Below are 52,620 nucleotides of genomic sequence, written 5' to 3'. Positions count from 1 at the left end.
GCACGAACTGCTGCCCTGGGAATGGAAGCTCCTGCGCCAAGCCGATAAGCCAACCGATCAGCAAGCCGCCTGACCTTCACCCAACGCCATCATAGACCCCGTCGTGCCCGCGCGCATCCGTCAATCAGGCGGTCTTCGTCGTATGCGTACCATAAAGACGCCTTGCCAGTCTTCCCAAACCAGTTCTCGCAAAGTACCAGAGCCATCGCTTGAGCCAGTTGCAGAAGGCGTCGTTCGGGGGTGCGCCGGGAAGGGCGAAGCGACGCACCTCGACGGGCTAAAGCTGCTACCCGTAGGCCAACCAACAAGGTTCGCAACTGCATCATCCGTGTTTATACGGGCAGATGGAGTTGCGGATCGTCAGCTTTTACGTTCGTGTTGCCCAAGAACAACTCGCCATCATCTTGATGGCCACTACGATATTATTTTCACAGCACTATTTGTGCCATCCGTTTGGTGCCGAGCGGCAGGCTTCATTTAATTCGGTCTAATTCTTCTTGTCTGAAAGGCCACTAATCGCCTCACGTTTGACGAGAAAGCCGCGCGCGGAACCAATTCTCAACAAAGTTTGAGACGACTCAGATAGAAAAAGGATCGGGACAGGAAGCCATCAGATGACAATTAAGAACATCGTGATACCTTTGGAAATTGAGTATCTCCAACAAGCCGCTAAACATCGTGGGATATCACGCACAAAGCTAGTTCGACTGCTGATGGAGCGTGTCGTCAAGGACGAACTGGTCCCGCTCATTCTCGGAAATGAGCGCCTGCAAGAGCAGGAAGAACGTCAGCAGCGCTATCGCCGTTTCCGAAACTCCTAGCGCCGTGCGCTTTTGCTTGTAAGCAGCGGAACGAACTGGCTCCGGCGCTTTTGAGAACGCGATAGCGGAGCAGCAAGCCCTCACCCAGCAACAATCGGCGGCCTGGTTCTTTTGTGCTCGAGTGTTGCAGGTCTACGACAAGGATATCGCCTGGCGCGATCAGGGCGAGCCGACAGCCAGTGGTTGCGACCGACATCATTCCCGGCCCCGTCCTCGACACCGGCCGCTGGAAGATCAGCGCCGTGGTTTCGCATGGCGACGGGCTCGACATGTCACCGGCGTTTCGCGCGCTGGATGTGCCTCGGCTATCGCTTCGAAGCGGAAGGCAACGTCATTGCCATTTCAGGCGATACCGTCCCCTGCCCCGGCCTCGAGCGACTGGCCGAGGGCGCCGACTTGCTCGTACAGGTCTGCTTTCTGGCCACGCCTGAGATCAACAACGAGCATTTCCGCAAGTTGGCGAAATACACGATCGCCTGCGGTGACACGGTTGGCGAGGTCGCAGCCAAGGCCGGCGTCAAGAAGCTGGCGCTGACCATCACCGTCCCCACACCGATGATGCCATGCTGGACGCGCTGCTCGCGGATGCCCGGCAAGACTATTCGGGTCCCGTCGTGATCGGCGAAGACCTCACGCGCATCGAGGTAAGACAGCTCAGGACGTGCCGACCTCGATCCGGAACGACGCTTGCTCCTCTGCACCGGGCGCAATGTTCATCAGGCCCGGCTTGTCGGTGAACTCGCCGTCGAAGCCGACGGGGCTCGCATAACCGCGCCAGGGCTCGATGCAAACGAACGGCGCCCCCGGCGGCTTCGACCAGATTCCGAGCTCGCGAAAGCCGCGCCATGAAATTTTGAGCCAGGGGCCGATGCCCTGCCCGGCCGCATAGCGGACCGCAGCGCTATTGACGGGATTGAGGATGACGGCGTCGTTGGTGAACAGGGCTTCCGACAGAGGGAGCACAGTGCCCTGGACCGGGCTGGGATCCGCAGCCGGGAGCAGGAGCCCGCCTTCGACGCGGCAAATCGGAGACGGCTCCTTCTGCGTGAATGTCAGCGCATAGCTTTCCTTCGGCACGCCAGGCTGAAGCGGCCAGTTGAAAGCGGGATGGCCACCGAGCGACACCGGCAGAGTCTCGTTGCCGGTGTTCTCGACCGCGAGCGTGAGATCGAGACCGGCATCATCGAGCGCATAGGCCGCGGTCAGCCGGAACGCGAACGGATAGCGCTCCCGTGTCGTCTCGCTGTCTTCAAGCACCAGCGTGCACCTGTTCTCTTCACGTGCCCCCCATGCAAATCGGCTGTCGCGCGCAAAGCCGTGCTGAGTCATCCGGTATGTCTTGCCCCGGTGCCGCAATTCGTCATTGGCGAGACGCCCGACGATCGGAAACAGCAACGGCGCGTGGCGCGGCCAGACCGGCTCGGCCTGCCACACAAATTCGACACCGTCCTCGTGCCTGAGCGAGCACATCTCGGCGCCCTGTGCTTTGATGGTCGCAGCGAGGGAGCCGCTTCTGATCGTGTACGTGTCGCTCATGCCCAAGCCTCCAGCGGATTTGATCTCACGACGAAGATCCCACGGACCTTTTTGTTTTCCCAAGGCACTGACCAGGTCCGAAAATGACTCACGACCCTATTCGTGAACCGATCTGGTAACAGGTCGAGCCAACGTGGTCCAGCAAGCATCGACATGGCAACGCAAAAGCGCGGCGCGCCGATTCAATTGGCAAGATCAATTCGCGAGACAAGGATAGATGATGTTGAAGCAGCATTGAAGTGACGCGCATGTTCGAGTCGCCACTGCCTGATCAGTAGCTTGCGCGCGGCAAGCCTCATCATTCAGCCCGGTGTAAGACTTGCGGCGAGATCAGCACTTCGCAGCTACAAACGTCAATCTCTCGACGCCGTTCCGACGCCAATCGATCAAACTCCGTTGCTACGCCATTCATCGGAAGTCGCAGGTAAAAAGGAAGGGCCATCTCCAGCCCGCGGAAGCGTGATATCGATGTCAATCAATTGCCGAACATCTGGCCTGCTGGTCTGCCTGATACTGTCGCTTATTGTTAGCCCGGCAAACGCGCAGTCTCCTGTCAACAAGGACGTCCTCGTTTACGGCGGCACAGCTGCCGGCGTCATGACCGCCTATTCGGCCGCACGCCAGGGGGCGCAAGTCGTGCTTCTCGAGCCCGGCCATCATCTCGGAGGCATGGTCACGGGAGGGCTTTCCGCCACCGACCTCGGCAATCCCGAGGTGATCGGCGGATACGCGAAGCTGTTTTATCAGCGCGTCGCCGAGCATTACGGCCGCTCTAGCCTCGACCGCATAACGGATTGGCTCTCGGAGCCGCATGTCTCCGAGGACACCTTCGGCGCGATGCTCGGTGAAGCGGGAGTTGAAGTCGTCTTCGGCGCTCGGCTGCGCGAACATCACGGCGTGACCGTCGAAAATCGCAAGATCGTTTCCGTGACGAGCGAGGACGGCCACGAATGGCGCGCCAAGGTCTTTGTGGACTGCAGCTACGAAGGAGATCTCCTGGCGCAATCAGGCGTAACATACACTTGGGGCCGGGAAAGCGCGCAGACTTACGGCGAGACGCTCGCCGGCGTACGCACGATCACGCCGCAGCATCAGTTTCGCTGGCCGATACTTGCCTATCGCAACGACCATCAGCCCTATCCGGAAATCTCAGCCGGCCCGCTGCCGACGGCCGGAAGCGGCGACAAGAACGTCCAGGCCTATAATTATCGACTTATCCTGACCGATGATCCGGCAAATCGTTTGCCGTTTCCCAAACCCGACGGCTACGATCCAGCACAATTCGCGTTGCTCGCGCGATACCTGCAAGATTTTCAATCGCACATGGGCCGCGAACCCTCGCTCAGGGATTTCTTGTACCCGGTACGGCTCCCGAACCACAAGGCCGACTTCAACAACAACGGGGCGTTCTCGAGCGACTATGTCGGCCATAGCGCCGCCTATCCTGACGCCTCCTACCAGGACAAGCAACGGATCCGCGCCGAACACCTTCGCTACACACAAGGGCTGCTTTACTTTCTCACCCACGATCCCATCGTGCCAGCGACGCTCAAAGGCCAGCTCAATGCATGGGGCCTGCCGAAGGACGAATTCTCGGATAGCGGCCATTGGCCAAGGGAATTGTACATCCGCGAGGGACGACGCATGGTTGGCGCCTATGTCGTGACACAGGCGGACTTGCAGACAAACCGCGCCAAGCCGGATTCGATCGGCATGGGCTCGTACAACAGCGATTCCCACAACGTACAGCGCGTCGCGATGCCGGACGGATCGGTACGCAACGAGGGAGACATGCAGGTCCCCGTCCAGCCGTACCAAATCCCCTATCGGGTCATGACGCCTCGCAAGGACGAATTGCAGAACCTGCTGGTGCCGGTCTGCCTGTCCGCTTCCCACGTCGCCTATTCCTCGCTGCGCATGGAGCCGCAATACATGATCCTCGGGCAATCAGCAGGCGTTGCCGGAGCGCTCGCGGCGCAGAGCGGTGTAGCTGTGCAGGACATTCCGGTTGCGCGGTTGCAGCGCGAGCTCCTGAAGGCCGGCGCTGTTCTCGACCTGCCGGAGGACGGCATCTTTGGGCCGTGACCACGTCGGGCACCGACCGGGCTGGTTAAAAGGCGCACAATCACGAGCAGTTCCGTCGACAGGCACTCAACGCATCCGCCGTTCACGAGAGGCCCCCCTCAGGTACCAAAGCGGACGAGAACGTATGGAACATCGCTCCGTCATATTTTCGTGCCTAACAATTGCTCTCTAGCGGCACATCGGCTGGCCCGATCCGTGCACAGCTAGGACATTATGACGATACACACTTCAAGAAGCTCACTGGCGAACAGCACCAATCTGAAGATCTCCATCAACGGCCGCTTTCTTTCGCAAGCGCTGACGGGTGTTCAGCGCTATGCCGCTGAAATCGTCAAAGCCATCGACCGCGCATTGGTGTCCGGCCGGTTTCCGGCACGGCTGCAAGATTGCGAATGGCAGCTGCTTATTCCACCCGATGTACGGGAAGTCCTTCATCTCGAGAAAATCAAGGTCCGAAAGATCGGGCGCTTGAGCGGACACGCCTGGGATCAGGTTGATCTGGCGCGCGCGGCCGCGGGCGGACGCCTGATAAGCTTGGCGAATTCAGGCCCCGTGCTGCATCGTGACCAAATCGTGGTCATTCACGATGCCCAGGTCTTTCGTCGCCCGGACTTCTTCGGCTGGCGCTATCGCACGGTTCATCGCGCAATGGATCGCTTGCTGGCGCGTAGCGCAACCATCGCGACAGTTTCGAACTTCTCGCGTCAAGAGCTTGCTGACGTGCTGAAGCTGTCAGCGTCCGAGATTCCCGTGCTCCCCAATAGCGCGGAGCACTTTGCAAGCACGGTTCCCGATTATGACATCCTCGACCGGCTCGGGGTCCGGTCCCACAGCTATTTTCTCTTCATCGGCTCGATGACGAAAAACAAGAACCTCACCGTGGCAACGCGCGCCATCCAGTCGCTGGACCGACCGGATGTTCCACTTGTCATCGTCGGCGGCCAGAACAGCAGCGTTTTTCAGGATAATTTGGGCAACGCAACTCCGAATCTCATCCTGGCGGGCCGCCTGACCGACAACGAAATCGCTGCACTCTATGAGCGCGCGTCTGCGTTCGTATTTCCTTCTCTCTATGAAGGATTCGGCGTGCCTCCGCTTGAGGCAATGTTGTTTGGATGTCCGGTCATTGCCTCGACAGCCGACGCCGTCAAGGAGACCTGCGGCGACGCGGCTGCCTATTTCGACGCCAACGATGCCGATGCTCTGCGTGACTGCATGCAAGCACGACTAGCTGCCGGCGCAATCTCGGAGAGCGAACGAAACAGGCAACAGACTAGACTCGCACAGTTTTCATGGCAGCGATCTGCCGACGCACTTCTGCAATTCCTGGCGCGGCAGCAGATCAACTGAGACGCGCAAACCGATCGAATACTCGTAAATCCTTCTGGTTCCGTCCGCAGAAAAAGATACTTCGTGACGACGACGGCTGCACGCTTGGCGCAACAACACCACACGCTCGTCAAATTGTTGCTTCGTATTGGGAGGATCGTCCGCGCCACTGCCGATGCTCACGAAGGGACCAGCGATGTCAGGCTCGCTCCAACGACCGATCAAGCTATTGCACATCGCTGAGACGATCCGAGGCGGAATCGCGACCTACCTGAATGACCTGCACCCGCAGCAGGAGGCAAGTTTCGGCGCCGAGAATATCCATTATGTCGTGCCTTCGGATCACCGCGGCGATCTCGCCATTGATGACGCCCAGATGACGACGTTCGAGCGGTCGGGCCGCAGCGTGTCAGGTCTCTTCAACATGCTGCGCGCCAGCTTGCAGGCGATCGACAGCTTCAGGCCCGATGTCGTTCACCTGCACTCGTCATTTGCGGGTCTCGTTCTCCGGCCTGCGCTCGCGGCAAGGCCTCAGGCCCCCAGCGTGATCTATTGTCCGCATGGCTGGGCCTTCTCGCGCGAGACCGGACGGTTGAGCCATCAGGTCTCGAAGGCCGCCGAAAGGCTTCTTACTCGCACCACGGATCGAATCATCTGCATCTCTGCGGACGAGTTCAACGAAGCCGTTCGCGCCGGGATTTCGGCCGATCGCCTGACATTGGTGCCCAACGGCATCTCGATGAGGCGTCCGGAGCCCTCGCCCGTGGCAGCGATCTGGCCTTCGAAGAAAGCCAAGGTCCTGTTCATCGGCCGGCTCGATCGGCAGAAGGGCTTTGATTTGCTGATCGAGGCGGCAAGGCTTCTCGAAGATGTGGTGGACGTTCGCATCGTTGGCGCCTCCGTCGTCAACAAGTTCGAGGGACCGGCGGTGCCTCCCAATGTCACCCTGCTCGGCTGGCTCGATCGCCGCGAAATCGAGACCCATCTGGAGGCCGCCGACCTTGTCGTGATCCCCTCCCGCTGGGAGGCCTTCGGCCTCGTCGCGCTGGAAGCGATGCGTGCGGCCAAGCCGATCTTGGCTTTTCGGATCGGAGCATTGCCGGAGATCGTGGTGGATGGCGTGACCGGCGTGCTGTGCGAGCCGGTCACCGCCGCAGAGCTGGTCGAGGGCTTCCGACGCGCGCTCGACCTCGACCTGAAAGTGTTGGGGCACCGCGGCTACGAGCGCTTCAAGCAATATTACGACGTGCAGAAGACCCATCGACAGCTCCGGCAGGTCTACATGGAGGTGCTGCAGAGCGACGGGCGGCGCCCCGAAGAGCAGGTGCAACTCCAGCAGGACGTGTCGAGCAACGCCTGAGCAGAATCGAAACCCTCCCCTGGCGCGACCGGCGTGCCCAAGGGATGAGACAAGTAGACCGCCATCGGGAGTATCCCTGGCAGCATGAGCGAGGACCGTGGTGAGCGCGATCTGAATGATGCAAAGCACCTTAAGAAGCACCACGCGGCACATCTTCATCTGGCTCGTCACCATAGGTCTATCGACGTCAGGCGGTCTCTCTCAGACCGCGCAGCCGCTGGACAGCAAGTTCTTGCTTGGTGTCGGCACGCATCAGGGACTGGGTGGCCCGGTCAGCTCACGCGGCTACACGCCTCCGATCAATATCGGCCAAATCAAGGACCTGGGCGTCACCGCGTTCCGCGACGATTTTCCGTGGTCGGACTTCGAGCAGCCTGGAGGCCGGATCGGGTTTACTCCGCAACTCGGCCGGCTGGACGCCCAAATCAGGTCAGCCGTTGCCCGCCCCTTCCTCATTCTGGCTTTCGGCCACCATCTCGTGCCGAACTCCATGCCGCCCACGACGGACGAGGCACGGCGTCGCTTCGCCGCCTACGCGTCGGCTGCAGCACACGCAGTCGCACCGCAACGGCCGGTGTTCGAACTCTGGAATGAATGGAATCTTGCGGCGAAGAAGGACGCGGCCTTCTCAGCCGACAACTATCTGGCGCTGGCCAAGATCGTACAGCCCGCGGTCAAGCAAGCCGCGCCCGGCGCCCCCTTCGTGATCGGCGCGATTGGCGATGATCCCGGCTGGAGTTGGACCGAGCAGATGCTGCAGTCGGGCGTTCTTCAATATGCCGATGGCGTCTCGATCCATCTTTACAATTTTTGCATGGGACCAGCCAAGCGCACCTCGGCGGAGGTTGTCGACCGGCTGAGCGCCTTTCATCGCCTGGTGACCGATGCCAGCGGCAATCCGACGTTTCCAATCTATGTGACCGAAGCAGGCTGGCCCACGGCGAACAACAAATGCGGCGTCAGTGAGCAAGCACAGGCCGACAATATGGCCCAGCTCATCCTCTGGGCTTCAACCGCCTCATCCTGGCTCAAAGGTGTCTGGCTGTACGAGCTCAAGGACAGTGGAACGAATCCATCGGACCTCGAACACAATTTCGGCCTGTACCATTTCGACAATTCTCCGAAGCCAGCCGCCTGCGCGGTTCGTGACGCATGGGCCTTTGTCCGGTCGAGCACGAGCGCGGAAGACAAGAAGCTGCCAGGCGGCATCACCGCGATCATCGCGTCGACGCCGGCCGGCCGACGAATAGCGATCTGGTCCGCCGATCCAAACCGACGCTTTGCAGTGCGGCTGCGATCCAACGCGGCGGACGCGACTTACAGCCTGCCTTGCGACGCTTCGGCGCAGCCCGCTTCAGGCGCGTGGATGCCGGTGTCGAGCACGCCGCTGCTGGTCAGCACGAATACGGCTGCGACTCCCGATTTCGATATCCGGCCGGAAAGGTGAGCGATGCCTGCGCGCACGCCAGCCAAGCGGTCCCGGATCAGTGGTTTTCTGCGTTCTCAACGATGAGATTGGCCCCATGAAAGTTCTTTTGACATCTTCGCTCTATCCGACCCCAAATGCACCGAAGGTCGTAGGCGGCGCCGAGATTTTCGCCCGCCGCTTCGCCGAAGGCCTGGCCGAGTCCGGCGACAAGGTGGAAGTCGTCCGTGCCGCAACGTCGCCCGATCGACGGTTCGAAACACACAATGGCATCGATATCCATACGGCGCCCGTGCAGAACCTTTATCTGCCGTTCAACGAGCCGAAAAACGCCGCGCTACGCAGCGTGTGGCATGCGGTCGAGGACTGGCAGATCCTGGCGCCGATGATCGCGGAGCGGATCCGCGCCTTCAAACCCGACGTCGTGCACTCCAACAATTTGTCGGGGCTGACAACCGCGATCTGGAGGGTCGCGGCCCAACTTGGCGTGCCTGTGCTGCACACGATCCACGACTATTATCTCACCTGTCCCCGATGCTCGCGATTCGATCGGGGACGGGCCTGCGAGCATACCTGCGCCAGCTGCTCGCTGCTGACCTATCACCGCCGTCGCGCGACGCATTGGCTCAGCGCCGTGGTCGGCGTCAGCGAGCGGGTCCTGTCGATCCACACCGACCTCGGCCTGTTTGCGGACACGCCGATCCGCACCGTCATCCACAACGCCTCGACGGCCCCGCCGAGCGCTCCATATCTTCGTCCTCTCTGCACCACCGAGGTCACCTTCGGGTTCATCGGACGCTTGACCGAAGAAAAGGGCATCGAGAACCTGATGCGGGCATTGGCCAGGCTCCCACGCGAACGTTTCAAGACGCTGATTGCCGGGCGGGTCAGTGACAGCGAGCAGCAAAGGCTGAAGGCGATCGCTCCCGACGCCCGCGTCGAGTTCATGGGATTTGTTTCTCCCGACGAATTCTACAAGGCCGTCGACGTCGTGATCGCGCCCTCGATCTGGCATGATCCCGGCCCGCTCGTCGTCGCCGATGCCAAGGCGGCGGGCCGGCCGCTGCTCGGGACGCGTTTTGGCGGGATGCCGGAAGCGATCGAGGACGGCGTCACGGGCTGGCTCACCGATTCCGACCCGGCGTCTCTTGCCAACAGCATGCTCGCCATCGCGGCGGACCCGCACAAGATCGTCGAGATCAGCGAACGCCTGGCCAGCGACAACAATAGATGGATGTTCTCCGACGTCATCGTTGCCTATCGCAAATTGTACAGGCAATTGCGCGAAACGCGGCCGCGACGAAACTACGCCAGAGCGGCCGCAGCATCATGACGAACCCGCAGGCTCCCGAGCGCACCTCCCGCGCAGACCCAAGCTGAGATCAATCGTCCCAAATGGCTCGCTTGTCTGCCGTTGCCGGCTACATCTATCAGAGCGCAACGGCGATCGTTCTGATCTTCGCGATCAGCCATCTGCTGGGCGCGGCTGACTACACCAGCTTTTCGCTGGCACTGGCGTCGAGCCAATTGCTCTGCGTCCTGATGTTCGAGTGGCTGCAGCTCGCTGGCCTCCGTTTCCTCCCCGCGGCCGGCGACCGCGAGGCGGCGCGGCTGCGATGGTCGCTGTTCTGCGCGGGCCTCTTGAGCGCGCTCGCACTGATCTTGATCGGCGCTTGCGCGTCGTTGATGAGCCGGTTCTCGCCTGTTGTCGTCGCCCTCGGCTTGAGCGTCGCCGTGCTTCAGGGCTTTGCCGACCTCAACCTCCTGACGATCCGCCTGTGCGACCGCCTGGGCCTTGCGTCCTGCCTGCTTGCCTTGCGGGCGACCACAGTTCTCGGCGGCGCCCTGGCAGGGGCGGCATTATGGGGAACCGCCGAAGCGACGCTGATCGGTGTTGCATCCGGCCAGGCGGCGGGCCTCGCCGCAGGTCTGATCACGCACCGGGCCAAGCTGGAGCGGCCGCCGCTGTCGGTCATGCTCCGCGACTGGTCCGAATTCTGCCGCTACGGCCTGCTGGCAGCCGGCGCCTCCGTCATCCATCTGTCGGTGCCCGTATTGCTGCGCTTCATTATCATCAGCCGTCTCGGGGCGACGGGCGCCAGCGCCGGATTCTCGATCGCGCTCGACCTGCTTCAACGCCCCTTTGGCGTTCTCAACGCCGCGATCCACACGATCAGCTATCCCGAGGTCGTTCAGGACTTCGAACGCGGAGGCATCTCAAGGCCAGCCGATTCGGCCCGACGCATGTTCGAATTCATGGTCTGCACCACCGTCGTGCTGCTGGGGGGGCTGATCGGCTTCATCCCGGATGCCGCCCATATTCTTCTGGCGCAGGACAGCCTGGACGGCTTTCTGGCGACGGCGCCGGTAGTGGCGTTGTTTTATTTCCTGCACCTCCACTTGCAGTCCACAGTCGCGCTTGTCCCTCATCTGGAGAAGCTCTCAGTCCGGCTGCTCGTCGTTGCGACCGCCCAGCTGATCCTTGTGGCAGCCGTATCCGCGTTCGCGGCCGCGGCGGGACTATCGCCGCGCGGTGCGGTCGCCTGTGCCTCGGCCGCGACCATGATCGTCATCCTGCTCGCCCTGGGTCCGACGATCCAATACCGCGCGGTTCCCCGCGCCATCCTGATCGTCCAAGCTCTTGTCGCGGCGATCCTGATCGGATCGCTTGCATCGATGCCGATCCAGCCGCTCTGGCTCGCCGCCAAGGTCCTGATTGCAGGACTTGCGGCCGCGGTGGTGGCTTGGCGAGGAGACTTCCTCATGCTGGCGCGACACAGCAGACCGTGAGTTCCATGCTCGTAACCGACGTCCGACGCCGCCTTACAACCATCGCGCGAAGTTGGTGATTCAACCTTTACGGATATTTCTATAGCTGTGCATCTCCGTATATTTTCGGATACGCGCAGCAACATGCGCGCGGGTGTGCGACTCGCAGATTGATTCGAGAGCATCTTCGCACTGATGTTGCTGGTCTCGTAACCAGTCGCGCGCGAGAGTGCGCAGATATTCAGCAGGTCAAACCGTCGAATTCTTGAAAGCGCCGCGGTCGCGCCATCCTACGTCGACATCGCCACGATATGCCTTCGTCGATACGACATCTGTTCCTGCACAAGGAACTTGCGTCCCACGATATTTGTCGCGTCGATCTTTATCTGAAATTCACACTCGAAATTGAGAGTTGCGATCAATCCTGCGGGCAATTCCGTTCGCTCTCTCCAGGCTCGAGTGTGCAATGTCAGATCAGACCATTCTCTCTGCAAGCGGCTTCATCAACTCCATCGGCGTGAACGCCCACGCCGGCTTCGGATGGACCGACTACAACAATCTCGCAATGATGGTCGACGACCTGAAATATCTAGGCGTCACCCACGTTCGCGACGCGATGGCGACCAATCCGGCCGCCCAACCCGTCGTCGACGGTCTGGCGGCGGCAGGCTACAAATTCGACTTCATCGTTTCGTCCGCCCTGCCCGGGCAGGGGTCGACCGGACTTCAGAATTACGTAACCTCGCTCGAGAAATTCCTGGCAAGTCATCCAGGCAGCATCAGCGCGATCGAGGGCCTGAACGAGGCGAATGCCCAACCCTTCAGCTATCATGGCAGCTCGAGCCTCCACGCGGCTGCTCAATTTCAAAGCGCGCTCTACCAGGCCGTGAAGGCGGATGGCGCCCTTTCGAGCATTCCGGTCTACAACCTGTCGCTCGCATACAATGACCCACAAGGATACAACCAGCTCGGCAACATGTCGGGTTCGGTCGACTACGCCAACGCCCACGCCTATGTCAGCACCGGCTCGACCCCTGCCAGTTCTCTTGCTGCGACGCTGAGCGCGGTGGAGACGGCCGCCCCCGGCAAGCCGGTGGTCATCACCGAGACCGGCTACACGACCCAGGCCAACACCCAGTATCTCGGCGTAGACGAAACGGTGCAGGCGAAATCGATCCTGAACACGCTGGTCGATGCCTACAAGGACGGCGTGAGCTCGACCTATCTCTACGAACTGTTCGATCGGAATTCGGCCGCCAGCGACACCAACCCCGAAAACAACTACGGCCTGTTCCATTCGGACGGCACCCCGAAGCTGGCCGCCACCGCGATCCACAATCTCACGACCATCCTGGCCGATGACGGCTCGGGCGGTCATCAGCCGACTGAGCCATTGAACTACACGCTGAGCAACATGCCGAGCTCCGGCAGCAGCATGGTGCTGGGCAAGAGCAATGGCGCCTACGAGCTCGTCGTCTGGGCCGAGCCCAAGCTCTGGAATGATGCGACCGATACCGAGATATCGAACCCGACACAAACCGTCACCGTGAACCTCGGCGGCGTACACCATTCCGTCAAGGTGTACGACACGCTGACCGGCACCACGGCGATAGCCACCTATACCGATGTCTCGACGATCACGATCCCGGTGAGCGATCACCCCCTTATCGTCGAGATCGACGCGCCGGCGGGCACCTCGGGCCCGCCGAGCGTTCCGCCTGATGTGACCGGCACCGCGGCCGAGATCGTTCCTCAACTCTCCGACTTCAGTGCATCGACCACACTGAAAACGATCACTCTGACCGATACGCACGTCCTGCCGGTCGCTTCGAAAGCGACGCTGGACTACATCATCGCGCATTACGGCAATGCGCTGTCCAAGATCCAGGGTGGATATTCGTTCTCCGTCACGAATTCGGCCCCGACCTGGACCAGCACCCTCACCTACAGCGCGAACGGCAGCCTGGTTTCGACGTCGAACACCGGCCTGAACAGCAGCGGCCAGCCGATTTCGACGACCATCAACTATGCCGACGGTTCGAAGGACGCGATCGGCTACACCGGCGGCGTCAAGACCACCTTCATCCACCTGGCAACCGACGGCACCAGAACCACCGACACCTCCAACACGGCCGGGACCCTTCTCAGCGAGATTGTCCAGAAATCGACCGGATACTACTCGACCACCGTCTACACCGCTGGTGTCAAGACCGCGGCCTATGTCCTCAACGCCGACCATAGCCAGGACAACTACACTTACAACATCAAGGGACAGAGCTTCACCAGCCAGGTCCAGCACGTCGATACGACGGGCAGGATCACCTCGGTGACTCGCACGCATGCGGATGGCTCACTGGATTCGACCCAGATCTATAACAGCGATGGCAGCAGTGCCATCACCACCTACAGCTCAACTGGCGTCAAACAGGTCGAAACCGACTATCACGCCGATCACAGCAAGGATGTGTGGACCTACAATATCACCGGGCAGGCCTACACCACCGAACACGATATCTATGACACCACTGGTTTCCTCACGACCTTGGTGCGCCGTCACACCGACGGCAGCTACGCATTGAAGCTGGTCCAAAGCAGCGACGGCACCAAGACCACCGACGCCTACGATGCGACCGGAAATCTGACGAGCGAGGTGGTCCAGAAGGCCAACGGCTTCACCTCGACGACGCTCTACAGCAACGGCGTGAAGACCCAAGCCTACGTGAAGAACGCGGACGGCAGCCAGGACAATTACAGCTATGGGATCACCGGGCAGAGCTACGTGACGCTGATCCAGCACGTCGACCCCTCCGGCAAGGTCACGGCCATTACCCGCAAGCACGCGGATGGAACGCTGGATTATACCAAGGTCATCAATTCCGATGGCAGCAGCGTCACCACGACCTATGACGCCGCCGGCAACAAGGCCAAGGAGATCGACGCGCACGCTGACCACAGCCAGGACATCTGGCTCTATAATATCACCGGGCAGGCCTACACGACCGAGCACGATATCTACGACGCGACCGGCTTCCTCACCACGCTGGTGCGGCGTCACGCCGACGGCAGCTACGCATTCAAGCTGGTTCAGAGCAGCGACGGCACCAAGACCACCGATTGGTACGACGCCACAGGCGTTCTCACCAGCGAAGTGATCCAGAAGGCCGACGGCTTTGATTCGACGACCGTCTATAGCAATGGCGTGAAGACCGCCGCCTATGTCACCAACGCCGACCAGAGCCACGACAACTACAGCTACAATGTCACCGGCCAGAGCTATACCACCCAGCACCAGCATCTCGACGCGTCCGGCAAGCTCACCGAGATGGACCGAACCCACGCCGATGGCACGCTGGACTACAGCCAGATCGTCAAAGCCGACGGCAGCAGCGTCGTCAGCAACTACAATGCGACCGGCGTGAAGATGACCGAGACCGACTATCACGCGAACGGGTCAAAGGACGTCTTCCTCTACAACGTCGTCGGCCAGAACTACACCACCGAGCACGACAGCTACGATACCACCGGGTTCCTCACCAACATCACGCGCACCCACGCCGACAACAGCATGGCCTTCACCTTGGCGCAGACCAGCGACGGCACCAAGACCTGGGACTGGTACGACGCGAAGGGCATCATCACGAGCGAGGTGGTGCAGAAGTCTGACGGCTACAGCTCCACAACCGTCTATGCGGGCGGCGTGAAGACGGCGGCTTACATCACCAACGCCGATCACACCTCCGACAATTGGAGCTACAACGTCACCGGGCAGAGCTACACCACCCAGCACCAACATCTCGATGCTTCCGGCAACATCGACTCGATCACCCGAACCCACGCCGACGGCACCCTGGACTACACGCAGGTGGTCAACAACGACGGCAGCAAGCTGACCGACCTCTATGACAGCGCCGGCAACAAGACCCAGGAGGTCGCGAACAACGCCGACAGCACGAAGGATGTCTTCCTGTTCAACTTCAATGGCCAGCAGGGGACGACCCAGCACGAACATTACAACGCGGCCAACGCGCTGCAATATTTCGATGACACCAAGGCTGACGGCACCCACAACGTCACCGCCGTGGTCGCGGGCGTGGCGGTTCAGGGTGGTAACGGCAACGACCAGTTCTCCACGGCTCCTGGCTCCACGACCGTGGTCTACGACCACGGCCAGGACCAGATCGTCAACTTCCACGCCGGCGATGCCGCCAACCACGACATCGTCGAGATCTCAAAACAGCTGGCTGCCGACTATAGCCATCTCCAGATCGCGCAATCGGGCCACGATACAATGGTGACGCTGTCAGCTAACGATTCGGTGCTGCTGAAGAACATCAATGTCGCGAGCTTGACCAGCCACGACTTCATGTTCGTCTGAGACATCGTCCGGACCTGCGATGCCGCAGGTCCGGACTCGAACGACCAAGGCACAGGCATCTGCCTTCCGAAACGGCACGACCGGAAAGCCACATCTCCTGATGTCGTGCCATGCACCCGCGGCATTTCCGCCATGATCATTGACGCCGTGTTGCCGCGAAGGACATGCGCGACTTGCGAACTTGCGTCACAATTCGACTCTAGAAGGACATCACAACTCGCAGGGAATTCGACATCGAGATGGAAGTCCGCGAACAAACTCGCTTTGTCGTTCTCGATTTCTATCGGTTCGTCGCAGCGCTCGGCGTCTTTATTTTTCATCTGAAGAACATCGACAAGGGCATCTCGCCGGCGTGGAACGGTTCATATGGGCTGTTCGTCGACATGTTCTTCATCCTTTCGGGATTCGTGATCTCGTATTCCTATCCGGCCGGTTCCATCGGAATCCGCGGCTACGCCCGCTTTCTGGTGCGGCGGATTGCACGGATCTATCCCCTGCACTTGCTGACTTTGCTTGCCTTCGTCATGCTCGCCTGGATCGGAATCCAGGGCCCGACATCGCATGCGAGCACGCTGGACTTCATCCACAATGCTCTTCTCGTCCAGGCTTGGGGCGTTACCGATCATCTCAGCTTCAACTCGCCGTCCTGGTCGATCAGCGCGGAGCTATTCTGCTACCTGCTGTTCCCGCTCCTGATGCTGCTGGCCGGGCGCGTCTCGGCTCTGACGCTCGCCGTCATCGTGGCGATCCTGTACGCCGTGCTGGCCCATGGTCACCTGCCGATCTGGCAGGATCGGTCGCAAATGTATGGCGCCAATTTCGATTATGGCATGCTGCGGGCGCTTCCGAGCTTCCTGAACGGCATTCTGCTCGCGCTTCTGTTCAAGCAATTCCGCAATCGAGGCAGCAAGCCGGTCGCCATCGCAGGAATTGGCGTATTCCTCGCCTCGATTCTGATCCTGAACGTTTTTGCCAAGCCGGATCTCGCAATCGTTCTGTTCTCGCTGGCTATCCTGCTGACCGCCGTCGGCGAAAGCGCATTTGTCCGGTTCCCCGGCGCGACCTGGCTCGGCCGCCTCGGCAACACGTCCTACGCCATCTACATGCTGCACGAACTCTTGCTGATCCTGGTGTTCAAGCCGGTCTGGCATCAGCTCGGACTGCAACCAGGCGTCTTTCCGATATTCGCGCTGGCCTGCTGCCTCATTCTCACGATCGCGGCTGATTTGACCTACGTCCTCATCGAGAATCCGGCGCGAAAATTGATCAATCGTCTTGCACCGGCCGCCGAAACCAGGCGTCCCGTCGCTCCCGAGCCCGCGCTGGCCGAAACACTGGAGCTGCGGCCAACAGGGCCAGGTTGACCGCCGTCTCCCATCCACAAGAGCGCATCTAGGACCGTCGAAGCCGGATCGAGACTTCGTGCCAGACCCGAAGTGCCGCCGGTCGCGCGGTCAGCAGCACCGCGGCGAGATAGACGGCAGCGCCGAGCGATGTCAGCAATGCAAGGCGGAGCCAGGGCGATAGCGCTGGCAAGTTATGGGATGCCCCGACGACCACCGCCGCCATGAGCGCCGAACTGCCGAACGCCGGCACCAGCGCGCGCGCGTAGCGCCGCACGGCGATCGACAAGATGCGCAATGACGCTCCGGCCGACAGAGGATACAGCAGCACGGCGCGCACCACATAGCCGACCGCAATGGCGACCAAACCGAAGGGTGCGGCTGCAATGAAGATCGCGATGTTGGACGCTGCGTAAATCAGGGTGAGCCAGGTCTGCCAATGCGGCTTGCCGAACGCCAGGATGACCGAATGATTGTAGAGCCCGATAGTCGTCAAGAACCCTGTCACCGAGATGATCGATAGGAGCGGTGCGGACTCGAGCCACTTCGCGCCGAAGAATGCAAGGATGAGATCGGGCGACAACGCCGCGATCCCGGCGAAGATCGGCGCCGTCAGGAGCGAGGTGTACATGACAAAATCGAGAAGCGCCTCGCTTGAGGCCTTGCGGTCGTGCTGAAGGCCCGCGATCGTCGCGAAGAACACGCGGTTCAACGCATTTCCGATCACCGTGCTGACCGCATTCACGAGCCGCTTGGCGAGGCTGTAGAAGCCGGCGCCAGCCGCCCCCGTGTACCAGGTCACGAAAAGGAGATCCGAATTGGCGTTGGCGAAGTTCGTGATGCCCGTGAGCGCTACATAGCGGCCGTAACTGATGAGCTCGATCGCCTCGCGGCGGCTGAAGCGGAAGCCGGGACGCCACGGCGTCAACGTCCAAAGGCTGACCAAGGACACGAGCGAGGTCGTGACCAGCTGGCCGACGAGGGCAAGCACGCCGTAGCCGCTGATGGCCAGGGCAATGCCGATGGCACCTCCGAGCGTGATGGAGAACAGCGTGCGAAGGGCGAGCGAACGGAAGACCTGATTGCGCGTCAGCCAGGCCTCGTGGGTGCGGGATAGCCCCTGCACGGCAACCACGACGGAAAAGCCTTTCAGCACGACGGCGAGATCTTCCAGGCCGGACAGACGCTCGATGCCACTACTGGTGGCGAAGAGCAGTGCCGCGGCAACCAGCGAAAAGGCCGCAATCAACCAGAACGATGCGTTGTAGTCCTCGTCTTTCGGCTGGGCGCGCGCCTGGACCGCGATCGCGATGCTCTCGATCAGAACAGCCCGGCAGAAATCCAGTGCCAGCGCACCTGTCGCCACGAGGCCGATGATCTGCGGCGACAGCAGCCGCGCCATGATCACGTAGATGGCGAGCGTCAGCGCTTGCCCCACCGCGGAATCGAGGGTGGACCAGATGACGCCGGAAGCGATCGAGCGTGACGTTACCGAAGGCTCGCTGCTCAATTGGAGGCTTGTCATAAGTTCAGACTAGGTATGTGCGGGCTAACGATGCACCGGCACCGCTCGAACGGTCCAAGAGTCGCCTCTTTCGCAAGACATTGTCTGCAAGATAGCATCTGCCATCCGAGGACGCATGAATATTCGAGCCAATCTGCGTAGATTGATCAACGAGGTCGGCTGTGACTTTGTTCAACAACTGCCTTATCCGCATGTAGAGCTATTTTTTTGGCGACCTGATGATGGAACGATCAATTTTGGCGACTATTTGTCCCTCGTCGTGGTGGAACAACAGCTTCGACGCAGCGGGTATACGCTTGCAGACGAAACGTTGCGACAAGCACGGATGTTTGCGATCGGCTCGGTTCTGCACTACGCACGCAACGATGACGTGATCTGGGGCAGCGGCATCAACGGGCGCCCGGGCCAGAACGATCTCAATCGTCGCGTTCAAACGCTGGATGTTCGCGCGGTGCGCGGTCCTCGCACCCAGGAAATTCTCCGGCGGCGCGGTCTCTCCGTGCCTGATGTATTCGGCGATCCAGCGTTGCTTCTGCCACGCCTGTTCCCTGATCGCTTTCAACGCCGCCACGTTCGTCCGTGGATTTTTGTGCCGAACCTGCACGACCTCAACATGATCGATCACGGCTCGCCCCATGTGGTCAGCCCGCTGGGATCATGGAATCGACGCATTGAGGCCATTCTCGAGGCAGACCTTGTGCTGGCGAGTTCCCTGCACGGTCTGATCGTCGCGGAAGCCTACGGAATTCCCGCTCGATATGTGCGCCTCAGCGATGGCGAAGCCGAATTCAAGTATCGTGACTATTATGAAGGCACCGGCCGCTTCGACGTTGAATTCGCCTCCAGCCTCGAGGAAGGCCGGGAGATGGGCGGCGCAGCGCCGCTCAGCTTCAACCACGAATCCTTGATGGACGCCTTCCCGATCGATCTCTGGCGCGAGACATTCTGATATGACCAGGCGCTTCAGGGTGGCGATCTATGCCCCGCATTTCGCCGAATATTCCTATCGACTGGCCGCTGCATTGGCCAAGCATTGCGACGTCCGGCTGGTGCTCAATCGGAAGGACGCCAATCAACAATGGAATCTGGACTGGATTCCAGCGCCCGCATCGTTCGACACGCGAATTCGGGATCTGAGCCTGCGTCGATCCGGCGCCATCGGACTTCCACGGTCGTTTCTCGATATCCTCGCGTTCCGGCCCGACGTGGTTCATTGTCACGAATGCCCGGAATATTTCACCGCTGGGCTGATGGAGCTGCTCCGGCTCACCAGCCTTCCGCGCGTCCTCACCGTGCATGACGCCATTCCGCACTCCGAGGGCGGCTCGGGAACGAATACAAGTGAAGAGCGGCTGCGGGACCGCATGCGTGCCGGTGCCACACATGTGACGGTGCATGGACCGAGCTGCGTGGCGGACTTTGCCCGCGCATCGCCCGGTTATCGCGGCGAAGTGACGTCCTCCATGCATGGCGTGTTGATGGTCCCCTCCGCCAACAGCGCGCCAATTCAGCCGGTCGAGGGCCGCATCCTCTTCTTCGGACGCATGTGGGCCTACAAGGGCCTCGACGTCTTCCTTGACGCAATCGATGTGCTTGCAAAGCGCGGCGTACGTCATCAGGCCATTATTGCCGGTCGCGGCCCCGAGATGAAGCGATTTGGCGCGCGGATGGCCGATATGGCATCGGTCAACGCCATCGACACGTATGTCTCGGCCGAAGATACCAGCACCCTCTTCCAATCGGCTGAAGTCGTCGCATTGCCTTACAAGGATGCATCGCAGAGCGGCGTGCTGGCATCTGCCTTTGGCAATCAACGCCCCGTCGTCGCAAGTGCGATCGGCGGCATTCCCGATGTCGTCACGGACGGTGTCAATGGCCTGCTCGTACCGCCTGCCGACGCTGAAGCGCTGGCCGATGCCCTGGAGCGTGTCCTGACGTCCAGGCCGCTCGCTGCAAGCCTGACGGAGGGAGCACGGCAGACGGCAGAGGGATCGCTGAACTGGGATCACATCGCCGAACGTCTGTTTACGACCTATCGTCGTGTCGCCGGCGTCAGCGCCTGATCGCCGGCGTCACCGCCTGACGGCACCGCTTGCTGGTGGGAGCGGCTGCTCCATCTTGTCGAGCGGCCCGAACACCAGCCCTCGTAGTGCGCCGTCCAGGACGCGCCTCAGCCTGACTTCAATCAGCTGGTAGCTGATCGCGCTCGCGGCCAGCGATGCGACTGCCCCCAAGATGATGAATGCGAACCAGAGCAGCCAGCGGTCAGCACCCATCGCGACGAGCTTCAGCCCCGCCACTTGCAGCGGAAACAGCACAAAGGGGTGCACCAGATAAAGGCTGTAGCTGATCTTTCCTACAAATTGCAGCGGCGGCGCGCTCAGCGCGTTCCCGATGCCCGAGCCGGGGGCGAGAACCATGCCGAACAGCAGGAACCCGGGGATCAACGCAACGAAGGGATGAAACAGCACCAGGCTCGCATACATGGCGACGGCGCAAGCCACACCGGCAGCAAGCCCAACCCGGCCCGAGACCGGAAACCGGAATCCGGTGGAGCTGAAGAACATGCCGATGCAGAAAAAGGCCGTGATCGGCCAATGCAGGACACAGGCGAGGCCAAGCAAGATCAACGGCGCCGCCACCATCCGGCCACTGAAGCGCAACGCGGCGAAGGTGAGCGCAAACCAGATATAGAATGCCCACTCGTAAGTCAGGGTCCAGGCATTTTGCTGTGCGGCGGGAAGACCGAATGCATCCTGCAGAAAGAACAGGTTCGCGATGAAGATGCCGAGATAGCTGCCGACATCGATTCCGCGGAAGAATTTGTAGCCGACGATCGGCCCGATCACGAACAGCGCAACATGCAGCACGAGAAAGACCGGCATGATGCGAAGCACGCGATCGAAGAAGAAGCGGGACAGCGACCCATGCCGTACGAGGCTCGCGGGAATCAGGAAACCGCTGATCATGAAGAACAGCTCGACGCCGTGCCCGCCGACGTTGATCACTGACTGGAGCCAGGGCCAGAGCGGCGGCAGAAAGCCGGGGTTCGGGATGTCGTACACGCCACCCTTTGGCATGTCGTAGAAATGATCCATCAACACGCTCAGGGCGGCGATAGCGCGAAGACCCTGGACGGACGGAACGAACGATCCGTCATATTTCACGTCCGGTTGCCTCGCCGTTCCGCTCACTCCGCGGCCCCCTGCGTGCTGAGGGTCGGCTCAAGCGCTGGGCGCCGCCGGCGTTCGGAACGGAATCGGTGTCCGAACGAAATCGACGGCTTTTCGACCAGAGAAAACGTGGTCCAGCTGACCAGGATCGATAACGCCGCGATGAGGATCGCGAAAACGGACCACCCCAGCGGACCATCACCGAACCACACCAGGCGATGGACCCAGACGATCACGAACGGTGACATCAGATACACCGAGTAGCTGATCACACCGACAAACGCCATCGGGCGCCAGGCCATTCGCTCGCCGAACGCGGCAAAGACCATGAAGACCAGAGCCGCGCAGATATAGGCCGATCCGATCGAATAGCTGTAGAAGAAGTTTTCCTGATAGACGCCTCCGAACCGCCTGTCGGACAGCACGGCCGCGAAAATCGCATAGAGAAGCGTGCAGCCAGCGACATGAACCCAGCGCAGCTTGCCGCCGATCACGGCGTCGCGGACAATCTTGCCTAGGAACATCGCAGAGAGATTCAGCCCGACCTCCATCAGGGAGGAGACCGTCCTGTTTGCGATCAACAGCGCGGCAACGGTCCCGATCACCGCAGCGGCAGCGACAATCGTCACCGCGGTGAAGCGCCTGTTCAGGAGCCCCAGGGCAAACAGGATGGTGCAGCTGACGTAGAACAGCAGCTCGATGGCCAGCGTCCAGTAGAAGACCCAGAGGTTCGGGATGTTGGCGAATGTTTGCAGCATGGTCACGTTGGCAATGACCTGCGAGGCGGGAAAGACCGTGGCATCCAGCACCAGCATCGTGGCGAGCCCGATCACGATCGAGGTCCAATAGGCCGGATAGAGCCGGAAGAAACGGCTGATTGCAAAATCGCGGACGGGTGTCGCGCTGTCCGGAAAGCTGAACGGGATCACGAAGCCGCTGACGAAGAAGAACAGGACGACCCCGAATCGTCCAAAGTTCATGTAGTAGCCGATGATGTCGTGAAACATCCAATAATACGCGCCGGTCGGGTGCTTCTGCACGATCACTTCGAGCACGTGCTGGAACAGCACCGACAGCACGGCGATGCCGCGCAGCGTATCAATGAATGCGAGCCTTTTATGCATGATCTGATCTCACCTGCCCGCGCCCAGCGCCGTTCCAGGCACATCAGGGTCGAATCCATCCAGCGGACGGATCGGCCGCGGCAGCTGAACCGGAGTTACGTCACTGGCTCGCGCGACCGTCGCCCGCTTGGAAAACACCTCGCTGAAGCTCAATGCGATGATCAGAAGTCCGGATGCCGGGCCATAATTCAGGACCGTGATCGTAAACAAGTTGACGACAAAGATGAGCGTCAGCTTGTACACGTCGGTTGCCCCGAACGTTGCCCGGAACACCATGATCATGAAGGCGACGAAAGGCAGGCCGAACATCAGATAGGTCCCGATGTAGAAATTATCGACGGGCACCCAAAATGACGCGAGCGGCGAGAACAGCTTCTGCGGATAGTTGAAGCATCCGGCGCCGCAGCCCGTCACCAGCCCGATGGGCATCAGCTGGCTCATGTAGACAAACGGCAGCTGCCAGCTGTTGTTGATGCGATCCAGGATGCTGAACAATGTCGAATGCGGTATCGCCGCAGTTCCCGACGCAGCCACGATCATGAAGAACGGAACAAAGATCGACGCGAACGACCACAATGCGATGGTCCGGATCGCAGGGAAGCGTGACCGCTGCGGCAGCATGCGGACAAGCACCAGCAGCACCAGGTAGAGCACGAGGACGATCATCGTCGTCTTGCTGGTGGTTAGGCGGATCGTGTAGACGGCGATGGAGCCGAACAGAAGACACCACGGCGTGCTTTTGCGAATCGACGTGATCGCGAACGAAACGAGGATGAAGAAGGCCGCCATGGTGTTGTCGGCGGCAAAGCCCATCAGACGCTGATCGTCTCCGCCATAGGCCCACCACAACCGACCCGCCTCCCGGACGGCACCAAACGATTCGTACTTATATCCGACCCAGGGCATCACGTAGTACTTGGTCAGGATCACGCCAATCACCGAAAGATAGAAGGTCACGGCGATAACCGAGAGCAGCTTTCGGTAGGAGCCCAGGCTCGAATCGCAGAAGCAGAAGCCGACGAACACCGGCAGCATCATCTTGAAGGACGATACCGCCGCGTTGCCGGTTCCCAGCATGAAATAGCCGAGCACGATCGAGAGCATGATCTGCAGGAATGTCAGCGTCGCCAACGTGCTGCGATTACGCAGGACACAATGGATGATGAACTGGACGAGGCACAGAAGCGCGATGCCGTCCGGCAGGTACCAGAGCGGATCCACGTGAAGAATGCTGGTGGCGTAACGGATCACGCCGCCGAAGGCGTCCCGGATCAGATAAGTGCCGAGCGCGATCGCCTCGATGTTGAGGCTGATCAACGTGATCCGCGGACGATGCAGGGCAAGCGCAGTCATAAGCAGCTCAGTTGGTCAGCCGCGCCGACGGCGCGGGCGCAGCCGAAAAACCGGACCGGCGTCCAAGAAGGTTGCGAAGGAATTTGCCGCCGGGAATCTCGACATAGCGGTAGGTGTAGTGCGACACCACGAACACCGCGGCGAGTGACACGATGAGATTCAGCGTCGCAGGCAAACCCGGCCGGATCGCATCGAATGCTGCAATTCGCGATGCCCCGAGCGCTCGCACGAAATATTCGGCGAACAGCACCACCAACGCGTGCACCATATAGATTGAGTAGGACCTGCGCCCGAGCCAAACCAGAGGCTTGGTCACCAGCATCCGGGGGACCAACAGCGCCTCAGGAAACGCCAGCAGGCTGCCGAGGAAGACCGAGAAAATCAGCGGCGCAAGGAAGCTGGCGGCCGGATAGGCCTCGACCATGCTCACGAGAACGACGCTGGCAATCATGGCAACCAGTTGCATGATGCCTTGCGCGACCGGCCCCGGCTTGCCGGGCAACCGCCGAACCACCCTCACCGTCAGCACGCCCAGGAAGAAGCTCACGAAGCAGCGCAGAATGCCGAAATCGGTCTGCAGGCCGAGGCTCTTCTTGTCCAACACGAACACGATGAAGGCCAGGCTTCCGGCCGCGATCAGTCCCGAGAGCGCATAGAACAGCGACAGCGAGCGCATGCGCTGGGCCAGCAGGACGACCAGGCCAAAGACAAGATAGGTATAGAACTCGACGCTGATGCTCCAGCTCGGCGCATTCCAGCTGAGATAGTCGACGAACCCGATCGAGTGCAGAAGAAAGACGTTGAGCAGGAACGAGTAGGAGTTGTTCACCTCGAAGGCGGCGGGCGCTGCGACCACGAGACCAGCCATGACCAGACTGATGCGCAGAAGGCGAAACAGCAGATTCGCGGCCAGCATCACGATATGCAGTGGATAGACGCGCGCCAGACGTCGCACCATGAAGTCGCGCAACGAGAAGCGCCCGAACTCACCCTCGACGGAGCTGAGCGACATCACCATTCCGCTGAGAACGAAGAACAGGTCGACAAGCAGCCACGAGCTCCGGAAGAACGAGCAGTCGATCCACGCATTGTGGGGGAATATCGCGAGGAATGTCGGCATCAGCAGGAGATGGTGGATCACCACGGATGTGGCCGCGATACCCCTGATACTGTCGAGCGGCAGGACATGCGCTTTCTCTCGATGAACCGACTCCGTCACATCCACATTCCGTAGCTATTGCACCGCAGCACTCTGTAGGACATCGCGCACGCTTTCAATCCTCGAGATCAACGACGTGCTGCTGATGCATGACGATCGACTGCAAATTCATCGCTCGCGACTCATTCCGACATGCGGAGGACAAGTTCGCGCCACTTTTCTCGATTGCGCGATGATCTCGACGCGATCGATTCATGCTTGCGGACATTTGCGAGCAAAGTTTGCGCGAAATCCGGCGTTGTTGCGATGCTCTGGAACGCGTCGCGCGAATTTATCTCATATCGATTGGAACAAAATCGCGCGTCGGCGGATATGTCAGCTTCGCGACATCGGGTTCGCCTCATGAATCTTCAGTCTGCAACATTCGTGAGCGCAAACTGCCAATCTCTCAGGCATTGCAACTCCTCGTTATGCAACCGCAGGCAAGGAAGCCTGCATGTTGCCACCGATACGATTGATTGAACCAACTTTTGCGCCGCACAAAATTTGACACAGTTACCTGTCAGATTTCGCTCGCGCTCGTAAGCAGAATGAAGGGACACGAATGGGCTGCGGATCATCACGCCGTCGATCGAAGCCAATGTGGCTGCCAATCTTCGTAGCATCATCAGCATTGATCGCGGCGAGTCTCGGCCCCTGCCAGGCTCAGTGCGTCGAGTTCTCGGACCGCGCCTCGCAAATCGATCTCGACGCATTCGTCAAATCGCCCTCGTCGCTTTTGGAACGGTTGCGCAACGACAAGGAGAAGCTGAAGTACCGGCTCTCCACCTATGTCGCCACCAATCCTTCCCTGTTGCCGTCGGTGCAGACACTCATTACCGAATCGACTTCCGACGATCGTTCGGCGATCGGCTCTGCGCTTCGGCTGGCAGAAGCCAGATGCACGACGACGAAGCCAGATGCCGCGCGCAAGATCAGGGATTTTACGAAACGGATCGGCGATCTTTCCGTGCAGGCAGGCTATTCCGCCGTGGGAGAGGACGATTCCGGCGCGCCACCGCAACCACGTGACAAGACCTCGACGCAACCCTCAAGGGGCGGAGCGCTCCTCGAAGGGGAATGGAAGACGGAATTGTCCGATCCGTTCAAGCCCGTTCCCATTCCTCAGTGACCATAAGGCAGCTGTCCGCAAATGTATCAGCCCAGAGAACAGTTTCAGTCGGGTCATAGGTTTGCCATCGAGTTTGGCGGGGCTGTTCTGAGCTTCGAGCGCGTGACCGACGTGCTCCGCCGCCAATGGCCGATCATCGCGACCTGCGTCGCGGCCGCGCTTGCCCTGGTGCTGGTTTATTTGGTCACGGCGCAGCCAATGTACACGGCAAATGCCCGTATCATGATGGACACGCGCCAGACCCAGGTTCTGGACAAGGATAGTGGAACCAACAGCGCTCTCATCGATACCGGCTTTGTCGACAGCCAGGTCGAGGTCATCAATTCGGACGACCTCATCCTGTCGGTCGTTCGCCGCCTGCATCTGACCGAAGACCCCGATTTCAATGGTTCCAATCCAGGCGCTCTCGCCATCGTCCTTGGCAAGATCATGTCGCTGTTCGAATCCGGCGAGCCACCGTCGCAAGATCGCATCGAGCATGCCGTAGTCGAGGTGATCCAGAAGAATCTCAGGGTCGAGCGCGTCCTGCAGACCTATGTGCTCTCTCTCAGCTACAAGGCTCCCTCGCCGGACAAGGCCGTCAAGATCGCAAATGCGATTGCTGATGCCTATATCGTGGGCGCGCTCGAGGCCAAATATCAGTCCACCAAGCGTGCGACCGAATGGCTGCAGCAGCGAAGCGTCGAGCTGAGCGAGCAGGCGACCGCCAGCGATCGCGCCGTGCAGAGCTTCAAGGCCGAGCACAATATCGTCGGCACCAGTCGCGGCCTGATGTCCGAGCAACAGCTGTCGGATCTGAACACTCAGCTAGTTCAGGCGCGGGCGGCAACCGCTGAGGCCAAAGCCCGCCTAGATCGGATCAATTCGATCTCAGATCAGGATGTCGCACAATCGACGGTTACGGACGCGCTTAACAACTCAGTTATCACGCGCCTGCGCGCCCAATATCTCGACCTCCAGGCGCAATATGCCGATTGGTCCAAGCGGTACGGTAAGACCCATCTTGCGGCGGTCAATCTTGCCAACAAGATGGAAGAAATTCGCAAGAACATTGCCGACGAGCTTCATCGGATCGGCGATGCCTATCGCAGCGACTATGAGATCGCAAAGAGCCGCGAGGCCTCTCTCGAGAATAACATGAAGGATCTCGTCGCCCAGGCCGGTCATACTGGTCAGGCGGAAGTCAAGCTGCGCGACCTCGAGAGCGCTGCCGACACCTATCGCAATCTCTACAACAACTTCCTTGAAAAGCTGCAAAGCGCTACGCAAAACCAGAGCTTTCCGATCAGCGAGGCACGCCTGATCAGCACGGCAACCAAACCCGACCGCAAGAGTTCGCCGCGGTCGGTCCTGGCGCTGGTGGGAGGCCTGGTCGGCGGCCTTTGTCTCGGCTTTGGAATCGCCTTCGGCCGCGAATTCTTGAGCGACGTGTTGCGGACCCCCGGCGAGGTCGAGGAGGAGCTCGGCGTGAAGTGCCTCGGCGTGCTTCCTGATATTCGCCGGCCGACAACTGCGTTGCTCTCGACGTCCTCCAAGAGCACCGCTCCGGATCTGTCCCGCTACGTCGTCGACCATCCGTTCTCCCGGTTTGCAGAAACGCTACGCAACATCAAGGTATCGATCGATGTCGCGCGCCTCAGCCGCGAGCTCAAGGTCATCGGCATCGTGTCATCGTTGCCAAAGGAAGGGAAAACCACAGTCGCGGCGAATTTCGCCCAGTTGGTCGCCCTCACGGGGCACCCCACCCTATTGATCGACGGCGACCTGCACACGCGCTCATTGACCCGTGAGCTCGCGCCCAATGCCAAGACGGGACTTGTCGAGACGTTGAACGACCCGGCCAGCCTCGGTTATCATGTGCAGCGCAGCAAGGAGACAGGTCTGGATTTCCTACCGTCAGTCGTCGCGTCGCGCATGGTCAATTCGGCGGATGTGATCGGCTCAAAGGCCATGGCCGAGCTGCTCAAATCGTTGAGGGAGCATTACGAGTACATCGTGATCGATCTTGCGCCGGTCATGCCAGTGGCTGACTCCAAGGCCTTCAGCCCGCTCATCGATGCCATGGTCTACGTGATCGAATGGGGACAGACGACGCGCTCGGCGCTACAGGAGTCCATTTCAGGCTCGGAGGTCCTTCAGAAGAAGCTGCTGGGGGCCGTTCTTAACCGCGCCAACCCGAAGATGCTCAAGCGCATCGAGGCCTACAAGGGCAAGCACCATAACAGCTACTATGTGGAGCACGCCTGAGCTGCCACCCGCCTCGCAAAGCTCGAGCAATCCGGCTCGCGGTCTTCGGTAGGCCGCCTCACCGGAACAGTCCGCCGGCTCCTCGTGAGCCGACCGTTTTCATCAGCCCGCCTTCCGAAACCAGCGGGTCGCCCCGTTTTCACGCACGCGGATTTGAGCGCTGCCGCGGGCAAAACGCGCGGAGAGCAACGCCTGGGGCCGGCACGAGCCGAACTCCGTATTCGTCCGGAATCCACATCCCGCCAACATTACCTTAGCTGAACGCCGGGATTGACGGGTAACCGGCGGTCGCGAGATGGTTAGAGGCGCCATCTGGTCGCCGCCACACTTTCCTGATCTTTAGTGATGATCGGCAGCCGCAGGCTTAGACGCCTTTTCTTTCGAGTTCCCTGAGGCTAAGTTGAGCTCATACTCATTGCTCGTTTCTGGTGGGTTCGGATGCTGATCCTCCTCACTGTTTTGTCAGTTTGGTTACTGCTCAACATCCTGTTCGTGTTGATCGTGGTTCCCCCCCGCAAACCGCGGCGGTCGGGGCCCCTCGCGACGACTCTTTCTCCGGCGCCCGTCGATCCGAGCCGGCGGGAACTTGAGCAAGACGAGCCGTTCTCCCTCCGCCACGTGGTCGCGTCGGTCGCGATGGGAGCGTTCTTCGTGCTGGTCCCGCCCCTGCTTGCGCTGCGCGATGCGATCATGCGGCTGTTCGGGAAGACGCGGCAAGACGGCAGATAGCCGGAGCGCAGCCCCAGCTATCCGACGAGTTCCTGGCTTGATGTAATCGACGGCCTAATACGCCTCCTGGAACATCACGGCTGACGCTGTCCGCGCCATGATCTTCAGATCGAGCCAGATGCTCCAATTGCTGACGTACCAGACGTCATATTCGACCCGCTTTTCCATCAGATCGATCGTCGGTGTCTCCCCGCGCAGGCCGTTGACCTGAGCCCAGCCGGTCAGACCAGGCTTCATGTGATGGCGGTAGACATATGTGCTGATGAGCTCGTCATAGTAATTGTCGTGAGCCAGGGCGTGCGGCCGCGGCCCGACCAGAGACATATCGCCCCGTAAGACGTTCCAGAGCTGCGGCAATTCGTCGATGCTCGTCATGCGAAGGAAGCGCCCGATCTTGGTGACTCGCGCATCCTTCTTGGTCGCCTGGGCGATGGTCTCACCATTTTCGGAAACGGTCATCGTCCGGAACTTCCAGATCTCGAAGGGCTTGCCATTGAAACCGCGGCGCGACTGCCGGAAGATGACGGTTCCAGGCGAATCCAGCTTGATCAGCATGGCGACGGTCAGCAGCAGTGGCGTCAGTACGACGAGCGCGACTATCGCCACGCCGACGTCGAGGAAGCGCTTTTGCAAACGTTCGAAGATGCTCAGCGGCGGCCGCTGAATTTCCACCGCCACGGTCCCGCTGACCGGCAGGAACGGGCGTGAGACGATATCGGCGATGGAATCATCCGGCAAAAGCCGCACAGGCTGCGGTACCGCTCGCAGGTAGTGGCCGAGCTTTCGAAGCATCGGCAATTCGTCCCAGTCGATCGCGAGAAGATACTCGTCGACATCCGCGAGGCGCGACTGGCGGATGACATCCCGAACTTCCCGTTCCCAATGGCCACTGTCGCTTTCGTCGATTCCGAGCACGAAATGACGCACAACATCGAAGCCGTTCCTGCGCAGATCCTTGAATCGGCCTGACGTGAAGTCGAGCGGCTTGAGACTTAGAAGCACTACCTTTCGGTCAACCAGACGGCTTCTGGCAAAGCTCGTACCGAGCACGATCTGCCAACCGCAGCGGAGACTGATCAGCCCCAGGCCGCCCATGCCCGCGAAGACGATCACTGTGCCGCGGGACAGATTGTCCGTCGACTTCAACAGGAATGCCGCGACCGCAAGGACCGTCAACGACACCAACCAGATGAAGACGGCCTTGCGCATCTGCCAGACGAGATTCAGCAGGCGGTGCGTTGCGTAGACGTCCTGAAAGTAGGCGACCGCGACGAAGACAAGACCAACGATCAATCCGGCCCCCACGGAGGCGCCATCGGCAGTAGATGCCGTCGCAAAGCTGTAGAGGGCGGAGCCGACCACATAACTCAGCAAGATCAGCAGGAAATCAGCAGCGATAACGACGATCTGAAATGGTCGCTGAAGGGCAGTGCCGCGCGACGACGACGGCGAGTAAGCCTTCTCAGAACCATAAGTTGCAACAGCCATTCGAACCTCTACGTATCGAGAGAGTGCCTGACGCTCATCGTGATGCTGAAGACTCGTCAATTTCCTCGGAGAAGGTGTGCAGTGATCGCAGCGACATTGTGGCGCTGCACGCAAAACTTTTGCAACGCACGAATGATGCACCATGCTGAAATGGAAGAGCGATATAGACAGGCAGAAATTCTCGTCACAGTGCTGACATGTGATCGAAGGATCTGCCCTATTTTGAGTCAAGTTCCACATCCGATCCGACGCTTCATGGCTTCATTGCGCAATTCCTCGCTCAACTTTGAGCGGGACGATCATGGCGAGCAAGGCCGCGATTCGTTTGCGAGAATTTCGAAGGATTTCTATCTGTGGTTATGCTTGTTTTCGCGCCGAGGCATGCATCTTTGTCGCGCAGCTGAATGAAGCGATGCAATTCTTGTGGACCGGATCATGCGGGCAGCACGCCTCGGAATCTGCGGGGAAAAATTGCCTGCCCTTCTTTTGGCGCGATCAAGCCGGAGAACAGCAACGCTGTCCCATCGACGAGCTGCCGTTTGCGTCCGATGGAAGCCCTCCGGTGCCGGCGACTTGGGGAAATCATCGCGACCACCCGACCGATTGTGCATCATGATATCTCTCATCCGACCACGCCCGCCGAGCCGCAAGCCGCAATTGCCGGACGGAGTTCGCATCTACGCGATCTCGGACATCCACGGCTGTGCGCACTTGCTCCAGCCGATGTTGCGGGTGATCGACGTCGACGTAGCCCGGAGCCGGCCGCGCTATGCGATCGAGATATTCATGGGCGATTACATCGATCGCGGCCCTGACACGCGCGCCACTCTCGACATCCTCGTTGAACGGAGTCGCCGGGGTAATGCAGTTTTCCTCAAGGGCAACCACGAGGCATTCCTCGTGCGGGTCTTCGAAGACCCGTCGTTGTTCGAAGATTGGATTGCCGTCGGTGGCGCTCAGACACTAATGTCCTACGGGCTCGCTCCGCCGGATCTGAAGCGCGACGAGCCGGCCTCGATATTGCGCGATCTGATTAGAGCGATGCCACCTGAGCATCTGCAATTTCTCGACAACCTGCGGCTGAGCTTCAGTTGCGGAGACTTCTTCTTCGTTCATGCCGGAGTTCGACCAGGAGTACCGTTGGCCGAACAGACGGAGCGTGACCTACTCTGGATTCGCGAGGAGTTCCTGCGGAGCGACGAGCAGTTCGACAAGTATATTGTACATGGTCATACGCCGGTCCGCGGTGCTGAGTTCCTCGCCAATCGCGTCAATATCGATACGGGAGCCTATGCAACTGGCAATCTTACTTTGATGAGCATTCAGGGAAGCAGTATGCTCGCGGTATGAGCGATGGCGGCAACGCGCGGATCCCAGCCTTTGCCAGCTAATTTGTCGTCCGTGAAGAATGCGGATTGACCTGAGAAACAAGCAGAATTGTTCCTGATTTTGCAGGAAAGCGGGGTGTTGGACTTCGCTTTCTTGCGGTTTGGAATTTTGCTTTTTGGGCGATTCGTGATTCGTGACGGCGTCGTCGACATTGGGGAATGCGATGAGCAAGCCGCGGGGATGATCGCCAGAAAGACCTGTTGCTTCCGGCGCTCGATCAGATCATCGACATGGGTCATCCGCTGGTGCGATTGGCAGCGCTGATCGACTGGAACATCCTGAATGAGCGATTCAGTTCGGTGTGCCAGGCAGGGTCGGGACAGCCGGGCTTGCCGACGCGGCTAGTCGCCGGCCTGTTCATTTTGGAGCACATGGACAACCTGTCAGATGATGCTGTGCGCTCGCTGGATCGAGAACGCCTGTCACCAGTACTTCTGCGGCGAATTGAGCTTCTGCCACCGTCTGCCGTTCGCTCGATCGTCCATGACACGCTGGCGCCGGCGGCTCAGGGAGGAACAGCTCGTCGCGTTGATCCAGGAAAGTCTATCGGTGGCGCACAAGACCGGCGCTATCGGTCCAAAGGATCTGGAACGGGTGGTCGTCGATACCACGGTGCAGCCGAAGGCGGTTGCGCATCCGACCGACGCGCGGCTGATGCATCGAGCAATCATCAAGCTGGTCCGGCTGGCCAAGCGCAACCGTGTGCCGCTGCGCCAGAGCTATCTGCGCATGGCCAAAGCGCGCCGCCATCATGGTCGGTCGCTACACCCATGCCCACCAGTTCAAGCGCGCCCGGCGCCAACTCAAGTTCCTGCGGACACGGCTTGGCCCGATCATCCGCGACATCCGCCGCAAGATTGATGGCGATAGGGTCCTGGAAGCTCGCTTCGGTCCGTTGCCCGGTTTAGCGCAGCAGGTGCGCAGCAGGATCAGCATCAGCGCGGCCCAAAGGTTTATGCATTACATGCTCCGGAGGTCGAGTGCATCGGCAAGGGTAAAGCTCGCGCTCCCTACGAGTTCGGCTGCAAGGTCAGTATCGCCACCCCCGTGACGTCTCCGAAGGGCGGCCAGCTCGTGCTCCACGCCAAGGCCCTGCATGGCAATCCCTTCGATGGGCACACGCTCGGTCCCGTAATCGCCGACATGGAGAAGCTCACCGGCGTGGAGGCTCGCCGTATCCACGTCGACAAAGGGTACCGCGGTCAGAATCACCCGCATCGGTTCAGGGTTTGGATCTCGGGCCAAGTCCGACGCGTCGCAGCTTCCATCCGGCGCGAGATGATGCGTCGCGCGGCTGTCGAGCCCGTCATCGGCCACGTCAAGGCCGAGCATCGCATGGACGGCAATTATCTCAAGGGACGCCTCGGCGATCGCATCAACGCTGTCCTCGCCGCTGCCGGCTATAATTTCAGCCTGCTCCTGCGATGGCTCACAGAGTTCTTGCGCATCATCATTCGAGCCTTCATCCAAACCGTCCCGGCTCGAAACTTCGCTTGAGCCGGCCACCGCGCCAGTTCTTCACGAACGACTAATTTAGGACGTGTGGTTGCAAGCGAGCACGGCTCTCTGCGATCCAAACGCTCCAGGCCCGGTCGTGTTTGCCGTAGAGCTCCAGCCAACGTTGCTCGCTCGCGTTGAGGCCGGGGCGATGCTCCTCCAGCTCGGCTCGGCCAGGTACGGAAACGTCCTTGAATTCAACTTGCGGTGTGTTGTCCAGATGCTCGAATTCTATGGTTTCCGAGTTCGTGAGGCCCACGAGTACGCGCTGTCCAGCTTCGTTAACGATGTACCGCCGCGGAGCGTCTTTCCTCGCCTCGGTCATGCTCTGATGTCTCTTCTCGATGCTCACCCCTGGGAGGTTTCGCCCAAATGAACGAGACTAGAACGCCCGTCGGGCATGCCCGAAGGTCGAAATCCGCGGCGAGCGACTTAACCGATGCGAAGAGCGATCGGAAAAAATCGCGATGTTCCGTTGGTTTCGCCGCGCGCGAAGAGCATAGCTCAAAAAGACGCAGGCGCAGAAAATCAACACGGAGACGGAGGCAGACGCCATTGCAGAAGCCATGAGACCATCCTTGGAGAGCGCGACGCCCATGAAGGGCAACCAGTGTGTCGAGATCATGATTCTCGATCCTGACCAGTGCTGAAAGATTGTTCGCTGCTGGAGCCAAGCAAGCGCCAATGCGTGACGCTTACTTCTTCTCCTGGTACCCAATTCAATCCGAAGTGCAATGCCCGCAAGAAGCAAGGAGCGGCCTTCCTACAAGGTTATGCCGAGACGACGACGATCGCCGGTTCTCCATTCGCTGCCGGGGGCGATCCAGCATCCGCCGGCTTCGAATTGGAGGGCAAAAAGAGTTCTGATCCTCAGTCATCTGTCGGCATTCAGCAAAACTGTTGGCCTAACGAAATTGACGATCCGCACGGTACGCTGTTCACGTTCGATCCAGCTCCGATTTAAGCCGAGCATGGCATGGAAAGCGGGCTTGAGCAGGCACGCCAAGCAATTCATCAATCAATGAGGCGTTTCAGCGGCTTCAAATTATCGGAATTCCGCTTGGCCGTAACGCTCGATGACGGCGGCAACTTTATTGTAGCAACTTACCCGCTTGGGGCCTATGGCGGATCAGGACTCGTTGCCCGCAACAGCCGTCAAGCCTCGCCCTATGGACTGGTGTGTCATCCCGCGGACCTGGATGTCGAGCGATGCGGATCGGCGCTTCCATTAAACCGGACGGGCTCGGCTTCGTGCTCCTCGCTCCGCTCCCCGTCACTGAAAAATGGCGCGGCAATGAGCGACGTACAGATATAGCCAAGCTGCAGCAGGCAGGCAGTCGCGATCATCGAGAGCGCCGCATCTGGCAGACTTTCACCGGCGCCGATGGCGATCGGAGCCGCGATGAGGCACCCAGCGGCAATGGCTGGGAACAACACAACGAACCGGAAGCGGATGCCAAGAACCATTCCCACTAGCATCGCGCTTAGATAAAGGCTTGTCACGTCAATTACTCCGCCAAACCGCATTGTTCCTAGCGGCGGCATTCTAATAATGGCTTAAATTGGGCCTCGTGTTTTTCATAGATTCGCTCCGAGTTAATGCGGGAGACCGTCGCCGAAGACCTATTATTCCGGCGAATGGCAGCACCGATCGTCGATCGTCAGCGCCAGATCGCTGGGACTGCAACTTCTGTTTCGCCTGCTGGACGAACTGAGCTGTCTGCGGCTTATCGGACGGGATCGCCCGGGTGATCCTACTTCCGTGCGAAACGGGAGAGGTGCAAGCCTTTGGTGGCGCCTAGATTCACAAACGCCGATCGTAGGGGAGGACCGGGAGTCCTGCGGCCAGTGAGCTAGTGCCAAGGTGGCTACGACGGAGCGGTGGTCGACAGATAAGCCTGATAAGCCCAGCCGAACAGCGTCCTCGCGTGAAGTCTAGAGGCACATCCAGCAGCTTACAGGGCGTGCCGTCCGGGCCCGCAAGCCGACTACCGCGGCCAACCTGACGGGCGACGCGGGCAATGGGAGCAACACGAGATTAGCTATTTCCGAAATCCCACCCTCCCGGACGGCGGCCAAGGCAAGTAGCGCCAGGCTCTGACGTCGTTAACGCCGCGCATCGTCTAGCCCTTTTTGGGCATAAAGGCCTCCCGAGTGTCCCGCCGGGTGTTTAGCCCTCGGCTCGGTCGCCATCCGGACCAAACGCAGATTATTCGTTGAGCCTATCGCTCGTGAAAGTAACTTGTTCTTGCAGCTTGCACGGCCGATCTGACCGGGGCGCGGCCGCTCCAGGACTGAGCAAATCACCCCAAACATCCCGGCGCGCGATCACCCGCCAGACAGGGCCTTTGCGAGACGCCAATCGGGGAACGGAAGCAGGTTAATATTTGACGGAAATCGCCGCGGCGCGGCAGCACCAGCTGTCGGGTGGACCGTAATAATGAGTTGTCCCGGGATACCAGCCGTGCGCGAAAAAAGGAACCGTCAGCGGGCTTCCGCCCCGTACACCAGCAATAAAACCAGTTGGAGCGTACCAGTGGCGGTAGCCTTTGGCCTCAGCTGACGTGGAGAAATTGGACAAGCAGGCCGCGACTAAGGCCAGGCGTGTCAGCAATTGGACGGAACTCGACATCATTTATCCCTCTCAACTTGCCCAAGGAGTCGCTCAGGTAGCGAAAGTTGTCTACCTTGGCACGCTGCTCGCGCTTACCGGATGCCCCGTCAAATTTTCCAAGCCAAACGGCCACCTGTTCTAAGCTTACCGAACAAGCCTCACCGATGGCAACAGAGTTAGGGGCGGCGGTGTGACGGACTGTGACCTGCGCCGGGCCGTGTGGCCCGATGGATCTTGAAAGGATCACCGACCAGTCCGCGAGACCGTGCCTGCTGATGGCGGCGAAGCCGGTGCCAGACGCCGTGCCAACCTGACCGTTCTCCGCACGGCCGGGGGCCGCGGGGCCGGTCAATCAATGCAGGAGACAGCGCGCTCGCGGCGAAGCAGTTCAGAGCCCGGACGGGCCAGCAATCGGGACGCGTTTTCGCAGGCAGAGGGGCTCCAACCGGCATGTTCGACGACATTGAAACCTTTACGCTCGCCCACGGATTAATGTCACGCGGTGGTTCGGGGGAGATGCGCGATTCAGCGATCGCGCTGGACCGTCGGGCGATCAACGAGATTTGCGCTGCTGGATTGTTCCACTGGACTTTGGCAGGTGACTGGGCCTGTTGGGGACATCCGTGTTCGTCGCATGCTTGACAACCTTATTCTGGCGCCTTCTCTTTTCGGTCGGCACTTCCTTGCCCGGCCAGACGCTTCTGGCTGCCGCGGTCGGGGGCGCATTTTCACCGAGCAGTTGCCGAACGCGCGGAATGCAGATCCGGTTCGCATCGAAATGTTCAACGACATATCGACGGGCCGCCTCGCGCATAGCAGAAAATTTCGAGGGGCTCGCCAGCACCTCAACAGTCCTTGCCACCAGTTCGTCAACCGCGAAGAACGGTACCAGAATGCCAGTCTCCCCCGGGCGGATAACCTCTCGCACGGGCGCGGTGTCAGACCCAATCACGACACAGCCGCTGCTCATCGCCTCAAGCACCGACCAAGAGAGCACAAATGGGTAGGTCAGATAGACGTGGGCCGATGAGATCTGCAGGGCGCTCAGGAATACAGGATACGAGACCCGACCAAGGAAGTGGACACGACTGGCATCGATTTGATCTTTGACTTCGTTCAGGAAGATCGATTTCCAGGTCGTGCCTGTAGGCGGCGACTGCCCATATGACAGCCCGTCACTTCCTATGATCACGACTTGTGCATTTGGTCGCCGCGCCAGGATTTCCGGAAGTGCCCGCATGAACACGTGATAGCCACGGAGCGGCTCGAGGTTCCTTGCCACGAAGGTAATGACTTCGTCCCGGCGCGTAAGCTCACGCCCGGGGAGCGTAAGTCGCGCCTCGGGATCGGGCTTTATCACGTCGGTGTCGATTCCCTCATGGGCGATATCGATCATGCTTTGATAGTGTATGGGAAACGTCGAATGCTGCCAGCATGTTGGTGAGATACCGAGGTCGGCTTCGGTCAAGGCCAAAAGGGTCGCGGCATTCTTCAGGTGCAGACCAACATAGCCATCCAGACCCGGCTCCGGAAATTCCGAATCAAATCCGAGGTCGCGATCCTTAGCGCCATAGTAGAACTCGCAATAAACTGCCAATTTGGAACGAGGAAACACGGTTCGCAGCGGCAACGTTTCGCCCCAACCGGGGTGCGCAAGAATGACATCTGGCGAAAACCCCGAAGCCGCGACGCTGGACAAGCTATAAAGTACTTGTTCCGCGCGTCGGCACTCGAGATCAAAGCGCCTCGCGAAGGGATGCGTCATCGAGACGTCTGCGTCGGCAAGTGCGTATTTGGTAAGCTTAACTGAAGGTATCGCACGAGAACTCGACGCTCCGATTGCCACCAACTGGTGACCGGGCTCGCGTGAAAGAGCGACTGCGAGATTCCGAAACTGGGCGGGAAAGTTATTGTGGACAAACAATATTTTCATTGACTTTGTGTCTAAATGGGAAGTTCACCCACGGTGCCCCCTGCTTAACAAAATCTCCAGGCACTCTTCGGCTCAGACCTTGTCACTTTCACTATAACAAAGATTTCCGGCCGCGAGGTCTGACGCCTGTGATAAGTTGAATACAGTAAAGAGTTCGGACGTTGCCAAGTGCGATGGCCCAACAGGGGCGGGTTATGAGCGAAGCTGATCAGCGAAAGACGGTTGATCTCGACCGTGGGCTATTTTCTGTAAATTACCGGAGCGCCGAGGACCAGTCTGCTCCGCCGAAGGTGATCGTTACGCCCGCACGAGGCGATGAAAGTCAATTTGAGTTCATCCTGCATCCCGACGCCTCGGAACCGACGCTGTGGGAGCCAAATTCAGGCTTCGTCATCAGGGCTCGATCTCCCGGCCGCCTAGAAATCGAGGTGTTGCCGATGCGGCCAGGCGGTTCCCGTGCGGCGGTCGTGCGCATCGAGCCGATCCAACCCGGCCGCATACCAGCCGTTTCACGCGGCCGGGTCGAAAGTGGCAGAACTGGCTCTGCAGTGACGGGGGACGGACTGAAGGTGCTCGCTCATGTCGCAGGTATTGGCGATACGACGGCGGGTCCGAACACCTGGATCGCAGGTCCAGCCTCCCCGTCGCGGATCGAGGGCATTGCTTTGGACTGGGCCGACCGACCCGCCGGCGTCGAGATCCGCTATGCAGTTCAGTTTTTGAAGGGACAATCGGGCAGCGGAAAGATGGTCGCTCTTGGTGCGTTCGCAGGAACGCGCGGTCGCGCCATGCCGCTCACGGGCGTAGTTCTCGAAATGGCGGGAAACGACGAATTCGAGTTTGTTGCCGAAGCTCTGTTCCTGAACGCACCAACCCTTCGGGCGATCGGACAACGCGTGGTCCTGTCAGGTCCGACCGGCCGCGAGCCTTTGGTCGGCCTGCGGATCGCCATCGAAAGGGCAGACAGGGCGATCGCGGCGTCCAGCAAGGCCGCCACTCCCGCCAAGATCCCCTCAAAACCTTCCGGTTCCGGTCGAGTCCGGGTGTTTCGCAGCAGACCCCGTCAGACCACTGCGGTTGACTAAAATAACCGGCAACATGCGGCTATAGCGGCCTTTGCGAGGGCAGGACGGCTGGGATGGCATCGGAGCAAGATGATGGCGCGACCGCTTATGCAGGTCTGCAACATCACCTTTTGCTCGAGCGGCGGGCGGCTCGAGCACTTTCGGCTCAAGACTTCCACCTTGCGCTGGCTTATGCGGACCGGCGATGCAGGATAGATCCTCCTCCGGCAGCGCATTCTTTTGTGCTACGCGCCGAGGCCAACCGGCATCTTGGCCGGCAAGAGGCCGCCCTCAGCGATCTCGCAGAAGCTCTCAGCATTTCCCCGAAAGATATCAACGCAAATCGCCGGATGCTCCTCTGGAGCGAAGATGACCGCCGCCAGGCGGCGGCGTCCAGCCTGATCGCTCATGACGAAACTCCTAACACGGTCCGAAGCGCAATTGCAGTGCTGCAAGCGTCCGGCGAGCGTCGATGGGCTGCCGTTTCTGTCTTTGATAGTCATGTGGCCGGCTGGGTTGCGTGGAGTGGCGAAGCCGAGGTCGAGGCGACGATATCCTTCGAGGACGGCACTCTTACGAGCGTCCTGGTCGCAGACCCGTTTCATCCATTGGCCAGCCGTCAGATAAAGGCAACAGGCTTCCGGCTCCGCCGACCACCTTCAGAACGACCTCAGCAACTAATCATGACCTCCGACGGAGAGGCGTTCAAGACTCAGCGGCTTCCGCCGAACCTCGGCTTCACACAACGGCTCTCGCGGGGCGAGACGAGCAAGGCGGTTGCTGATGCGTCCGACGCTCTGCCCACGGTCATCGTGCCGGTGTATGCCGATCTCGAGGCAACCAGGAGCTGCCTGCAAAGTCTTATTCAGGCGCGGACAAATTTCCCCAGCACGAAGACAAGATCGCGCGACAGCGCCTTTCGGATCCTGGTTGTAAACGACGCGACCCCGGATCCAGGGCTTCGTGATCATCTGCTAGAACTTGCAGCCACGAACGCAATCGACCTGCTGATCAATCCGATTAACCTCGGCTTTGTTGGCGCGATCAACCGTGCACTGTCCGAAGTGAAAAACGGCGACGTCGTCCTTCTCAACGCAGATACGGTCGTTCCCCCGGGATTCGTCGAACGTTTGGCCGCGGCCGCACGCTCGGCACCAGACATCGGAACTGCTACTCCCCTTTCAAATAATGGCGACATCTTCTCTTTTCCTATGCCGAACCAAGAAAATCCGATGCCTGACTATGACGAAATCATAGCCCTGGATCGGATTGCCGCGGCGACTAACAAGAGCATGGTCGTCGATGTGCCGAGCGGAATCGGCTTTTGCCTTTACGTCACCAGAGCTTGCCTCAACGCAGTAATTGGTCTTTCTGAATGCTATGAAAGGGGCTATCTGGAAGACGTTGACCTCTGTCTACGCGCCCGTGCGAGCGGCTTTCGGAGCGTATGCTCAGCCTCGGTCTTCGTTGGTCATCACGGATCACGCTCGTTCCGCGAGGAAAAGCGCAAGCTGGTCCGGCGCAATCTCGATATCCTTGACCAACGCTTTCCCGGCTACCGAAGAGAATGCTTGGCATTCGAAGCCGCTGACCCCCTGCGTTTCGCACGCGCCGCGATCGAGCGCGGCTTAGGGCGCCTCGCCAGCGATTCCGTTCTCATCGCGACCGCCTTGGGATCGAGCCTCGATATTGCGCGGGCACGCGCCGCCGAACTTGCCAATGCTGGCGAGCACCCTATCCTCATCATCCGAGACCTCGCCGAACTACGCCTTTCTGCGTACGACGAAAGTGCCCCGCAGTCGATTTCCATAGACCTTTCGTCCGACGTGGCCAAAGACCGAGCCGCTAAGGTTATCGCCGATCTTCGGCCCACGCGGCTCGAAGTCGTCGACCCAGCCGTAGACCCAGAACTTACTCGGCTTGCTGATAGCCAGGCAATCCGGATCGACGCCTGGATAACGGCAGATATGGAAAGCGTTTCGTCTCAACTGAATAGGAAGGCGCCGCTCCTTGCCCCTACAACGGTGGCCGAAGCATTTGCGCGCTCGCGCATGCCGCGGCGCACGATCAAGACCCGGACCTGGAAAGTCGAGCCGCTGGTTCTTCCGAGCGACCAGCCTCTCGGCAGAACTCTGGCCATCGTTCCCGTATCATCGTCGCCCGTCATCTTTCGCATCATCCGCGTGATCGCCGCGCGATTGCAGCATGAGGCAGTATCCATTGTTGTGGCTGGAGCAACCTTGAACGACCTTGAGCTCATGTCATTTCCCAATTTGTTCGTCACGGGAAACACGCGCCTTGCAGAGCTGGCTGATGTGCTGCTGCCACACGCCCCGAGCTGGCTCTTTACTGACTTCGGCGATCCCTTGTTCGGCCATCCGACCATCGAAGCCGTGCGACAAGCCAACAGGAAGGTCGCCTATTGCGATTGGTCACATCGCCTCGTCGCGCCTAGACCCGGTGACCTTCCGATCTCGCCGGACCTCGATGATGCAGCGCTTGCCGACGCTCTCGCAAGTTGGATAGGAGCGCCCCGATCATGATACGAACTTCCTGCGGTCAACCAAGTTCAACGGCGAAATCTGAGACTGGAACCCAAGTCAGTCGGCTTGCTTTAGCCGCCGACGGGACGCTCACGGGCTTCGTATTCGATCCGGAAGACCTTGGTCGCAACTTTACCGTTGACGTTCTGCTAGACGGCTTGGTGGTTGCGACCTGTCATGCAGCCAGCTTCGTTCCCGAGCTCGCAAACCGGGGAATGAAGAATGCGCGCTACGGATTCGAGCTGTTGCTCGATCCCGATCATCTATCAACGGCATGCACCGTTGAAGCGCGGATCGCAAACCTCGGGACAGGAATTGGCGTTCCGATTGATTTGAAATCGACGCGGCAGGGCAATCTCGCGGATATACGCACTAAAAGCTTCCTGCGCTGGCTGGGCGGCCTTCGCTTCCATGGATGGGTTGACTCGAGTCTCGAGACTGTCCTGGATGCTGTTGTGGATGGCGAGACCGTCTCGCAATTGCGAGCTTCACAATGGGCGCGTATCAACGAAGACGGCTCCTCCCACGCGGGACGCAACGTTCGCGCGTTCGACTTCAACTTGCCCCAGCGATTTGCAGATGGCTGCGTACACCGGGTGAGTCTGCGTCAAGGTGATGGCGAACTGATGCCTTATGCAACGTTCGTCGCCTTCCCCGATGGACTTTCCGCAATTCTATCTTCTCTTGGCGATAACGGCGCAGAGCGCCTTCGCGGCACACTCTATGACCAGCTCATTCCTTCCTCGCTCCCCCTTGTGGACTATGAAGCCTGGCTTGAGCGATTCCCGTTACCTGATCCGAAACCTAGCCAGCTCGAGCTTGCCGTTGTTGTTGCCGGCGAAAGAGCATCAGAACAAACACTCGCGACGCTACAAAGCCAGAGTCACGAGGCCTGGACTGCAGCCGTAATTGAAGGGACGCCGCCCGCGATCAATCCTTCCCTCGTTTCTGAATTCCTAACCGAAACGAACCCCGTGGCCGACATCCTGGTGTTTGTCATGGCCGGCATTCAACTTACGCCCAATGCTTTGGCGCGGATTTCGGCAGCGTTTGATGATGACCCCGATGCGTCGGCAGTCTATTGCGACCTCGACTTTCTCGCTGACGATGGTCGATTGTGGCCAGTCGCCTTCCCCGCATTTGACTATGAGCGAATGCTCGAACAGGGCTATTGCTGCTATCTTTTCGCCGTTCGGCGCGACGTCGCGTTTGAACTGCTGTATTCGAAACCCGACAATCTTTATCGTCTCTTCAACTCGATGCTCGACCGGACAGGGTCGCAACGGGTTATCCTGCATTTGCCGGGCTCGGCAGGGACCTTGCCGAAGCTGGACCAGCTTGACTGCACGCCTTACCTGCAATCCGCCACGCAGCAGCACCTCATCGCGCGCGCTATCAAATCGGAAGTCATTTCATCCGAGGGGAGCTTGTTTCCCGCAGTGCGGGTGAGACGTGTGAGGCAACGCCAGAAGGCAACGATACTGATACCAACCCGTGATCGAGCCGCCATGCTACGTACATGCCTCGACAGCATTGCGCCTGCAGTCGCGCGCAGCGGGGCAGAGATTCTCGTAATCGATAATCACAGCACTGATCCGGATTCGTTGAACTATCTGGCCGATCTGCCCCGTCGAGGAATCGGAACCATTCGCGTCGAAGGCGCCTTCAACTTCGCCAAGCTCAACAATCGCGCGGCGGCCGTGGTTGACAGTGATGTACTTTGCCTTCTCAACAACGATATCGAGGCGACGTCAGATGATTGGCTCGACGAACTGTTGTCTCGCCTTGCAGAGCCAGATGTGGGGGCAGCAGGCGCGCTCTTGACCTGGCCCGGCGGCGTTGTTCAGCATGGGGGCGTGGTTCTCGGTATGAACTTCGCGGCCACCCACGCCTTTACAGACAGGCTTGGCGACGATGCGGGGTATCTCGATCTTTTACGCGTAGCCCACGAGTGCAGCGCAGTCACCGCGGCATGTCTGGTGACTCGCCGCGCAGACTATCTGCGGCTAGGCGGGCTGGATGAATTCAATTTCGCTGTTGCGTTCAATGACGTGGATTATTGTCTTCGATTGCGTGAGATTGGCAAACGCATCGTGATGACGCCCCACGCACGGCTCCTTCACTTCGAATCTGCAAGTCGAGGCAAAGACGACAGGCCCGACCGACGGGACAGGTTCGATCGCGAGCTTAATCAGCTACGGGCGCGATGGGGAACGGCACTCTTGGAAGATCCGACCTACAATCCGCAGTTGTCGCGTGACGGGGTGCCTTACGGCGCATTAGCGTGGCCGCCGGCAGACTGCAGTCCGAGAACGAACGAGCCACCGAGCTCGCGGGCGATACCGTCAGGCTTTTGAGGCTGCGTGGCGATTGACCAACCGACGGGAAGCGTCTCGAAGCTAACGTTGGATTCTCAAGCTCTGTTGGCAGTCACGACCGCATCAACCGTGTCCTGTAGCCAGCGGCGCCCGGACGCGATCTCCTCAAGGGACAGACTTTTGACCCAACCAATATGCGGCTGGGAATCGTTGCTCAATTGAAGTGGGCAATCGATTGCTGGAAGTTTGATTGGTGGAAGCGGTTGGCCGAGAAATTGACCAAGTCGCACCCATCGTTCAGCGATGTTGCCGTCCAGCAATGCGATCGCGGCATCGAGTGTCAGACGCTGGGGTAGCGAAGCACTATCCTCTGGCACACGTGATCTCCTAATTCGTCGATACCATGCCTGGAGTGCGGCCAGGTGACCGATATATTCGAGATTTCTTTCAACGCGATCGGCGGCTTTTCTGGGCGCCTCGAAGCCCCAAGGTGCGTCAACCTCGCGCTGCGCTTCGGAACGAATGCGTTTGGCCGAAACGTCCGAGCGAATAACTTGCCCGGCTGCAGTGAAAGATCCAAAGCCTATTCGATTGGGTCCCACCATACCGCTACTGCCCCCGATGAAGATCCGTTCTTCCCGAAGAAAAACGCCGTCCGGAACTCCACCGAAGAGTGACGCGGTTGCCTTGTCGCCACTCTCACCCCAGGGCGTGAAATTGAAATGAATGAAACCGCTTCCGACTTCGGTATGATTGGAACGAGAACGTCCACCCGAAACCAGGCAGTCGCAGCAATTGATCAGCGATCCAAGTGTGACGAAGCTCATCAGCACAGTTTGTTTCAGGCCAACCGCATGAGCGGTTGAGGCCTCTTCCTCGAGCAGCGTCCCCTCGCGCACGTGGCCGTTTGCGCCAATTCGCGCTTTGGTTAGCAAGACCGAGCCGGTCACATAGCCACTCGCGATCTCAGCATTCTCACCGATGACGGATTCAATCACCGTCGCCGGCCCCTCGCTCCCGATTTTCGCACGCGGTCCAACAAGCGTCCTGCGCCCGACCAGCCGGGTGCCAGGAAACAATATGGCTTCAGGAAAGACGCGCTCGAGGTCGACATCGTCGTCTACGAAAGTCTGGCGCGGATCAACGATGTTAACTCCCCTTTCACTGAGCTGCCGGAGACGGGCATCTTGCAACGAAGGTGTCATGTGCTCTTCCTGGGCCTGCAAAGGTTAATCGGCGGGAAGCGATGGCAATGTAAGGATCGGCAGAGGGGCATGGCGGACCCACCGGGGGCAGGCAAAAATCGCTGGAACGAGAGCGCCAATATTCGAGGTTCGCAATTATATTGTCAAAGCGACGACAAGACATTAAGGTTACGTCGATTTTTGGCATATTTTTCTTTGGCTGACGATGCGTATTGCTGGCTCTGCTCTCCTGCTGGTTGGGTTAGTGTTGTGTGCTTCCATCGATTGGGCTGCGGTCGGGTTCGTGACGATGGGAGCCGGACTGCTTTTCTTTCAGGCGGCCGAAAGGAAGCAAGAGGCAATTGTCGTGCAGGGCGTCCAATCGTCGATCGAACCGATTGTGCGACGTGGCGGCCAGATCGCCGACCACGAGCGGTCAACGAACTTCGATTGGGAGCGCTGGCGACGCTTGGTTGCAGGCGATCGCGATATTGCGCAAGCCGAGGCCATTCTAGCAAGATGCGGCGCAAAGTACGCAGAGCAGTTCGCCAGAGCCTACCTGATATTCGAAAACAAGGCGCTTCTATCGAGCATATTGAGCACGATCGTTGCGTCCTACAGGCTTGATTCAGGGCTCGATAGCGATGTTGGAGCTAAGACGATCGCCAATTTCTCTGTCGGCACAGGGGATTTCCCTACGATTTTCGATCGATCGCAAGCAGGCCTCACACCAGCGCCCCGACCAGATAGTGCGGATCCAGCGATCGAGCAGCGGCCGACGCCCGCCCCGCCGGCGCTCACAACACTCGAGCACGACAGCGCGCCCAACACTGTACGGATTGACAACGATGCCGACGAGTTGGAGGCGGCCTCGCCGGTCGAAAATGATTCCACGGAAAACCTCAAGCAACTCCTCGAATGGCTCGATCGACCTGCCGCGCAAAAATAGCGGTCGTTCGTCCCCGCAGCTCCACGGGCGTGATCCTAACTGAACTGGAGCGCAAAGATCAGGCGCCACAGCACACCATCTCGTCTAGGTGCCGGGACACTCGGTATAGAACACGCCATTGGTCGCGGAAATGCTTTCCAGGCATTGGCGCTTGTCCGTTATCGGACCTGCAATTGAGAATTCAAAGGACTTCCCCTGCACAATAAGCGCGTAGCGACCAGCAGGCAGTGATTTTGCTGGCTCCCGGGATCGAATCTCGTACATCTGCGGATTCCCCGGCAAAGGAATCGCCTGATAGGGAACAGAGATGTTGCGGATGACCCACGTGCGACCCCTCTGCGCGACGACTGGCTTGCCCGACGAGTCAAAATTCGTCGCTTGCCTCACTTGCGCCATCACGCGCACTTCAACCGGTTCATGCGCACCCTGACCATCCTTGTCGAATACTATGAAATGTACATTGCCATCAGGCAGCTTTGTTTCGCTGGGTTTGGTAATCGCAGCCGAAATGGCAACACGTGAATCCGGGGCATGCCCTGGCAACATCTGGAGCGCAATGAGTTTGCCGCCCTGCTCCGCATACACCCCGTATGCCGACGGGAGCGGCCCGCTCTCGGAGGTTGCCTTTTCGACCGAAGGGGCATGAGGGCTCTTATTGTGGATCGAGATTTCAGCCTTGGGCTGGATCGGCTCGGGCCTTTGAGGCGCCGGCGATGACGTCCGTCCCACGAAATTGATCGCCCAAACAGCTGCGCCGGCGACGAAGCAGAACATTGCCAGATGGCGCAACGAGAGGGCCGGCAAAAGTTGCGATTGTCCCATCAACATGCGTCGGAAACCTCGCACGTTCTTAATGGGCGATGATCTTTCGACGGGCGCGACTGTGCGAGAGGAGCGCGCAGATGGTAGCGCAGCGAAGCCGATCCTGTCGTGTACGATCGGACCGCCCCTCGCATTCGCTTCAACGCCTGTGATCGCGACTTCTAGCGCCAGCGCCAGTCGTTGCTTCTCAGCCGGATCGCCGGCTTGCAATTCCTCGAGCTTCTGCCGCGCCAACTCATAGATCGCCTGGCGCAGCTGCTCCGGATCTCCCTGCACGGCGTCGATTGTGCGAGCCAGAACGAGCGCAAACTCCACTTCTGGATGTGCGCTATTCGCGATGCCCGCCGCAGTTCTAGTTGGCTCCAACGTCATAGAGTAGGCTTCAGTCCAGCTCAGATTTGGTCAACCTAGTGCGGCAAAGCCACAGATGCAAAGCCAGCCAACGGCATTGCGCCGCAAGACCAGGACTTTAGGCGATGTCGGAGCGGTCAATCGCAAGGTACTGACCCCTGCGCCAGCCAGACAGGGCGCTTAAGCACCTGCTGCCCCGAACCGCCAGAGGCGCCAAATTAGCCGGTTAGCCTGGATGTCCCGTTTTTCCGGCGACACCGGGATCCGGTCCAATACTTCGACCCGATGAATTGGACAGGCTTCCCGATCACTGTCGACCGAAAGGAGTTCAGGCGTTCCCGAATTTCGATCAAGCACCGTCTGACCGAGGAAATTCCGGGCGTCGGAGTGACCTCTATCACTGGTTGCCCATCGAGCCTGCACTCGCTACAATTCCTACATTGCTCTCTTATTGGTCTATTCATCACATTGCCGGCGGGCCTCATTCATGGCCAAAGAAATCACAGGCGACAAGCTTCTGGTCGAAAAAGCGTTTGTGAGCGCCAAGCACGCCTTGCTGGTGGTCCGCCACGCCAAGCTCTCCGACCGACGCGCCGCAATCAAAATGCTCGAGCAGCTCAGAGCCGACACATCTGAGTACAAAGAGAGCGCTTTGGTACCCGGCGGGGTCGATGCCTATCTCGCGGCTTGGGCTGCAATAGACGAACTTGTCCAATCGCTCCGGTCAACCGGGGAGGATAGCGCACCTTTATGGAGCAAATCTATCGCCGCTATCGAAACCTGGCGAGATGTGCTCACGAAGTCGAATTGAGAAAACCGAACCAACAATCTCTGTAACCCGACGCCACGTCGTGTACACTGCACGCGGATCTGCCCCCTACGTGCCGGCCTTTACACCAGTCATGGCAGTTGAGAGCTGCTCGACGACAACTAGCGACAGGCTTATGAAAGCGGCGTCGTGCAAGATCTCTGTGGCCCGACTGTGCGCCGTGCGTCAAACCTGCCACTCGGTCAAGTCCAACCTACCGGATTGGGATGCGTTGAACACCCAAAGGCGGGATCACTCGTTTCCGCCTGGACGCTCAACACTCCCCGCCGTGGGCGACATTGGCTTGGCAACTTCGACAAGCGTCGAACCGGATTGGTTACGGCCGCGAGATCAAAAACTGGTTTAGCTTCTTGCCTGCCCCAAGCTGGGCCGTCAGCCAGCGCGGCTGCTTCCCGCGCCCAGACCAGGTTTCCTTGGGGTTCTTCGGATTTCTATATTTCGGCAACACTTTCGGATATGGGCGCCGCTGACCTTCAACCCCGCCCCTCTTCGCGGTTGCCATGTTTATCTTCTGAAGTCGCTCTTCAAGCTTGGCCTTTTCTGCCTCGATCTTGCGGCTCAATTCGGACGTGACCTGCTCGTGCAAAAGCCAGAGCTCATCCACCGACAACACTTTCAACTGGCCGTAATCCATAATCCCTCGCGAATCTAAGCCGCTTCGTGACGCGCATTAATGCGCCCATCGATTTAATTAAGCAAGATTGAAATTCCTCCGAGATACACGTACTGAGACATTGGCCGGAAGCGGAGCAACGCCCCAAGTAGGTGATGGTTCCTGGATTTTTCTTTGAGATTGCTTGTGACTGATTTGTGGCAGAAAACTGCTGTCGGACCAGCCGTGGTAAGGTGGTATTCAAATTGAGGCACCAATGCCCGCTCAATTCACGATTACTCAGCATGCGAATTGGAGTTTGAGAGTTTGAATACATTTGCATTTGCTCGCGCCGCCGACCCGCCCAGCCGCCGGCTAGGCCAGGACACATCTGAGTTACAATGGACGCATTCGGACATATTTTTGCCGGATGGGATGCCGCCGCAGGCACGTTATTGATCCGACAAGTTTTCTCCAGTGAGTCCCGCGACTACTTTCCCAGGATCGCAATCGCATCGTCCTGCGCCGCTGGCAGCGCGAAGAATCGGACCGTCATCCAGCGCACGCCAGGGCGCGGCGTGGCGCCGTCAAGGCTAAGAGCGAACTGCCATGTCGAGCCGAACGCCGACGTTGTGAGGGCTGCGCCCAAACGATAGATGTGGTCATCGCCCTGAGGCAGTTGACGATTTGATTGATAAGCTCGCGCCGCTTGAAAATTGAGCAGAGCATTCCGATGCAGAAGCACAACTCGTGCTTCATGTGCCCGCGCTCGAAAGTCGAGACCAACGGATCTACACAAGGCAATGCGGGCCTACAGCGCTAAAGCGACTAAAAGCTCACAACTCTCGCTCCGCAGATCGCAACATTACAGTTAAATTTCGATATTTAAAAACGACTCATCCACATGGCCGCTTCGAGGCAGAAATGCACGACGGACTTGAATTTTCTCGTCAAATCCAATGCCTTGCCGTCAAACTAAAGCACCCGCGCTTTGATCGTAAGCGTAGCTCTGCGGCCCTTTTGATTGACGCTTGACGATTATTTTGTCCGCGCGGGGCGTCGTCGTGGCTTCCATTTGTCGGACAACGCGTTGACGGCGGCCTCAAGCGCCTTCCGATCGATGACGTTGGGATCGAACCGCTCCGGTCCCCAGAGGCGCATGTGTTCGTGCTCCGGATGGGTGGGGTTGCTGATGGCATCGAGGTATTCCGCATAGCCCGGCGCACCGCCGACGTCTTCCGGAGGACAACGACCGGTGGCCTCGAGCAAGAAGGGAAGCCCATCCGTCGTGGTGTTCTCGAACCATTTTTCGAGCTTGATCACATGGTCCCAGCTGTCACCGAAGTCATAGAGATAGTGGATCGTCTTGGCGCCGGTCTCGCGAACGATATCGCAAAGCCGCGCTTTGCTCACGTCCAAGGGCCGGTGGCCGTAATCGTTGTTGGGGTCGGGAATCCCCCAATGGACCTCACCAGCGAAGAACTCGAAGAGGTGACTGTTCGTCCAGCCAAATGCCGCCTGAAGCGTCAAATGCAGCCGATCAAGGCGCAGGGTGACGGGGACGACAAGGCGACGCATCACCTCCGGGTTCACGTTCTTGAGGGTCACCTTGATCCGGACCGCGGTCGTGTTCAGGCTCATGCGGCCAGCCTCGGATCGTGAACATGCATCGTGTAGGTCGACGCCCAGGGAAGCAGTTCGTCCAGCCGTGCCGCAGGCCAACCATTGACGAGCTTGGCGAGAACATCAGCAAGCCAGTGCTCGGCGCTGACGCCATTGAGCTTGCAGGTCTCAATGAGCGAAGCCAGTAATGCCCAATTCTCGGCGCCCTCGTCGCAACCGGCAAAAAGGGAGTTCTTGGCATTGAGTTTGATCGGCCGCATCGCTCGCTCGACCGCATTGGTATCCATCTCGATGCGCCCGTCATCAAGGTACAGCGTCAAGCCGTCCCAATGCCGCAGCGCATAACGTAAAGCCTTCGCCGTGTCGCTCTTCTGCGCAAGGTGACCAAGCATGGACTCAAACCACTGCTTCAAGGCTGCAGCCAGAGGTCGGGCATGCGCCTGCCTGCCTGCGGCGCTCGTCCGCAGATCGGCCGCGGAGAGCCTTCTCGACCGCATAAAGCTGGGCGATGCGCTCGAGAGCCTCGCGGGCAACCGGAGCTGGTGCAGGCGCAGCCTCCCGCTCGATCTTCACAAACTGGCGCCGCAGATGCGACCAGCAGAAGGCGAGCGTTCCGGACAGGGCGTCCGCACGCGTCTCTCGGGTCATGGTCTTGTAAGCCTGATAGCCATCGCAGTGGATGATGCCGCGATAGCCCTCAAGCAGCCGCAAGCCATGAACGGCGCCGCGGCCCGGTGCATCGGCATAGACCACCCCAGGCGGATCAGGCCCGGCCCAGGGTCTGTCATCGCGCGACAGCGCCCAGAAGTAGCCGGTTTTCGTCCTGCCGCGTCCTGGATCCAACACCGGTGCCGGGGTCTCATCGACACAGAGCTTCGAAGAGGCGAGCAGAAGCTGGCGCAAACGATGCCACAAGGGCTTCAACTCCTGGGCGGCATACCCGACCCAGAAGGCGAGCGTGGAACGATCGATGGCGATGCCGTGCGTCGCCATCATCTGTACCTGGCGGTAAACCGGCAAATGCCAATGATACTTCGCATCGATCACATGCGCGACCAGCCGCTCGGTAGGCAATCCACCCCTGATCAGTCGCTCGGGAGCAGCGTGCTGGAGGACGACGCCGTGACAGGCGCGGCAAGCCAGTTTGGGCCGGCGGGTGATGATGACGCGATACTGCGCCGGCACGACGTCCAGCCTCTGGCTCTCATCTCGGCCAATCTCGAAGAGGTCGCCCTTACAAGACGGGTAACAAGTCTCCGCCGGCATCAGGGTTTCGACGATGCGCGGCAAATGCTCCGGCAGCTGACCACGGTTGGTTCTGCGCTCGGCCGTCCTCTTCTCGCAAACTCTGGGATTGGCGCGATCCTCGGTGGCTTCGAGAGCTGCGACGGCTCCTTCGATGTCCTCCAGAACAAGCTGTAGCTGATCAGCGTCCAGCTTTTCCGAGGACCGACCGAACTGCGCATCTTTCGCAAGCTTGAGCAACCGCTTGAGCTTGGCGCAGCGATCCAGCAGAGCCGCGGCAAAGACACGTAACTCGGCTGGATCGCTCGGAAGCTGATCGGGCAAATCACTCATTGGCCCAAGCTTGCCATGCTTCGCGCCGCGATGCAGCGAAGATTTGTATTTTTACGCAAGCGCTTTCGGCTGCGGGATCCGAGGTGCGCGCATGCGTGTCCAATCCATGCCGGCCAATAGCGCCGACATTTGCGCAGAGTTCATCCGCATCACGCCGGCTACGATGGGGGGCCATTTGAAGCCGCTGTCATCGAGCCGTTTTGTCAATCGGCTTGCAAATTTGACCCCTCATCGGCGTCCAATTTTGGCTCTGACGCAAGTTTGGTGCAACGCCGACTATTCTGCGCCGATCAACCTGGCTTGAAGCAGATCGATTTTCCC

40 protein-coding genes and 2 pseudogenes are annotated in these 52,620 nt (G+C 59.6%); 25 read left to right on the top strand and 17 right to left on the bottom strand.

The genetic code is table 11. The features are described from left to right. Positions 1-614 precede the first annotated feature (614 nt). Together L6639_RS39990 and L6639_RS39985 are read left to right on the top strand one after the other, a co-directional pair. A complete protein-coding gene (locus tag L6639_RS39990; RefSeq protein WP_237867005.1) occupies positions 615-821 on the top strand; it encodes a hypothetical protein in 207 nt (68 codons plus the stop codon). 252 nt (positions 822-1,073) lie between these two features. Beyond that, positions 1,074-1,439 (top strand): MBL fold metallo-hydrolase, encoded by a 366-nt coding sequence (locus L6639_RS39985; protein WP_237867004.1) that lies wholly within the window; start codon positions 1,074-1,076, stop codon positions 1,437-1,439. A 36-nt stretch (positions 1,440-1,475) separates the two neighbouring features. On the opposite strand, the gene L6639_RS39980 is transcribed toward L6639_RS39985, so the two are convergent. Beyond that, positions 1,476-2,357, bottom strand: coding sequence for an aldose 1-epimerase family protein (locus L6639_RS39980; RefSeq protein WP_237867003.1), 882 nt, complete (start codon positions 2,355-2,357; stop codon positions 1,476-1,478). 468 nt (positions 2,358-2,825) lie between these two features. Between L6639_RS39980 and L6639_RS39975 the strand changes: the two genes are divergently transcribed. The 8 genes from L6639_RS39975 (at position 2,826) to L6639_RS39940 (ending at position 17,065) form a co-directional block, all read left to right on the top strand. Then, the gene (locus L6639_RS39975) at positions 2,826-4,442 is read left to right on the top strand and encodes an FAD-dependent oxidoreductase (RefSeq protein WP_237867002.1); all 1,617 of its coding nucleotides are present in this window, start codon (positions 2,826-2,828) and stop codon (positions 4,440-4,442) included. 213 nt (positions 4,443-4,655) lie between these two features. Beyond that, positions 4,656-5,792, top strand: a complete 1,137-nt coding sequence (locus tag L6639_RS39970; protein ID WP_338076578.1) for a glycosyltransferase family 4 protein — start codon at positions 4,656-4,658, stop codon at positions 5,790-5,792. A gap of 175 nt (positions 5,793-5,967) precedes the next feature. Continuing rightward, the gene (locus L6639_RS39965; RefSeq protein WP_237867001.1) at positions 5,968-7,131 is read left to right on the top strand and encodes a glycosyltransferase; all 1,164 of its coding nucleotides are present in this window, start codon (positions 5,968-5,970) and stop codon (positions 7,129-7,131) included. 115 nt (positions 7,132-7,246) lie between these two features. Further along, the gene (locus L6639_RS39960) at positions 7,247-8,578 is read left to right on the top strand and encodes a hypothetical protein (RefSeq protein WP_237867000.1); all 1,332 of its coding nucleotides are present in this window, start codon (positions 7,247-7,249) and stop codon (positions 8,576-8,578) included. 76 nt (positions 8,579-8,654) lie between these two features. Continuing rightward, positions 8,655-9,890, top strand: coding sequence for a glycosyltransferase family 4 protein (locus tag L6639_RS39955; protein ID WP_237866999.1), 1,236 nt, complete (start codon positions 8,655-8,657; stop codon positions 9,888-9,890). Positions 9,891-9,952: 62 nt separating this feature from the next. Then, on the top strand, positions 9,953-11,347 hold the full coding sequence (locus L6639_RS39950) for a hypothetical protein (RefSeq protein WP_237866998.1): 1,395 nt from the start codon (positions 9,953-9,955) through the stop codon (positions 11,345-11,347). A gap of 445 nt (positions 11,348-11,792) precedes the next feature. After that, complete coding sequence (locus L6639_RS39945) at positions 11,793-15,701, top strand: RHS repeat domain-containing protein (protein WP_237866997.1); 3,909 nt, start codon at positions 11,793-11,795, stop codon at positions 15,699-15,701. 239 nt (positions 15,702-15,940) lie between these two features. Next, entirely contained in the window at positions 15,941-17,065 is a 1,125-nt protein-coding gene (locus tag L6639_RS39940; protein ID WP_237866996.1) for an acyltransferase family protein, read from the top strand. A 28-nt stretch (positions 17,066-17,093) separates the two neighbouring features. On the opposite strand, the gene L6639_RS39935 is transcribed toward L6639_RS39940, so the two are convergent. Continuing rightward, on the bottom strand, positions 17,094-18,554 hold the full coding sequence (locus L6639_RS39935; RefSeq protein WP_237866995.1) for a lipopolysaccharide biosynthesis protein: 1,461 nt from the start codon (positions 18,552-18,554) through the stop codon (positions 17,094-17,096). A 130-nt stretch (positions 18,555-18,684) separates the two neighbouring features. On the opposite strand from L6639_RS39935, the gene L6639_RS39930 reads away from it, so the two are divergent. Beyond that, the gene (locus tag L6639_RS39930; protein ID WP_237866994.1) at positions 18,685-19,518 is read left to right on the top strand and encodes a polysaccharide pyruvyl transferase family protein; all 834 of its coding nucleotides are present in this window, start codon (positions 18,685-18,687) and stop codon (positions 19,516-19,518) included. Position 19,519: 1 nt separating this feature from the next. After that, positions 19,520-20,632: a glycosyltransferase family 4 protein gene (locus L6639_RS39925; RefSeq protein WP_237866993.1), complete on the top strand. Its 1,113-nt coding sequence runs from the start codon at positions 19,520-19,522 to the stop codon at positions 20,630-20,632. A gap of 9 nt (positions 20,633-20,641) precedes the next feature. Here L6639_RS39925 and L6639_RS39920 read toward each other — a convergent pair whose 3' ends face one another. From L6639_RS39920 to L6639_RS39905, 4 genes are read right to left on the bottom strand one after another with little or no spacing between them, the layout of a single operon-like run. Next, positions 20,642-21,763, bottom strand: coding sequence for an acyltransferase family protein (locus L6639_RS39920; RefSeq protein WP_338076577.1), 1,122 nt, complete (start codon positions 21,761-21,763; stop codon positions 20,642-20,644). Further along, positions 21,760-22,866: an acyltransferase family protein gene (locus tag L6639_RS39915; protein ID WP_237866990.1), complete on the bottom strand. Its 1,107-nt coding sequence runs from the start codon at positions 22,864-22,866 to the stop codon at positions 21,760-21,762. Before L6639_RS39915 ends, L6639_RS39920 begins: the two co-directional genes overlap by 4 nt. A 9-nt stretch (positions 22,867-22,875) precedes the next feature. After that, positions 22,876-24,219, bottom strand: coding sequence for a hypothetical protein (locus L6639_RS39910; RefSeq protein WP_237866988.1), 1,344 nt, complete (start codon positions 24,217-24,219; stop codon positions 22,876-22,878). A 7-nt stretch (positions 24,220-24,226) separates the two neighbouring features. After that, positions 24,227-25,438 carry an acyltransferase family protein gene (locus L6639_RS39905; RefSeq protein WP_237866986.1) on the bottom strand — a complete coding sequence of 404 codons (1,212 nt, stop codon included), beginning with the start codon at positions 25,436-25,438 and terminating at the stop codon, positions 24,227-24,229. A gap of 727 nt (positions 25,439-26,165) precedes the next feature. Between L6639_RS39905 and L6639_RS39900 the strand changes: the two genes are divergently transcribed. The 3 genes from L6639_RS39900 (at position 26,166) to L6639_RS39890 (ending at position 29,525) form a co-directional block, all read left to right on the top strand. Continuing rightward, positions 26,166-26,549 (top strand): hypothetical protein, encoded by a 384-nt coding sequence (locus L6639_RS39900; protein WP_237866985.1) that lies wholly within the window; start codon positions 26,166-26,168, stop codon positions 26,547-26,549. 21 nt (positions 26,550-26,570) lie between these two features. Beyond that, positions 26,571-28,796, top strand: a complete 2,226-nt coding sequence (locus tag L6639_RS39895; protein WP_249798543.1) for a Wzz/FepE/Etk N-terminal domain-containing protein — start codon at positions 26,571-26,573, stop codon at positions 28,794-28,796. A 438-nt stretch (positions 28,797-29,234) separates the two neighbouring features. Further along, on the top strand, positions 29,235-29,525 hold the full coding sequence (locus L6639_RS39890; protein ID WP_237866983.1) for a hypothetical protein: 291 nt from the start codon (positions 29,235-29,237) through the stop codon (positions 29,523-29,525). Between the two features lie 54 nt (positions 29,526-29,579). Here L6639_RS39890 and L6639_RS39885 read toward each other — a convergent pair whose 3' ends face one another. Further along, the gene (locus tag L6639_RS39885; RefSeq protein WP_338076579.1) at positions 29,580-31,013 is read right to left on the bottom strand and encodes an undecaprenyl-phosphate glucose phosphotransferase; all 1,434 of its coding nucleotides are present in this window, start codon (positions 31,011-31,013) and stop codon (positions 29,580-29,582) included. 301 nt (positions 31,014-31,314) lie between these two features. Between L6639_RS39885 and L6639_RS39880 the strand changes: the two genes are divergently transcribed. From L6639_RS39880 to L6639_RS39870, 3 genes and pseudogenes are all read left to right on the top strand, one after another. Beyond that, positions 31,315-31,629 carry a hypothetical protein gene (locus tag L6639_RS39880; protein WP_237866981.1) on the top strand — a complete coding sequence of 105 codons (315 nt, stop codon included), beginning with the start codon at positions 31,315-31,317 and terminating at the stop codon, positions 31,627-31,629. After that, a complete protein-coding gene (locus tag L6639_RS39875) occupies positions 31,626-32,363 on the top strand; it encodes a metallophosphoesterase family protein (protein WP_237866980.1) in 738 nt (245 codons plus the stop codon). Before L6639_RS39880 ends, L6639_RS39875 begins: the two co-directional genes overlap by 4 nt. Positions 32,364-32,565: 202 nt before the next feature. After that, a pseudogene (locus L6639_RS39870) lies at positions 32,566-33,899 on the top strand (IS5 family transposase). A 31-nt stretch (positions 33,900-33,930) separates the two neighbouring features. Here L6639_RS39870 and L6639_RS39865 read toward each other — a convergent pair. Both L6639_RS39865 and L6639_RS39860 read right to left on the bottom strand, forming a co-directional pair. Continuing rightward, the gene (locus L6639_RS39865; protein ID WP_237866978.1) at positions 33,931-34,224 is read right to left on the bottom strand and encodes a hypothetical protein; all 294 of its coding nucleotides are present in this window, start codon (positions 34,222-34,224) and stop codon (positions 33,931-33,933) included. 57 nt (positions 34,225-34,281) lie between these two features. Further along, positions 34,282-34,524, bottom strand: coding sequence for a hypothetical protein (locus L6639_RS39860; protein ID WP_237866976.1), 243 nt, complete (start codon positions 34,522-34,524; stop codon positions 34,282-34,284). Between the two features lie 18 nt (positions 34,525-34,542). On the opposite strand from L6639_RS39860, the gene L6639_RS39855 reads away from it, so the two are divergent. Beyond that, on the top strand, positions 34,543-34,863 hold the full coding sequence (locus tag L6639_RS39855) for a hypothetical protein (RefSeq protein ID WP_237866973.1): 321 nt from the start codon (positions 34,543-34,545) through the stop codon (positions 34,861-34,863). 245 nt (positions 34,864-35,108) lie between these two features. Continuing rightward, entirely contained in the window at positions 35,109-35,375 is a 267-nt protein-coding gene (locus L6639_RS39850; RefSeq protein ID WP_237866971.1) for a hypothetical protein, read from the top strand. A gap of 1,691 nt (positions 35,376-37,066) precedes the next feature. On the opposite strand, the gene L6639_RS39845 is transcribed toward L6639_RS39850, so the two are convergent. Further along, positions 37,067-38,446, bottom strand: coding sequence for a glycosyltransferase (locus L6639_RS39845; RefSeq protein ID WP_237866969.1), 1,380 nt, complete (start codon positions 38,444-38,446; stop codon positions 37,067-37,069). Between the two features lie 194 nt (positions 38,447-38,640). Between L6639_RS39845 and L6639_RS39840 the strand changes: the two genes are divergently transcribed. Genes L6639_RS39840 through L6639_RS39830 form a run of 3 tightly spaced genes read left to right on the top strand, consistent with a single transcriptional unit; the run spans position 38,641 to position 44,410 of the window. Continuing rightward, the gene (locus tag L6639_RS39840; RefSeq protein ID WP_237866967.1) at positions 38,641-39,531 is read left to right on the top strand and encodes a hypothetical protein; all 891 of its coding nucleotides are present in this window, start codon (positions 38,641-38,643) and stop codon (positions 39,529-39,531) included. Between the two features lie 53 nt (positions 39,532-39,584). Beyond that, on the top strand, positions 39,585-42,053 hold the full coding sequence (locus tag L6639_RS39835) for a glycosyltransferase family 2 protein (RefSeq protein ID WP_237866965.1): 2,469 nt from the start codon (positions 39,585-39,587) through the stop codon (positions 42,051-42,053). Beyond that, positions 42,050-44,410: a glycosyltransferase family 2 protein gene (locus L6639_RS39830; RefSeq protein ID WP_237866963.1), complete on the top strand. Its 2,361-nt coding sequence runs from the start codon at positions 42,050-42,052 to the stop codon at positions 44,408-44,410. The genes L6639_RS39835 and L6639_RS39830 overlap by 4 nt, the downstream gene beginning before the upstream one ends. Before the next feature lie 56 nt (positions 44,411-44,466). Here the strand turns inward: L6639_RS39830 and L6639_RS39825 are convergent, their stop codons facing one another. Beyond that, positions 44,467-45,576, bottom strand: coding sequence for an LbetaH domain-containing protein (locus L6639_RS39825; protein WP_237866961.1), 1,110 nt, complete (start codon positions 45,574-45,576; stop codon positions 44,467-44,469). A gap of 205 nt (positions 45,577-45,781) precedes the next feature. Between L6639_RS39825 and L6639_RS39820 the strand changes: the two genes are divergently transcribed. Continuing rightward, on the top strand, positions 45,782-46,504 hold the full coding sequence (locus L6639_RS39820; protein WP_237866960.1) for a hypothetical protein: 723 nt from the start codon (positions 45,782-45,784) through the stop codon (positions 46,502-46,504). A gap of 84 nt (positions 46,505-46,588) precedes the next feature. Here the strand turns inward: L6639_RS39820 and L6639_RS39815 are convergent, their stop codons facing one another. Further along, positions 46,589-47,698, bottom strand: coding sequence for a hypothetical protein (locus L6639_RS39815; protein WP_237866957.1), 1,110 nt, complete (start codon positions 47,696-47,698; stop codon positions 46,589-46,591). Positions 47,699-48,164: 466 nt separating this feature from the next. Here L6639_RS39815 and L6639_RS39810 point away from each other — a divergent pair, with 466 nt between their 5' ends. Then, entirely contained in the window at positions 48,165-48,488 is a 324-nt protein-coding gene (locus tag L6639_RS39810) for a hypothetical protein (protein ID WP_237866956.1), read from the top strand. 334 nt (positions 48,489-48,822) lie between these two features. Here L6639_RS39810 and L6639_RS39805 read toward each other — a convergent pair whose 3' ends face one another. The 5 genes and pseudogenes from L6639_RS39805 to tnpB form a co-directional block, all read right to left on the bottom strand. Next, positions 48,823-49,140, bottom strand: coding sequence for an H-NS histone family protein (locus L6639_RS39805; protein ID WP_237866954.1), 318 nt, complete (start codon positions 49,138-49,140; stop codon positions 48,823-48,825). Positions 49,141-49,588: 448 nt separating this feature from the next. Beyond that, entirely contained in the window at positions 49,589-49,843 is a 255-nt protein-coding gene (locus L6639_RS39800; RefSeq protein WP_237866953.1) for a hypothetical protein, read from the bottom strand. A gap of 293 nt (positions 49,844-50,136) precedes the next feature. After that, positions 50,137-50,739 (bottom strand): plasmid pRiA4b ORF-3 family protein, encoded by a 603-nt coding sequence (locus L6639_RS39795; protein WP_237866952.1) that lies wholly within the window; start codon positions 50,737-50,739, stop codon positions 50,137-50,139. Then, a pseudogene (gene tnpC / locus L6639_RS39785) lies at positions 50,736-52,299 on the bottom strand (IS66 family transposase). The gene L6639_RS39795 and the pseudogene tnpC overlap by 4 nt, the downstream one beginning before the upstream one ends. Positions 52,300-52,350: 51 nt before the next feature. Continuing rightward, complete coding sequence (gene tnpB, locus L6639_RS43620; RefSeq protein ID WP_377819185.1) at positions 52,351-52,506, bottom strand: IS66 family insertion sequence element accessory protein TnpB; 156 nt, start codon at positions 52,504-52,506, stop codon at positions 52,351-52,353. Positions 52,507-52,620 lie beyond the last annotated feature (114 nt).

It is taken from the genome of Bradyrhizobium zhengyangense, assembly GCF_022012555.1.
GTDB lineage: Bacteria > Pseudomonadota > Alphaproteobacteria > Rhizobiales > Xanthobacteraceae > Bradyrhizobium > Bradyrhizobium zhengyangense.
This window is presented reverse-complemented; position numbering and strand designations above follow the sequence as displayed.

Bases quoted from the DNA above. Each gene is read 5' to 3' on its own strand.
- L6639_RS39990 (WP_237867005.1), top strand. From the start codon at position 615: ATGACAATTAAGAACATCGTGATACCTTTGGAAATTGAGTATCTCCAA.
- L6639_RS39985 (WP_237867004.1), top strand. From the start codon at position 1,074: ATGGCGACGGGCTCGACATGTCACCGGCGTTTCGCGCGCTGGATGTGC.
- L6639_RS39980 (WP_237867003.1), bottom strand. From the start codon at position 2,357: ATGAGCGACACGTACACGATCAGAAGCGGCTCCCTCGCTGCGACCATC.
- L6639_RS39975 (WP_237867002.1), top strand. From the start codon at position 2,826: ATGTCAATCAATTGCCGAACATCTGGCCTGCTGGTCTGCCTGATACTG.
- L6639_RS39970 (WP_338076578.1), top strand. From the start codon at position 4,656: ATGACGATACACACTTCAAGAAGCTCACTGGCGAACAGCACCAATCTG.
- L6639_RS39965 (WP_237867001.1), top strand. From the start codon at position 5,968: ATGTCAGGCTCGCTCCAACGACCGATCAAGCTATTGCACATCGCTGAG.
- L6639_RS39960 (WP_237867000.1), top strand. From the start codon at position 7,247: ATGATGCAAAGCACCTTAAGAAGCACCACGCGGCACATCTTCATCTGG.
- L6639_RS39955 (WP_237866999.1), top strand. From the start codon at position 8,655: ATGAAAGTTCTTTTGACATCTTCGCTCTATCCGACCCCAAATGCACCG.
- L6639_RS39950 (WP_237866998.1), top strand. From the start codon at position 9,953: ATGGCTCGCTTGTCTGCCGTTGCCGGCTACATCTATCAGAGCGCAACG.
- L6639_RS39945 (WP_237866997.1), top strand. From the start codon at position 11,793: ATGTCAGATCAGACCATTCTCTCTGCAAGCGGCTTCATCAACTCCATC.
- L6639_RS39940 (WP_237866996.1), top strand. From the start codon at position 15,941: ATGGAAGTCCGCGAACAAACTCGCTTTGTCGTTCTCGATTTCTATCGG.
- L6639_RS39930 (WP_237866994.1), top strand. From the start codon at position 18,685: ATGAATATTCGAGCCAATCTGCGTAGATTGATCAACGAGGTCGGCTGT.
- L6639_RS39925 (WP_237866993.1), top strand. From the start codon at position 19,520: ATGACCAGGCGCTTCAGGGTGGCGATCTATGCCCCGCATTTCGCCGAA.
- L6639_RS39915 (WP_237866990.1), bottom strand. From the start codon at position 22,866: ATGCATAAAAGGCTCGCATTCATTGATACGCTGCGCGGCATCGCCGTG.
- L6639_RS39910 (WP_237866988.1), bottom strand. From the start codon at position 24,219: ATGACTGCGCTTGCCCTGCATCGTCCGCGGATCACGTTGATCAGCCTC.
- L6639_RS39895 (WP_249798543.1), top strand. From the start codon at position 26,571: ATGTATCAGCCCAGAGAACAGTTTCAGTCGGGTCATAGGTTTGCCATC.
- L6639_RS39890 (WP_237866983.1), top strand. From the start codon at position 29,235: ATGCTGATCCTCCTCACTGTTTTGTCAGTTTGGTTACTGCTCAACATC.
- L6639_RS39885 (WP_338076579.1), bottom strand. From the start codon at position 31,013: ATGGCTGTTGCAACTTATGGTTCTGAGAAGGCTTACTCGCCGTCGTCG.
- L6639_RS39880 (WP_237866981.1), top strand. From the start codon at position 31,315: ATGGCGAGCAAGGCCGCGATTCGTTTGCGAGAATTTCGAAGGATTTCT.
- L6639_RS39875 (WP_237866980.1), top strand. From the start codon at position 31,626: ATGATATCTCTCATCCGACCACGCCCGCCGAGCCGCAAGCCGCAATTG.
- L6639_RS39865 (WP_237866978.1), bottom strand. From the start codon at position 34,224: ATGACCGAGGCGAGGAAAGACGCTCCGCGGCGGTACATCGTTAACGAA.
- L6639_RS39860 (WP_237866976.1), bottom strand. From the start codon at position 34,524: ATGATCTCGACACACTGGTTGCCCTTCATGGGCGTCGCGCTCTCCAAG.
- L6639_RS39850 (WP_237866971.1), top strand. From the start codon at position 35,109: ATGCGGATCGGCGCTTCCATTAAACCGGACGGGCTCGGCTTCGTGCTC.
- L6639_RS39845 (WP_237866969.1), bottom strand. From the start codon at position 38,446: ATGAAAATATTGTTTGTCCACAATAACTTTCCCGCCCAGTTTCGGAAT.
- L6639_RS39840 (WP_237866967.1), top strand. From the start codon at position 38,641: ATGAGCGAAGCTGATCAGCGAAAGACGGTTGATCTCGACCGTGGGCTA.
- L6639_RS39835 (WP_237866965.1), top strand. From the start codon at position 39,585: ATGGCATCGGAGCAAGATGATGGCGCGACCGCTTATGCAGGTCTGCAA.
- L6639_RS39830 (WP_237866963.1), top strand. From the start codon at position 42,050: ATGATACGAACTTCCTGCGGTCAACCAAGTTCAACGGCGAAATCTGAG.
- L6639_RS39825 (WP_237866961.1), bottom strand. From the start codon at position 45,576: ATGACACCTTCGTTGCAAGATGCCCGTCTCCGGCAGCTCAGTGAAAGG.
- L6639_RS39820 (WP_237866960.1), top strand. From the start codon at position 45,782: ATGCGTATTGCTGGCTCTGCTCTCCTGCTGGTTGGGTTAGTGTTGTGT.
- L6639_RS39815 (WP_237866957.1), bottom strand. From the start codon at position 47,698: ATGACGTTGGAGCCAACTAGAACTGCGGCGGGCATCGCGAATAGCGCA.
- L6639_RS39810 (WP_237866956.1), top strand. From the start codon at position 48,165: ATGGCCAAAGAAATCACAGGCGACAAGCTTCTGGTCGAAAAAGCGTTT.
- L6639_RS39805 (WP_237866954.1), bottom strand. From the start codon at position 49,140: ATGGATTACGGCCAGTTGAAAGTGTTGTCGGTGGATGAGCTCTGGCTT.
- L6639_RS39795 (WP_237866952.1), bottom strand. From the start codon at position 50,739: ATGAGCCTGAACACGACCGCGGTCCGGATCAAGGTGACCCTCAAGAAC.